56 protein-coding genes and 1 riboswitch (2 of these 57 running past the window's edge) are annotated in these 57,671 nt (G+C 37.6%); of the genes, 15 read left to right on the top strand and 41 right to left on the bottom strand.

The genetic code is table 11. From position 1 onward, the window contains the following. The 8 genes in view from G415_RS0101225 to G415_RS09370 are tightly spaced (at most 11 nt apart) and all read right to left on the bottom strand, a layout consistent with a single transcriptional unit that may run on beyond the window. Positions 1–222, bottom strand: partial view of a radical SAM/SPASM domain-containing protein gene (locus G415_RS0101225; RefSeq protein WP_022669761.1) — the 5' end (the start) only. 837 nt of this gene lie to the left of the window's left edge; only the first 222 of its 1,059 coding nucleotides appear in the window; it begins with the start codon at positions 220–222; its stop codon lies beyond the left edge, outside the window. Beyond that, on the bottom strand, positions 222–869 hold the full coding sequence (locus tag G415_RS0101220; RefSeq protein WP_022669760.1) for a potassium channel family protein: 648 nt from the start codon (positions 867–869) through the stop codon (positions 222–224). The genes G415_RS0101225 and G415_RS0101220 overlap by 1 nt, the downstream gene beginning before the upstream one ends. Next, positions 866–2,191 (bottom strand): TrkH family potassium uptake protein, encoded by a 1,326-nt coding sequence (locus tag G415_RS0101215; RefSeq protein ID WP_022669759.1) that lies wholly within the window; start codon positions 2,189–2,191, stop codon positions 866–868. The genes G415_RS0101220 and G415_RS0101215 overlap by 4 nt, the downstream gene beginning before the upstream one ends. Next, positions 2,166–3,119 carry a glycosyltransferase family 2 protein gene (locus tag G415_RS0101210; RefSeq protein WP_022669758.1) on the bottom strand — a complete coding sequence of 318 codons (954 nt, stop codon included), beginning with the start codon at positions 3,117–3,119 and terminating at the stop codon, positions 2,166–2,168. Before G415_RS0101210 ends, G415_RS0101215 begins: the two co-directional genes overlap by 26 nt. Further along, entirely contained in the window at positions 3,116–3,775 is a 660-nt protein-coding gene (rpe, locus tag G415_RS0101205; RefSeq protein ID WP_022669757.1) for a ribulose-phosphate 3-epimerase, read from the bottom strand. The genes G415_RS0101210 and rpe overlap by 4 nt, the downstream gene beginning before the upstream one ends. Then, positions 3,762–5,033, bottom strand: a complete 1,272-nt coding sequence (locus G415_RS0101200) for a hemolysin family protein (protein WP_022669756.1) — start codon at positions 5,031–5,033, stop codon at positions 3,762–3,764. The genes rpe and G415_RS0101200 overlap by 14 nt, the downstream gene beginning before the upstream one ends. An 11-nt stretch (positions 5,034–5,044) precedes the next feature. Next, entirely contained in the window at positions 5,045–5,956 is a 912-nt protein-coding gene (thiL, locus tag G415_RS0101195; RefSeq protein WP_022669755.1) for a thiamine-phosphate kinase, read from the bottom strand. Next, complete coding sequence (locus tag G415_RS09370; protein WP_022669754.1) at positions 5,953–7,065, bottom strand: AAA family ATPase; 1,113 nt, start codon at positions 7,063–7,065, stop codon at positions 5,953–5,955. Before G415_RS09370 ends, thiL begins: the two co-directional genes overlap by 4 nt. Before the next feature lie 129 nt (positions 7,066–7,194). On the opposite strand from G415_RS09370, the gene G415_RS0101185 reads away from it, so the two are divergent. Continuing rightward, the gene (locus G415_RS0101185; RefSeq protein ID WP_026939499.1) at positions 7,195–8,397 is read left to right on the top strand and encodes an MFS transporter; all 1,203 of its coding nucleotides are present in this window, start codon (positions 7,195–7,197) and stop codon (positions 8,395–8,397) included. Here the strand turns inward: G415_RS0101185 and G415_RS10570 are convergent. Further along, the gene (locus G415_RS10570; RefSeq protein WP_051129527.1) at positions 8,387–9,463 is read right to left on the bottom strand and encodes a GGDEF domain-containing protein; all 1,077 of its coding nucleotides are present in this window, start codon (positions 9,461–9,463) and stop codon (positions 8,387–8,389) included. The genes G415_RS0101185 and G415_RS10570 overlap by 11 nt on opposite strands. Before the next feature lie 147 nt (positions 9,464–9,610). Here G415_RS10570 and G415_RS0101175 point away from each other — a divergent pair, with 147 nt between their 5' ends. The 5 genes from G415_RS0101175 to G415_RS0101155 are packed head-to-tail and all read left to right on the top strand — an operon-like array spanning position 9,611 to position 14,227. After that, positions 9,611–10,405, top strand: coding sequence for a flagellar hook-basal body protein (locus G415_RS0101175; RefSeq protein ID WP_022669751.1), 795 nt, complete (start codon positions 9,611–9,613; stop codon positions 10,403–10,405). A 13-nt stretch (positions 10,406–10,418) separates the two neighbouring features. Further along, entirely contained in the window at positions 10,419–11,207 is a 789-nt protein-coding gene (gene flgG / locus G415_RS0101170; protein WP_022669750.1) for a flagellar basal-body rod protein FlgG, read from the top strand. Beyond that, entirely contained in the window at positions 11,170–12,051 is an 882-nt protein-coding gene (gene flgA, locus G415_RS0101165; RefSeq protein WP_162138529.1) for a flagellar basal body P-ring formation chaperone FlgA, read from the top strand. The genes flgG and flgA overlap by 38 nt, the downstream gene beginning before the upstream one ends. Further along, on the top strand, positions 12,048–12,599 hold the full coding sequence (locus tag G415_RS0101160) for a UbiX family flavin prenyltransferase (protein ID WP_022669747.1): 552 nt from the start codon (positions 12,048–12,050) through the stop codon (positions 12,597–12,599). The genes flgA and G415_RS0101160 overlap by 4 nt, the downstream gene beginning before the upstream one ends. Continuing rightward, positions 12,596–14,227, top strand: a complete 1,632-nt coding sequence (locus tag G415_RS0101155; RefSeq protein WP_022669746.1) for an ABC1 kinase family protein — start codon at positions 12,596–12,598, stop codon at positions 14,225–14,227. The genes G415_RS0101160 and G415_RS0101155 overlap by 4 nt, the downstream gene beginning before the upstream one ends. On the opposite strand, the gene G415_RS0101150 is transcribed toward G415_RS0101155, so the two are convergent. The 18 genes from G415_RS0101150 to ilvB form a co-directional block, all read right to left on the bottom strand. Next, the gene (locus G415_RS0101150; RefSeq protein ID WP_022669745.1) at positions 14,224–15,408 is read right to left on the bottom strand and encodes an HD-GYP domain-containing protein; all 1,185 of its coding nucleotides are present in this window, start codon (positions 15,406–15,408) and stop codon (positions 14,224–14,226) included. The two genes, G415_RS0101155 and G415_RS0101150, sit on opposite strands and share 4 nt — an antisense overlap. 5 nt (positions 15,409–15,413) lie before the next feature. Then, entirely contained in the window at positions 15,414–15,809 is a 396-nt protein-coding gene (locus G415_RS0101145; protein ID WP_022669744.1) for a PadR family transcriptional regulator, read from the bottom strand. An 83-nt stretch (positions 15,810–15,892) separates the two neighbouring features. Next, the gene (gene truB, locus G415_RS0101140) at positions 15,893–16,738 is read right to left on the bottom strand and encodes a tRNA pseudouridine(55) synthase TruB (RefSeq protein WP_022669743.1); all 846 of its coding nucleotides are present in this window, start codon (positions 16,736–16,738) and stop codon (positions 15,893–15,895) included. Continuing rightward, positions 16,731–17,681, bottom strand: coding sequence for a DHH family phosphoesterase (locus G415_RS09360; RefSeq protein ID WP_022669742.1), 951 nt, complete (start codon positions 17,679–17,681; stop codon positions 16,731–16,733). The genes truB and G415_RS09360 overlap by 8 nt, the downstream gene beginning before the upstream one ends. Continuing rightward, positions 17,647–18,036, bottom strand: a complete 390-nt coding sequence (rbfA, locus tag G415_RS0101130) for a 30S ribosome-binding factor RbfA (protein WP_022669741.1) — start codon at positions 18,034–18,036, stop codon at positions 17,647–17,649. Before rbfA ends, G415_RS09360 begins: the two co-directional genes overlap by 35 nt. After that, positions 18,033–18,302: a DUF503 domain-containing protein gene (locus tag G415_RS0101125; RefSeq protein WP_051129543.1), complete on the bottom strand. Its 270-nt coding sequence runs from the start codon at positions 18,300–18,302 to the stop codon at positions 18,033–18,035. The genes rbfA and G415_RS0101125 overlap by 4 nt, the downstream gene beginning before the upstream one ends. An 11-nt stretch (positions 18,303–18,313) precedes the next feature. Beyond that, positions 18,314–20,452: a translation initiation factor IF-2 gene (gene infB, locus G415_RS0101120; protein ID WP_022669739.1), complete on the bottom strand. Its 2,139-nt coding sequence runs from the start codon at positions 20,450–20,452 to the stop codon at positions 18,314–18,316. Continuing rightward, positions 20,439–21,524: a transcription termination factor NusA gene (gene nusA, locus G415_RS0101115; RefSeq protein ID WP_022669737.1), complete on the bottom strand. Its 1,086-nt coding sequence runs from the start codon at positions 21,522–21,524 to the stop codon at positions 20,439–20,441. The genes infB and nusA overlap by 14 nt, the downstream gene beginning before the upstream one ends. 15 nt (positions 21,525–21,539) lie before the next feature. Further along, positions 21,540–21,962: a ribosome maturation factor RimP gene (locus G415_RS0101110; RefSeq protein WP_022669736.1), complete on the bottom strand. Its 423-nt coding sequence runs from the start codon at positions 21,960–21,962 to the stop codon at positions 21,540–21,542. Positions 21,963–22,005: 43 nt separating this feature from the next. Next, positions 22,006–22,848: a bifunctional methylenetetrahydrofolate dehydrogenase/methenyltetrahydrofolate cyclohydrolase FolD gene (folD, locus tag G415_RS0101105; RefSeq protein ID WP_022669735.1), complete on the bottom strand. Its 843-nt coding sequence runs from the start codon at positions 22,846–22,848 to the stop codon at positions 22,006–22,008. Next, the gene (locus G415_RS09355; protein WP_022669734.1) at positions 22,849–23,739 is read right to left on the bottom strand and encodes a DNA integrity scanning protein DisA nucleotide-binding domain protein; all 891 of its coding nucleotides are present in this window, start codon (positions 23,737–23,739) and stop codon (positions 22,849–22,851) included. Then, entirely contained in the window at positions 23,736–23,888 is a 153-nt protein-coding gene (locus G415_RS11145) for a hypothetical protein (RefSeq protein ID WP_022669733.1), read from the bottom strand. The genes G415_RS09355 and G415_RS11145 overlap by 4 nt, the downstream gene beginning before the upstream one ends. 2 nt (positions 23,889–23,890) lie before the next feature. Continuing rightward, positions 23,891–25,408: a 2-isopropylmalate synthase gene (locus G415_RS0101090; protein ID WP_022669732.1), complete on the bottom strand. Its 1,518-nt coding sequence runs from the start codon at positions 25,406–25,408 to the stop codon at positions 23,891–23,893. Then, positions 25,383–26,120, bottom strand: a complete 738-nt coding sequence (gene pssA, locus G415_RS09350; protein ID WP_033378638.1) for a CDP-diacylglycerol--serine O-phosphatidyltransferase — start codon at positions 26,118–26,120, stop codon at positions 25,383–25,385. The genes G415_RS0101090 and pssA overlap by 26 nt, the downstream gene beginning before the upstream one ends. After that, on the bottom strand, positions 26,117–26,770 hold the full coding sequence (locus G415_RS0101080; protein ID WP_033378637.1) for a phosphatidylserine decarboxylase family protein: 654 nt from the start codon (positions 26,768–26,770) through the stop codon (positions 26,117–26,119). The genes pssA and G415_RS0101080 overlap by 4 nt, the downstream gene beginning before the upstream one ends. After that, the gene (ilvC, locus tag G415_RS0101075) at positions 26,754–27,776 is read right to left on the bottom strand and encodes a ketol-acid reductoisomerase (protein WP_022669731.1); all 1,023 of its coding nucleotides are present in this window, start codon (positions 27,774–27,776) and stop codon (positions 26,754–26,756) included. Before ilvC ends, G415_RS0101080 begins: the two co-directional genes overlap by 17 nt. A 14-nt stretch (positions 27,777–27,790) precedes the next feature. Next, entirely contained in the window at positions 27,791–28,273 is a 483-nt protein-coding gene (ilvN, locus tag G415_RS0101070; RefSeq protein ID WP_022669730.1) for an acetolactate synthase small subunit, read from the bottom strand. A gap of 15 nt (positions 28,274–28,288) precedes the next feature. Further along, a complete protein-coding gene (gene ilvB, locus G415_RS0101065; RefSeq protein ID WP_022669729.1) occupies positions 28,289–29,986 on the bottom strand; it encodes a biosynthetic-type acetolactate synthase large subunit in 1,698 nt (565 codons plus the stop codon). Positions 29,987–30,211: 225 nt separating this feature from the next. Between ilvB and G415_RS0101060 the strand changes: the two genes are divergently transcribed. From G415_RS0101060 to speB, 5 genes are all read left to right on the top strand, one after another. Next, positions 30,212–31,897, top strand: a complete 1,686-nt coding sequence (locus tag G415_RS0101060) for an ABC transporter permease (RefSeq protein ID WP_022669728.1) — start codon at positions 30,212–30,214, stop codon at positions 31,895–31,897. 3 nt (positions 31,898–31,900) lie between these two features. Further along, positions 31,901–33,175 (top strand): ABC transporter ATP-binding protein, encoded by a 1,275-nt coding sequence (locus G415_RS0101055; protein WP_022669727.1) that lies wholly within the window; start codon positions 31,901–31,903, stop codon positions 33,173–33,175. 117 nt (positions 33,176–33,292) lie between these two features. Then, entirely contained in the window at positions 33,293–33,724 is a 432-nt protein-coding gene (gene speD / locus G415_RS0101050) for an adenosylmethionine decarboxylase (RefSeq protein ID WP_022669726.1), read from the top strand. Positions 33,725–33,754: 30 nt separating this feature from the next. Continuing rightward, entirely contained in the window at positions 33,755–34,234 is a 480-nt protein-coding gene (locus G415_RS0101045; RefSeq protein ID WP_022669725.1) for a pyruvoyl-dependent arginine decarboxylase, read from the top strand. Beyond that, positions 34,231–35,064: an agmatinase gene (speB, locus tag G415_RS0101040; RefSeq protein ID WP_022669724.1), complete on the top strand. Its 834-nt coding sequence runs from the start codon at positions 34,231–34,233 to the stop codon at positions 35,062–35,064. The genes G415_RS0101045 and speB overlap by 4 nt, the downstream gene beginning before the upstream one ends. Here speB and G415_RS09345 read toward each other — a convergent pair. The 3 genes from G415_RS09345 to G415_RS0101025 all read right to left on the bottom strand — a co-directional run bounded on the left by G415_RS09345 (position 35,051) and on the right by G415_RS0101025 (position 37,550). Further along, positions 35,051–35,668, bottom strand: coding sequence for a pyrimidine 5'-nucleotidase (locus G415_RS09345; RefSeq protein WP_022669723.1), 618 nt, complete (start codon positions 35,666–35,668; stop codon positions 35,051–35,053). The two genes, speB and G415_RS09345, sit on opposite strands and share 14 nt — an antisense overlap. Before the next feature lie 47 nt (positions 35,669–35,715). After that, positions 35,716–36,462 carry a substrate-binding domain-containing protein gene (locus G415_RS0101030; RefSeq protein WP_022669722.1) on the bottom strand — a complete coding sequence of 249 codons (747 nt, stop codon included), beginning with the start codon at positions 36,460–36,462 and terminating at the stop codon, positions 35,716–35,718. 65 nt (positions 36,463–36,527) lie between these two features. Next, positions 36,528–36,647, bottom strand: a riboswitch (molybdenum cofactor riboswitch). A gap of 42 nt (positions 36,648–36,689) precedes the next feature. Then, the gene (locus G415_RS0101025; protein ID WP_022669721.1) at positions 36,690–37,550 is read right to left on the bottom strand and encodes an EamA family transporter; all 861 of its coding nucleotides are present in this window, start codon (positions 37,548–37,550) and stop codon (positions 36,690–36,692) included. 73 nt (positions 37,551–37,623) lie between these two features. Between G415_RS0101025 and G415_RS0101020 the strand changes: the two genes are divergently transcribed. From G415_RS0101020 to hemH, 3 genes are read left to right on the top strand one after another with little or no spacing between them, the layout of a single operon-like run. Further along, positions 37,624–40,041 carry a DNA polymerase gene (locus G415_RS0101020; RefSeq protein ID WP_022669720.1) on the top strand — a complete coding sequence of 806 codons (2,418 nt, stop codon included), beginning with the start codon at positions 37,624–37,626 and terminating at the stop codon, positions 40,039–40,041. Beyond that, positions 40,028–41,002, top strand: a complete 975-nt coding sequence (hemE, locus tag G415_RS0101015; RefSeq protein WP_022669719.1) for a uroporphyrinogen decarboxylase — start codon at positions 40,028–40,030, stop codon at positions 41,000–41,002. The genes G415_RS0101020 and hemE overlap by 14 nt, the downstream gene beginning before the upstream one ends. Next, positions 40,986–41,855 carry a ferrochelatase gene (hemH, locus tag G415_RS0101010; RefSeq protein ID WP_022669718.1) on the top strand — a complete coding sequence of 290 codons (870 nt, stop codon included), beginning with the start codon at positions 40,986–40,988 and terminating at the stop codon, positions 41,853–41,855. The genes hemE and hemH overlap by 17 nt, the downstream gene beginning before the upstream one ends. On the opposite strand, the gene G415_RS0101005 is transcribed toward hemH, so the two are convergent. The 11 genes from G415_RS0101005 to G415_RS0100955 form a co-directional block, all read right to left on the bottom strand. After that, positions 41,823–45,167, bottom strand: a complete 3,345-nt coding sequence (locus G415_RS0101005) for an EAL domain-containing protein (protein WP_081639301.1) — start codon at positions 45,165–45,167, stop codon at positions 41,823–41,825. The two genes, hemH and G415_RS0101005, sit on opposite strands and share 33 nt — an antisense overlap. A gap of 68 nt (positions 45,168–45,235) precedes the next feature. Continuing rightward, a complete protein-coding gene (locus G415_RS09340) occupies positions 45,236–45,700 on the bottom strand; it encodes a metal-dependent transcriptional regulator (RefSeq protein ID WP_022669716.1) in 465 nt (154 codons plus the stop codon). Beyond that, complete coding sequence (locus G415_RS0100995; RefSeq protein ID WP_022669715.1) at positions 45,687–46,907, bottom strand: DNA recombination protein RmuC; 1,221 nt, start codon at positions 46,905–46,907, stop codon at positions 45,687–45,689. Before G415_RS0100995 ends, G415_RS09340 begins: the two co-directional genes overlap by 14 nt. Then, positions 46,904–47,218, bottom strand: coding sequence for an MTH1187 family thiamine-binding protein (locus tag G415_RS0100990; protein ID WP_022669714.1), 315 nt, complete (start codon positions 47,216–47,218; stop codon positions 46,904–46,906). Before G415_RS0100990 ends, G415_RS0100995 begins: the two co-directional genes overlap by 4 nt. Positions 47,219–47,220: 2 nt before the next feature. Further along, positions 47,221–49,191 carry an acetate--CoA ligase gene (acs, locus tag G415_RS0100985; protein WP_026939495.1) on the bottom strand — a complete coding sequence of 657 codons (1,971 nt, stop codon included), beginning with the start codon at positions 49,189–49,191 and terminating at the stop codon, positions 47,221–47,223. A gap of 90 nt (positions 49,192–49,281) precedes the next feature. Further along, on the bottom strand, positions 49,282–51,309 hold the full coding sequence (gene acs / locus G415_RS0100980; RefSeq protein WP_022669712.1) for an acetate--CoA ligase: 2,028 nt from the start codon (positions 51,307–51,309) through the stop codon (positions 49,282–49,284). Positions 51,310–51,433: 124 nt separating this feature from the next. Then, positions 51,434–52,297, bottom strand: coding sequence for an OmpA family protein (locus G415_RS0100975; protein ID WP_022669711.1), 864 nt, complete (start codon positions 52,295–52,297; stop codon positions 51,434–51,436). A gap of 1 nt (position 52,298) precedes the next feature. Next, positions 52,299–53,144: a motility-associated protein gene (locus G415_RS0100970; protein WP_022669710.1), complete on the bottom strand. Its 846-nt coding sequence runs from the start codon at positions 53,142–53,144 to the stop codon at positions 52,299–52,301. A gap of 62 nt (positions 53,145–53,206) precedes the next feature. After that, on the bottom strand, positions 53,207–54,481 hold the full coding sequence (locus G415_RS0100965; protein WP_022669709.1) for a phenylacetate--CoA ligase family protein: 1,275 nt from the start codon (positions 54,479–54,481) through the stop codon (positions 53,207–53,209). After that, positions 54,471–54,938: a 2-oxoacid:acceptor oxidoreductase family protein gene (locus G415_RS0100960; protein ID WP_022669708.1), complete on the bottom strand. Its 468-nt coding sequence runs from the start codon at positions 54,936–54,938 to the stop codon at positions 54,471–54,473. The genes G415_RS0100965 and G415_RS0100960 overlap by 11 nt, the downstream gene beginning before the upstream one ends. Beyond that, on the bottom strand, positions 54,935–56,734 hold the full coding sequence (locus G415_RS0100955; RefSeq protein ID WP_022669707.1) for a thiamine pyrophosphate-dependent enzyme: 1,800 nt from the start codon (positions 56,732–56,734) through the stop codon (positions 54,935–54,937). The genes G415_RS0100960 and G415_RS0100955 overlap by 4 nt, the downstream gene beginning before the upstream one ends. A gap of 202 nt (positions 56,735–56,936) precedes the next feature. Between G415_RS0100955 and G415_RS0100950 the strand changes: the two genes are divergently transcribed. Further along, positions 56,937–57,671, top strand: the 5' portion of a protein-coding gene (locus tag G415_RS0100950; RefSeq protein WP_022669706.1) for a Gfo/Idh/MocA family protein. The gene runs 708 nt beyond the window's last position; only the first 735 of its 1,443 coding nucleotides appear in the window; the start codon lies at positions 56,937–56,939; its stop codon lies beyond the right edge, outside the window.

Raw genomic sequence — 57,671 nt, 5'->3', positions numbered from 1 at the left:
ATAATCCGCAATCTCAAAAACATCATCCCTTAAAAGTGGCTCACCACCGGTTAAAACAATAACAGGTTTAAACTCCTTTGATATCTCATCAATCGTCTTTCTTATATCCTTAAAGCTCAAGATATCTTTTAAATTCATAGAAGCGTTCGTTCTGCAGTGGATACAGTTTAGATTACATCTCGGCGTTATCTCAAAGGCAAGCCACTTTAAAGCAAACTCCATCACTTACCCACCTTCTCAACATCAGACTTAGAACCTACAACAAGCAGCATATCGCCTTCTTGTATAACTTCATTTGGCGATGGGTTTATGTCTATCTTGTTGTTTCTCTCTATAGCTATTATCGTCAAACCAAACCTTTTTCTAACATCAAGCTGAACAATGCTTTTGTCAAAAAATATCTTTGGTGCTGAAATCTTTGCAAGCACATAGTTGCCTGTTGAGTCAATCGCTTCGATTATATCAATCCCTGCCAAGTGGTTTGCAAGGTCTATACCCTTCTCTTTTTCAGGAAATATGACTTTTGTCGCTCCAACCTTTGCAAGCACTCTACCGTGCAAGGCGTTTATCGCCTTTGCGTAGATACTCTTTATACCAAACCCGTGCAATATAGCCACACTCAGAACACTTGTCTCTATGTTATTCCCAACAGACACAATGGCTGTTGTCGCATTATCTATACCTATCTCTTTCAAAGCCTTCTCATCCGTGCAATCAGCCTGATAAACAGCAGGCAGAAGCTCTGCAACTTCCTTAACTACATCTTCGCTCTTATCTATGCATATAACATCTTTATCAAGTTCCATAAGCCTTTGAGCAACACTCTTACCAAACCTGCCCAAACCTATAACACAAAACAGCTCGCTCATACGAATATTCTCCCTTCAGGAAGTCTATAACTCCTTAACACCTTTTTCTTAAAGAGTGCAACAGAGAAACTAAACAGTCCTATTCTGCCCATAAACATAAGCAGGGTTATAAGCAATTTTCCAAAATCGTTAAAACTTGCAGAAAGGCTCAACGAAGTCTTACTCACAGACAACCCAACTGTCGATAAAGCAGAAACGCTCTCAAATAGAGCAGCTAAAAAGTTCACCTTTTCAATATCGCTCAGAACAAATGCCGAGACAGAGACAACCATAAACGAAAGCACGATTACAACAAAGGATTTATAAACCGTCTCATCAGGTATCTTTCTTCTGAATGCGACAACTTCTTTTTCCCCTCTAATGTATGAGTATATTGCCAAAAACACTGTAGCAGCCGTTGTCGTCTTTATCCCACCACCCGTGGAAGCTGGTGATGCTCCGATAAACATTAAAACAACCAAGAGAAACAGCGTCGAGTTGTGCATATAACTTAAATCAACAGTATTAAAACCTGCCGTTCTTGTCGTTATGCTCTGAAAAACACTCACGAGCATATCCTTAAAAAACCCATGATTTGCTAAAATCCCATGCTTCTCAATTGCATAAATCAGTATTGCACCGCCAAATATCAAAATAGCCGTGCTCAAAAGAACTGTCTTCACATGCAAAGAGAGATACCTTATTTTACCCTTTTTAAAAAGATACAGCTCATCAATCACGATAAAACCTATACCGCCAACAACAATCAGAGACATTATGGTAAGATTCAAAAGCAGATTGTATTTATACCCAACAAACGAGTCAGAAAAGAGAGAAAAACCAGCGTTATTAAATGCACTTATCGAGTGAAATATGGCATAATAGATACCCTTTTCTATTCCCATATCTGGGTAAAATACAAAGAAGAGAAGAGATGCACCAACAATCTCACACATAACAGCAAAAACCATTATCCTTTTGAAAAAGCCCGTTATCGAGTGCATTTCAGGATAACTTAAGGCTTCCTTCAAAATCAGTTTATCCCTATAGGAAAGATGCTTTTTAAAGGTTAAAAATATCATTGATGTCATGCTCATATAACCAAAACCGCCAACTTGAATCAGAGCAAGTATCACAAGCTGACCAAACAGAGTAAGCTTTGTCAGGCTCACGACTGCAAGGCCTGTGACACAAACAGCCGATGTTGACATAAACAGCGCATTAACAGGGCTTAAACCACCACTTTTTGAGCTTAAAGGCAACATAAGAAGCAAAGCACCCGTCAATATAACAATGAGAAAACCTAAAACTATAGACCTAAGTGGATTTTTCGCTATCATCATTTAAGATAACCTTAATGTTGTAAATCTTTTTACCCTGACTCTCATAATATATACGAGTTGAAATCTCGCTTATTATTCCTATACCCAGAAAGTTAACGCCTGTAAGAATCAAAAGAACGCCTAAAAGCAGAAGTGGCCTGTTGCCGATAGAGACACCAAAAAACATCTTCTCAAAAGCCAAATACCCATCTATTAAAAAGCCTGCAAAAGCCATAAAAAAACCTAAAACACCAAAGAAGTGCATAGGGCGAGTCATAAATTTCTGCATAAAATAGACGAGTATTAAATCAACAATAACCCTAAATGTTCTTGATAGGTTGTATTTGCTTTTACCAAACTTTCTTGGGTGATGCTTAACAGGGATTTCGGCTATACTTGCACCGTAAATGTTTGCCAAAGCTGGAATAAACCTGTGCATTTCACCATACATGTGTAAATTTTTAGCAACACATGCTCTATATGCCTTCAAAGAGCAACCGTAATCGTGCAGTTCAACATGCGTTATTTTGCTTATAAGTTTATTGGCAACTTTGGATAAAAACACCCTTTTCGGTTCGTCTTGCCTATCCTTTCTCCAACCACTTACAACATCGTATCCTTCGTTTAGCTTATCAATAAGCTTTGGTATATCTTCAGGGTCGTTTTGCAAATCACCGTCCATACTAACAATTATCTCACCTTTAGCATAATCAAATCCCGCAGCCATTGCGGCAGTTTGTCCAAAGTTTCTCCTAAATCGTATAACCTTAAATTTTTTGTCTTTCTCTGCTATCTCTTTTAGCTTCTCAAATGTCTTATCTGTTGAGCCATCATCAACAAAAATTATCTCATGCTCATAATTGTTATCTTCCATAACCTTCTTTATCTTTTCATACAGAATGCCTACATTCTCTTCTTCGTTATAAACCGGCACAACAACACTAATCATATTCTCTCCTTCATCTCGGCAATAGTCTTCTTATAATCATCCGTTGAGAATATCGCACTACCTGCAACAAATACATTAGCTCCGGCTTTGGACAACCTGCCAATATTATCCAAATTAACGCCACCGTCAACTTCAATTAGATAATCAAGTCCGCTTTTCTCTCTAAATTGACTCAGCCACTCTATCTTTCTAATCGAACTCTCAATAAACTTCTGACCACCAAAGCCAGGATTAACACTCATAACAAGCACCATATCAACAATATCAAGAACATACTCAAGGCTTTCTGGCCCTGTTGATGGATTAATAACAACGCACGGCTTTGCTTTTAGCTCTTTAATCCTGCTAAGCGTTCTATTTAAATGAACATCTGCTTCAAAGTGAACGCCAAGATAATCAGCGCCAGCTTCAATGTATCGCTCAATCCACAAATCGGGCTCTTCTATCATTAGATGAACATCTAAAGGAACTTTTGAAACCTTCTTTATCTGTTCTACAATAAATGGCCCAAATGTAAGATTAGGAACAAAATGTCCATCCATTATGTCAAGATGAAGCATATCACAGCCTGCATCTATAACAGCTTCAATCTCATCTTCAAGATGCAGAAAGTCAGCAGAGAGCAGAGATGGTGCTATCAATTTAGTTTTGCTCAATTTTTCTCACCTCTATCTTTTCAATTTTCTTTCCAGAAACCTTAAGAACTTTTATCCTGTATTTACCTTCTAACTCAAACTCATCACCTTCTGCTGGAATTCTATCTGCCAAATCATACACAAGGCCTGCAACGGTTTCATACTCTTCCATCTCTTCTGTCTTCTCTATGCCCAACTTCTCACAGAAGTCATCTAAATCCATACCAGCATCAACGATAAATCTATCATCACTGACTTTTATAAACTCGTCTTCTTCTTTTTCGTCATACTCATCCCTTATCTCACCAACAATCTCTTCTAAAATGTCTTCCATCGTAACAAGTCCTGCAACACCGCCATATTCATCAATCACAATAGCCACATGCACCCTTTTTGCCTGAAACTCTTTAAACAAATCGTAAATATGCTTCGTCTCTGGCACAAACATCGCTTCTCTTAGTATCTCCCTTAAGCTTATATACTCAATACTTTTCTCTTTAAGCTTTTTTATAAGGTCTTTGATATAAATGATGCCGATAATATTATCAAGCCTGCCTTCGTATGCTGGAATTCTTGAATACTCATGCTCTTCTATCAAATCAAGCAAATCAGAGATGCTCTTGTTTATCTCTATGCAAACCATCTCTGTTCTTGGCACCATTATCTCTTTAACCGACACATTCTTAATGTCGATAATATTGTGCATCATTTCCTTTGTTTTATCTTCCAAAATCCCTTCCTGCTGACTCACACTTATCATAAACTCAAGCTCATCTTCCGTGATTAAGGGCTTTTCTTTGTCTATCTCACCGCCTGCAAGCTTTATAATGCCCTTAGCAAACAGGTTTATTATGTATGTAAACGGATAAAAGAGATAGTAAAAAAACACAAGAATCCTTATGGAGAAACGAGCAAAGCTTTCGGCATTGTGTTTTGCGAATGTTTTAGGCGTAATCTCGCCAAAAAAGAGAATAAGAATCGTCATTATTGCCGTCGTCATGGCAAGTTGTGCAGAACCAGAAATCTTCATTGCTATATCGCCAGCCAAGACAGAAGCAAAGATGTTAACCACATTGTTTCCTATAAGAATTGTATTAAGCATCTTATTTGGATGATTCATCCAGATAGAGAAGTATTTAGCTTCTTTGCCGCCGTTTTCTATGATTTGAGCAACCTTAAGTGGGCTTAAAGAAGTCAAAGCTGTCTCGCTCGATGAGAAAAATGCACTTGCAATCAGTGAAACGGCTATCAGGGCAAACTCATAGTTTAAGTCAACCATCTCGTTTCTCCTTAAAAATGCCTATAACCACAATCTTTGAGTTCCACAGACTTACCATTCTTCAAAAGCACAACACCTTCGCCTTTTACAACCCTTCCTATTACATAAAAACCATCAGGCAAACCTGCATTGCTTCTTATAGTTGCAAGAATCTGATAATCTTCACCGCCACAAAGCATCTCTTCTTCTGTTGCAATATCCGTATCGCAGAACGGTATCTTATCCCAGAACAGCTCTATCTTTACCTTGCTCGATTCTGCTATATGACCACAATCCTGAACAAGTCCATCGCTTATATCTATCATTGCCGTTGCTATATCCCTAATTTTTAAAGCTTCTTCAACCATAGGCTTTGGATTTAAATGCTTATCCTTTAACTCTTCAAAACCTTCAATACTATCTCTTAAAGCTTTAAAACCCGCAAAAGAGCAGCCTATCCTACCGCTTACAACAACCAAATCTCCAACCTTAGCCGTTGACCTTTTTAGGGATTTTCCCTTTCTGTTTTCACCAATTATCGTTATATTTATCACCGTCTTTTCAGAAGATGTCGTATCGCCACCAAGCAGATAGACATTATACTCTTCTGCTAAATCTAAAAATCCTTTCATAAAACTATCTATCCACTCCTTAGCAACACCCTTTCCAATGCTTATCGAAAGAAAACACCACTTAGGAATGCCAGCCATTGCAGCAACATCACTTATATTGACTGCAAGCGACTTTCTGCCGAGCAGATAAGGATTAGCATCTTCAAAGAAATGAACACCTTCAACCAAAGCATCAACAGAAACAAGCAACTCTTTCTCACCATACTCGATAATGGCACAATCATCACCTATACCCAAAGCACCTTCTGGATTTTTAGTAAGCCTTTTTATCTCTTCAATAAGGCCAAACTCTCCAATATCTGATATATTCAAATTTCGTCGTTCTCCTTTGGAGTAAAGTATTCAACGGGTTTTTCAAGATACTTCTGCTTCACAAAAGAGCCCTTAAAGTTGTGTGGATTTAGGTAATCCTTTCTTCCCTTTGGAGTCAAATAGTGCGGAACCTTCATTATATTGCCACCCTTTATATCCGCTATAGCCTTTTTTATGGCGGCATAACATGAGTTGGATTTTTTAGCTTTGGCAAGATAAACGCAGCAGTGAGCAAGCGTAATCTTTGCTTCTGGCATGCCTATCTCTCTTACGATGTTTAATGTCGATGATGCAATATTTATGGCATTGTTATCAGCCAGACCTATATCTTCACTTGCAAGTATGCATAGTCTTCTTGCTATAAACTCTGCATCTTCACCAGCTTCAAGCAGTCTTGCAAGATAGTAAAGAGACGCATTAACATCACTCCCACGAACACTCTTTATAAACGCAGAGATAAGCCCATACCTTTCTGTCTCGTTCTCATATCCCAAATCACCACCAAAGAGCTCTTCAACTTCTTTGGGTATCTCATCAACTCCTTTCAAAACATCAATCATATTCAAAAGTCTTCTTGCATCACCAGATGCCAAAAGAACAAGCTTTCTCAATTTATCATCATCTAAATCAGGTATAACTCTCTTTCCTATCTCGAACAGCTCTTCTTCAGTCAACCTTTTAAATTCATAAACAAAACAGCGAGAACGCAGAGCCTTCGTAAGCTTAAAGTAAGGATTAAATGTCGAAGTTCCAACAAGAATAGCACTTTTATCTTCTAAAAATGGAAGTAAGATATCCTGTTGTTTCTTATCAAACCTGTGAATCTCATCTATCACCACAAGAATGGGCTTATTTTTGGTGCCTTTTTTCAAAGTCTCCCTAAGCAGTGATGATGGACAATCTGTGGCGTTTAAGAAAGAATACTCAAGATTGTGTCTCTTTGCCAAAAGCTTGGCATAACTTGTTTTGCCAACGCCCGGCGGCCCAAACAAAATAAGAGATGGCGGAATTTTATCAGAGTGATAAAACAGATAAAGCGGCTTATTCTTGCCAAATAGATGCTTTTGCCCTACAAGTTCGTCAAAACTGTTAACATCACTCCCTTCCATTTAAAAAACCCGAGCTCTTTAAGTATCTCATGCTCACCTTATACTATTTTTATCCCACTTTTTCAAGAAAGGAAGATAGCTCCTAAACAACGATTGACCACAAACTCAAAGATAGTATTATAAGAAACCATGAAAAGAAACGACATTGGATGGCTAATTCCCACTGCCGTATTTTTGGGCGGCATAGGTGGTGGAATAGTCTTTCCCATACTGCCTGTTCTGGGCATAGAATTCGGCTTATCGGCATTCTTCATAGGTTTAATAATCTCAGCAAATAAGCTTACTCGTGTATTTATAAATCAGCTCGTTGGCATAACAATAGATACCTTTGGTGGTAAAAAACCTTTAGTATTAGGACTCATTATTGAGAGTATCGGAAGTATCTTGTATGTAGTTTCGCTTTACTTTTCGCCGCACGGCATTCTTCTCTTCTTGGGCAGAATAATATGGGGCATAGGCTCAGCCTTCCTTTTTATTTCAGCAAACACAATAGCATTAAATCTTTCTGAGAAGGCAACTCGTGGCAAATCAACAGCCAAAGTTAGAATAGCTTTATCGCTTGGTGTTCCAGCTGGACTTGTAATCGGCGGTATCTTGTCAAGTCTTATTTCAAACTGCATAGCCTTTTTATCAAGCGCCATAGCTTCAATACTGGGTGCGCTTCTTGTAATATTTTTCTTCAAAGAAAAGACAAAACCAGCAGGCAAAAACGCCATAAACCTTAAGGAATCATTTAAATTTATGTTCTCAAACAGAGACATAGCCGTAATAAGCATGGGCAATTTTTTAACATTCTTTTCGCTTCAGGGTGTTGTAATGGCAACACTTGTCTTATTCATAAAAGAGAAAAATATCGTTCTCATCTATCCAGACCCAAGGTTTACAAGCGGACTTGCGATGGCGTTCATGATGGCATCATCAGGAATCTTCGGTATAGCGGCAGGAAGAATCGTTGACAGCCTAAAATACAGGTCAACAATAGGATTTCCAGCGACAGTTATTGTATTCTTAGGTTTCCTTCTGCTTGCTTTTTCAAGAGACTCACTTCAAGTCGTAATATCCCTAATCATGCTCGGCATAGCAATAGGTTCAAACAACATCTCGCTTTTAAGCATACTCGGAGACATAACGCCACTTCAAAACAGAGGCAAAGCCGTTTCAGTTTATCAGCTGCTTGGTGATATTGGCGGAACATTAGGCCCAATATTCGGTATTCAGATAGGCATCATATATAAATTCAGCACAACATACATTCTTACTGGCTTTATAATACTTTTAAACCTTCTCATCTTTTTCTATCTTTTAAAACTCGAGAAACAGATTAAGCGATAATATTCCTATTTTTACCCTGCCTTTTTCCTTCGTAAAGGGCTTTATCCGCAGATGCTATATTCTTCTCTACACTTTTTTCAAAATCGTAAGATGCAATACCACCCGTTATAGTGATATGAAATATATTACCATCGCAGCTAAACCTTTGTCCTTCTATCTCTCTTCTTATCCTTTCAGCTATAGAGAAAGCTTCTCTTTTGCCTGCATTGGGAAGGATTATTAAAAGCTCTTCTCCGCCCCATCTAACTGCTATGTCCGTTTGCCTTATGTTTGACTTTATTATATCTGCAATCTCTTTTAAAACCATATCACCACAGATGTGGCCGTATCTATCGTTAACCTTCTTAAAATCGTCGATATCCATCATTATTATGGATAGTCTCTTTTCTTCTCTTTCTAAGTAGTTTATAAGGTAATTTAATCTCTCCATACCCTCCCTTCTGTTAAACAGGCCAGTTAAATAATCAACCTTAGAGAGACTTTCTGCTTTCAGCTTTTCACTCTTATATCTACCCAAGGCAAAGGATGTAAACAATGCCAAAGCTATAGCAACGAAGAAGAAAGCCACGCTTCTATTTATGAACCTTACAGTGGAAACATTAGAACAGCCAACTTCTACATAATGAAATAAATCCCAAATGCTCAATGCTACAGCCACTACAAAAGCAACAGATAGAAAGAACACTCTCCATCTTCCTTCAAAAATAAAAACTATCGCAACAGTATAAAGTATAAAAAAGAATGGCAAAACACCAATCATTCCACCGCTTTCACTCCACAAAAGCGGCAGAAAAACAAACAGCATAAATACAAAGAAAACAACAGCAACAGGTGTAAAAATCCTTCTAAAACGGGAAAAATAATACAAAATAGAAGTAAACAGCAACCCAGAAAAAGAAGCCAAAATTCTCTTCTCTAAACCTTTAACCAACAGATCTTCAGCAATGAATCCAGCAAAGAGTACAATACATATGACAAGAATCAAGTTAAGAAACCTGTGTTTTATGTTTTGATACGATATAGCCTTAGACTCTATTAAAAGGTAAAACCATTTATTGAAGCTCATTGATTAAAATTATAGTCCAAAACGAGTAAATTGCAACTGTTTTTTAAGTATTTTTTTAATTTAACTAAATATTTAATTTATATTAATTATTTATTAATCTCAATAACAGGAACAGCATTTGCTATTTACCAATCGGGAGGTGAAAAAATGTTCAGTGGTGTCTATTCTGCTGCTGGCGGAATGATAGTTGAGATGCAAAGGGTTAATAACATAACAAACAACATAGCAAACCTAAACACGCCGGGATTTAAGAAAGAGCGAATAAATGTTCAAACATGGTCCAGGGTGTGGGGAGAAGCAAATGCAAACCTTCCCATTCCACCAAACACCAAACAGGCTGAAAGATTCGTCAACGAGACAATAGAGTCTGTCCCACACTTGGATGTAGATTATATCGATTTCTCTCAAGGTCCCTTAAGGCATACGGGCAACCCATTAGATATCGCCCTGGCAGGCAAAGGTTTTTTTGTTGTTCTCACGCCTAACGGCATAGAATACACAAGAAACGGCCAGTTTGATATTAACAAAGATGGTATACTCGTCCAAAGAGATACAGGATATCCAGTTTTGGGCGAAAATTACTTTAGAAACCACAAGTTAATCAAAATAACAGGCAAAAATATTATGATACGCCCTGACGGCGTAGTTATTTCAGACGGCGTTCAGATAGACAAAATAGCTATAAGGGATTTTAGAAATTACTCAAATCTTAAGAAAATGCCTAATGCATCGTTTGTTCCGATAAATAATGAGACACCAACAGCAGCAGTAAACACCTACCTTAAAGAAGGCTACATAGAACTAAGTAATGTTAGCATTGTAAAAGAGATGGTAAGGCTCATAGAATCCCAAAGAAACTTTGAAAGGTATCAAAAGGTTATAGACTCGCTTGGAAACGAGCTCTTAGGCAACACAGTCAGAAATCTAAGTAAAGTAGGTTAAATAGGAGGACAAAATGATAAGGTCTCTATGGACGGCAGCAACGGGCATGGAAGCCCAACAACTCAATGTTGATGTAATCGCAAACAATTTAGCCAATGTCAATACTGTTGGATTCAAACGAAGTAGAGCAGATTTTGAAGACCTACTCTATCAGATGGTTAGACAACCAGGTGTAGCATCAACTGCAAACACAGTGGAACCAACAGGCATTCAGATAGGTTTAGGCGTTAAACCTGCAGCAGTCGTAAAGAACTTCTCTCAAGGAAACTTTAAAGAAACCGGCAATCCGTTGGATGTCGCAATTGCAGGCAAGGGATTCTTTCAAATTCAAATGCCAGATGGCACAATAGCATACACAAGAAGTGGTGCATTCAAAATAGACAATAACGGCAGAATCGTAAACAGCGAAGGTTATCCTTTAATTCCACAAATCACGATTCCAAACGACACGGTTGCAATTAACATAGGCAACGATGGAACGGTATCTGTGCTTGAAGCAGGTCAAAACACACCAACTCAGATTGGTCAAATTCAGCTTGCATACTTCGTCAACCCAGCCGGACTAAAAGCGTTAGGACACAATCTGTTCAAACCGACCCAGTCTTCAGGAGCAGCGCAAATAAACAATCCGGGCACGAATGGACTCGGAACACTCGAACAGGGCGTTTTAGAGATGAGTAATGTAAGTGTTGTCCAAGAGATGGTTGAGATGATTGCAGCCCAAAGGGCTTATGAAACAAATGCAAAGGCAATCCAAACAAGCGATGAGATGCTTCAAACTGCTAATAATGTCAAGCGTTAGTCTGTTTATACTCATTCAGACTGCGCTTGGCTGCGATATAGTGCTTAAAGAGAAAGCAACGGTCAATTCAAACAACATCACAATAAAAGAGATAGCTTCACGCTATCCGGCAAACCTAAAAGACATCGTTATTGCACCAGCACCATTTGCAAACAACTCGATAACCCTAACAAAAGCCTTCATCTCATTCACCCTAAAACAAAAAGGTATAAAAGCCACAGTATGCGGCTCAAAAACCGTAAAAATTTCAGCAGAAACGATAACCTTAAAAGCTTCAGACATACAAAGAATAATAGGAAAAAATCTAACCATCGTTTCTCATCTGCCGATATTATTGCCAGCTGGCAGCTATAAATTCAAAGTTGTATCTGTATCGCACTCAACAAAATTCACATTTTATACAATTCAAGCCATAAAAAACGGCAAATTTCAAAGAACAATAAACATTACAGCATTAAGAGAGCAAACAACAAGATTGATACCTGTTGCAAAAAGAGACATAGAAGTTGGCCAAATCATAACAGCATCAGACATAACATTTGCAAAGCTAAGCGGCATTGCGCCAAATACATTCACAAACAAATCATATATAGTTAACCGCATAGCAACAAACTTCATACCCAAAGGTTCAACATTTTCAACGGCAAACACAAGAAGATTTAAACCCGTAAAAATGGGCGACTTAGTAAGCGTCGAAGTCGTAGCAGGAAGAATAAGAATAACAACCGTTGCAAAAGCCTTAAAAGGCGGTTATAAAGGCGACATAATACCAATCATGTATCTCTCATCAAAGAAGATTATGCCAGCTGTTATAACGGGAAAAAAGCAGGTGATAGTGCAATGAAAATAGCTGTTTTAATCAGCGGAGCATCAGGTTCAATTTTAAGCAAAAGACTCATAGAAGTTCTAAATGATAATCATGAGCTGTTTGTTGTTGCATCAGACGAAGCAAAGTGGATTTTCAAGCAGGAGACAGAAGAAGAGTTCGATGAGTTTATAAGAAAGAAAAAGTGTAAGGTGTTTAAAAACAGCGATTTCTCTTCTCCACTTGCAAGTGGCTCATTTAAAATAGATGCAGGCATTATTATACCATGCTCGGTTAAAACACTTTCTGCTGTTGCATGCGGATACGCTTCCAATCTCATAACAAGATGCGCCGATGTCTGCATAAAGGAAAAAAGAAAACTGATTATGGTCGTAAGGGAGACACCTTTAAGCCCAATTCACTTAGAAAACATGCTAAAACTCTCAAAAATAGGCGTTGTAATCTTACCACCTATGTTGACATTTTATAATAAACCAAAAAATCTTGAAGATGCCGTTGACTTTGTTATAGGCAAGTTATTAGACCAGTTAAACTTACACAATAACCTGTTTAAGAGATGGGAATGAGATTCAAAAAGAGAACAATCAAAGGCATAAAAAGACTTAATCAGATAGCCTTAATCGTTGCAAAATATGGACTTGGTGAACTTGCAGAGTTTACAAAATCAAAAAAGTCAACCAACATTGACGAAACAACCGTCGCTGAACGATTTAAAAGGATGCTTGAAGAGTTAGGGCCAACTTTCGTCAAATTCGGCCAGCTTCTAAGCACGCAAGAAGGCATATTGCCAATCTCGTTTATTGAAGAGCTAAAGAAACTTCAAGACGAAGTCGAGCCATTCCCTTTTAGCGAAGTCAAAAGAATTATAGAAGAAGAGACAAATAAAAAACTTGAAGAGATTTTTGACGAGTTTGAAGAGCAGCCAGAAGCGAGTGCATCCTTAGGACAGGTTCACAAGGCAAAGCTAAAAAATGGAACATTCGTCGCCGTAAAGGTTCAAAGACCACACATAGAAGAGACAATAGATTCAGATATGTTTCTTTTAAGAAAATTGGGGGCTTTAATAAGAAACAGGGTAAAACAGTTCTTCCATTTCGACATAATGCCACTAATCGAAGAGTTCGATAAAACGATACATAGAGAACTCGATTACGAGATAGAAGCGCATTATATCGATGTATTTAAGAAAAACTTTAGCGTCTTTGATTATGTCTATGTGCCTGAAGTCTATTGGGAATATACAACAACAAAGGTTATTACAATGGAATACATCTTCGGATATAAAGCCACAAACAAACAGTCCATTATAGATGCTGGTTTTGATTTAAAAAAGCTCGCCGTCGATGGAGCAAAGGTGTTCTGGTATCAGATATTTGATGTTGGACTGTTCCATGCAGACCCGCACCCAGGCAATATAATCATCATGGAAGATGGCAGAATCTGTTATATCGATTACGGAATGGTCGGTAAAATAACCGACGAAGATAAAGTAAACCTTATCGAGATGATATCGGGTTTTATAGAGAAGGATTCAAGCAGAATTGTCTATTCAATCGAAAATTTTGCTCATATTCCCGAAGATTTTGATGAAGACGAGCTAAAAAACGACATAGAAGAGTTAATAGAGCTATACCACTCACTTCCATTAAAACGAATGAATCTATCAAGAATGCTCAGGGAAGTCTTCAGCATCTTAAGAAAACACGGCATTTTGATAAAACGCAGCTCATCGAGACTCCTGCGCGCAATAATGATAGCCGATGGTGTTGGAAGGGATTTCTATCCAGACTTCAACTTTGTCGAAATAGCAGCACCATTTTTTAAAAAATTTGCCAAAAAGTTCTATTCACCTTTAAACATTTTCAAGATTCTCATAAAACCATCTCCAGACTATCTAATCGCAGCAAAAAAACTTCCAACAACGACGAAACACCTGATAAATACGCTTCAAAAGGGTTCAATAAAGGTCAATGTTGAAGTTGAACAGTTCCCGCGCATGATAGACACATTCCGCTATGTCGCAAGGCAGATAGGCATAAGCCTAATAATCAGCGCCATCATTGTGGGAATGAGTCTTCTTATCTCAAACAAAATAGGCCCTTCGATTCACTCTATACCCGTCGTGCTTATTGTAAGTATCATACTTATTATCATATTGGCAATAGGCATAATAGATGCAGAGAAAAAACTCTAAATAATAATTCCGCTAATATTTATGTGTGGATTCTCTTTTAAGTCTATCTCAAATGGCTCTATTCGTTTTCTTCTATCGTCAAACATAACTCGTATAACGGGACGAGAGAGCGCATCTGAATGAATCTTCGAGACAACACCTATATAGTTTTTATACCTTCCAGAAGAGATAATTACTGTGGTTCCCAACGGATAGGCAGGTATAATCTCAAACATCATTTTAAGCACTTCTCTGTTTATATGAGTCCCTGCCATTCTTTTCATAATGAAAAAAGCCTGATCAGGCGTATAGGCGCTTCTGTAAACCCTTGGAGAGACAAGCGCATCGTAAACATTAGCCGCATACACTATCTCAGCCAAAGGCATGATATAACCCTTTTTAATCTCTTTGCTGGGTAATGGCATTGTATTGTCGCCTTTTAAACCCCTTGGATAACCCTGGCCGTTTTGCTGTTCGTGGTGCTGATAAACGATGTGAGCAGCTATAATGCCTATGTCTGCAATATCTTTAAGCGTTATATAACCAAGCGTTGGATGGGTTTTTATAATTTCAAACTCTTCCTTAGATAATTTTCTTGGTTCTTCGTATAGGCTTTTATCTATCAACACTCTTCCTATGTCGTGAAGAAGCGTTCCTTTTGCAAGTTCAACTAACTTTGTCTTATCGTAAAGAAACTTATCGGCTATAGCCACGCTTAAAACCGTAACATCAACACAATGCTTGTATGTAAAGTCGCTATATCTTTTAAAGCTAACAAGACCGCTGAGCATCTTTGAGTCAAGAATCTCATCAACTATCTCATAGGATATTGCCGCTATATTTTTAAGTGCCTTAGAATCTGCAAGCTTTTCTTTTATTCTACCCTTCTCAATGCTTTTCTTAATCTCAGAGACCGTCGACTTTTTAATATCTTTCATCTCATTTAAAGGAACACTAAAAAGTGCCCTTATATGCTGCACTGCTTTTCTTCTTGTTCTTTCATTTAAATCATCTTCAACAACAATATCTGATGTATCAGGGTCTTCTATAAAGACAGCATCGTAGCCTAATTTTTTCAGTTGGTCTATGTAGAACTGGGTGAGTTTAACCCCCCTGTTTAAAAGAACAGCTCCTGTGTCGCTTATGATAGCCTTACCCAGCACCATGCCGGGTTTTAGCGAGTCAACGCTGATTCTATACATTCGCCCTATTTACTATTCTCTTTATCCTTTATCTTCCAATAGGCTTCAAGAAAACTCTCGATACTATCCTTTATGTTCATTAAAACGCCAGCCCACTCATCAAGGTTTTTCATACCCTTCTCTGTAATTCTATAAATCCTTTTTGCTGCACCCTTCTCTTTAACATTCCACCTTGAAGTTAAAAGGCCTTCCTTCTCCATATTTCTCAATGTCTTGTAAACATAACCAAACTCGTAAGTCTCATACTTTACACCCATCTCCTTGAGCTTCTCAATTAGCTCATAACCGTGTGCTTCTTCCTTTGCCAGAAAGAGCAACAGAAAAGCCCTTAAAAATCTCGGTGGTCTATCACCCGGGTAGTTTTTGCACCAACCTTTAATTTTTACATCTACATCAGACATCTCTCACCTCCCCCGTTTTTTATGTAAAATACTCCTTTAGTGTTGTAAAGTCAATAGGTGAAAATACCTTAATGAAATTTTTACTATATAAAAACGGCCTTATATGAATAAGACTTGTCTTTTCTCTCTATAACGGCAAGCAGTCTTCCAGACTCATCAACAAGTCTGTATAGATTCTCTTTAAGTTTAAAACAATCAAAAATGGAACAGGGATAGACGCCATTTTTTACAAAAGATAAGAAATCTTCAGGAACAACTATTTCGTCTAAGAAAGATAAAGCCTTCTCAAGGTTTAAAATAGTGGGATTCTCTGGCTTTGAAGCTTCATCAACAGAAAACGGATATACAAATGTTCTTCTCAAAGCACTAACAACACCACCACATTTAAGTCTTTCGCCTATATCGTTGGCAAGTGTTCTTATGTATGTGCCCTTAGAACATTTAACTTCTATGGTTAATCTATTTTCGTCAATATCAAGCAGCTTTATGCCGTATATCTTAACCTTTCTTGGTTTTATATCGACACTCTCACCTTTCAAAGCGTATTTATACAGTCTCTTTCCCTTGTATTTCACATTCGAGAATGGCGGTGGGAGTTGTTCTATCTCTCCAACAAACTCAGCCAGAACGCCCTTTATTTTATCTTTGTCTAAATCGACTTTAAACCTTTCAACAACTCTTCCAGTTATATCGTAAGTGTCCGTCTTTAAGCCGAGCGTAATCTCTGCGACATAGACCTTGTACGAGTTTTCAAATATACTTAAAAGCTTTGTTGCTCTGCCTGTTGCACAGACAAGAAGGCCTGTTGCCATCTTATCCAAAACACCGGCATGACCTATCTTCTTTATTTTTAATCTCTTTCTTAAAATCCTTATAACATCAAAAGAAGTTATATCGGCAGGTTTATCCACCAAAACGATGCTATTCATTCAAAAAAGCAAACGCAGAGACTATTCTTTCTATCGCTTCGTTTAGTGGCAGTCTTATTGTTCCGCCTGCTGCGTTTTTGTGGCCACCTCCTTCAAACTGAACAGCAACTTCGCTAACATCGATATTACCCTTTGAGCGTATGCTTATCTTAAATACATTCGACTCATCTTCCCTTAGAAGAACACCAACTTCAACACCTCTTATACTGCGGGCATAATTAACAAAACCCTCCGTATTATCAGCGCTTGTGTTGGTCTTCTTGAACATCTCCTGCGTTACATAAACAAGTGCAAGCTTACCATCATGATAAAGCGTCAATGTATCAAGAACCAAAGAGAGAAGTTTATAGGTTTCGGGTTTTTCAGACTCATAAATGTTTGACGATATATACCAAGGCTCAACGCCCAATTTTAAAAGCTCTCCTGCTATAGCAAATGTCTTAGGGCTGGTTGATGAGTATCTAAACGAACCTGTATCGGTGAGAATGCTTAAATATAGATACTCGGCAGTCCTTTTTGATATTGGCAGATTGCCCTCTTTTAATATATCCCAAACTATACAGCCTACAGCTGCAGCATCAGGCTCAATAATGTTGATATCGCCAAAACCCGGATTGGTTTTATGATGGTCTATATTGATAAACAGTTTATCCTTCACATACTCATTCTTTAGCCCGCATCTGTGCATCTCAGCACTATCAACGGCAATCACAACCTTAACATCTTTTGAATTGCCTACAGGCTCAATAGCATCATAGTCGGGCAAAAAGTCGTATGTGTATGCAGGTTTTGTAGGATTTTCAACATACACTTCCTTGCCCAACTCTTTCAAAACGCTGTATAAAGCCAAAGAAGAACCTATCGCATCGCCGTCTGGGTTTTTGTGAGAAACAATCAAAAAAGAGTCTTCATTCTTCAGAATCTGAGCCACTTTTCTCTTCATTTTCCTTTTCTATCTCCTTTAAAATTGCATCTATTTTAAAACCATACTCTATTGACTCATCATACTCAAACTCAAGCTGCGGCATATACTTCATTCTTATCTTTTTGGCAAGGTTTTTTCTTATAAAGCCCTTAGCGTTGTTCAGCTCCTTGAGTGTTAGCTCTTCGTTCATATCGCTATTCTGAGAACTTACAAAAATCCTTGCTATTCTTAAGTCTTCTGTCATCTCAACATCGGTCAAAGTAATGCCCTTAAGTCTTTCGTTGCCACTCTCCACTTCCAATATATGGGATACAGCCTTTTTTATCTCGCTTGCAACCCTGTCTTTTCTTTTAAATCCGCTGTTTCTTCTCATAGGAAATCCCTTCTAACATCAACTATCTCAACATCAAAGTTATTCTCAATAAAATCCAAAATTTTATCAAACACCGACTCAATAAACCTTCCATCATCCCTTGATACTATGCTCAATCCAACCGTTGCAAAGTTATGCATCTCGTTGTTGTCTGTCTCTGCCATCGATATATTAAACAATCTCCTACTTTTTTCAATAATACTCTTCAATACCCTTCTTTTATCCTTAAGAGAAAAGCTATCGTTTATCCTAAAATCAATCTCCATTACACCGACAATCACAGCTCTCTTTGAACTTTAACAATCTGATAAACTTCTATCACATCACCTTCTTTTATATCGTTAAACCCTTCTATACCGACACCGCACTCATAACCTTCTTTGACTTCGGATACATCTTCTTTAAACCTTTTAAGCGATGCGATACTGCCTTCGTGAATTATAACACCGTCCCTTAAAATTCTTACCTTTGCATTCCTTCTTATAACTCCATAGGTTACATAACAACCCGCAACTATACCAACCTTAGGCACTTTAAATGTCTGTCTAACTTCAACCCTGCCAAGTATCTCTTCCTTCTCTTCTGGTGAGAGCATGCCAGAGAGCGACTTCTTAACATCATCTACAATCTCATAAATTACCTTGTATGTTCTAACTTCAACCTTTAAGTCGTTGGCAAGCTTTAAGGCTTCTTGCGTAGGTCTAACATTGAAGCCTATGATAATTGCACCTGACGCCTTTGCAAGGTTTATATCGGTTTTCGTTATAGCTCCAACAGCTGAGTGTATAACCTTAACGGTAACTTCATCAGTTGAGAGCTTAGAAAGTGCATTTGTAATTGCTTCTATTGAACCGTAAACATCAGCTTTTAGGATTATAGGCAGTTCTTTTATCTCACCACCTTCAATCTGTTCAAAGATATTTTCAAGCGATACAGTCTTCTGAGACAGCATCGCCTGTTTTAACTCTTCCTGTCTCTTTTCTGCTATCTCTTTAGCTTTTTTCTCATCACTTACAACAATCAGCGTATCACCCGGCTCTGGCACTCCATGTAAACCCAAAATCTCAGCTGGGAAAGAAGGCCCAACCTGTTTAACCTTTTTACCTTTATCATCTATTAGAGCCCTAACCTTTCCATACTGAACACCAACGATAAAGGCATCGCCCTGTTTTAGCGTTCCTTCCTTTACAACAACCGTTGCAACAGGACCTCTGTTTTTGTCAAGCTTAGCTTCAACAACAACAGCCTTTGCCCTTTTATTCGGATTGGCTTTTAACTCCATCATCTCTGCCTGAAGCAGAATAGTATCAAGCAGCTCATCTATACCTATCTTCTTTTTGGCACTGACATTTACGAAGAGATTATTGCCGCCCCACTCTTCTGGGACTATACCGTAATTGGCAAGCTCCTGTTTAACCCTTTCTGGATTGGCATTGGGTTTGTCTATCTTATTTATAGCAACAACAATAGGAACATTTGCGGCCTTTGAGTGGTTTATAGCTTCAACCGTCTGTGGCATAACACCATCGTCTGCAGCAACAACTAAAACAACGATATCGGTAATCTGGGCACCACGAGCTCTCATCTCTGTAAATGCTTCGTGTCCTGGTGTGTCAAGGAATGTGATATACTTATCCTGAACCTTAACCGAATATGCGGCTATATGCTGGGTTATTCCACCTGCTTCTCTTGCTGCAACATTTGTGCTCTTTATTGCATCAAGAATAGAAGTCTTACCATGGTCAACATGTCCCATGACCGTAACAATTGGTGGTCTCTCTTTTAAATCTTCTGGTTTATCTTCAATCTCTGCAAGTTCTTCTTCAAGCTCTTTGCCCTTCTCTTCTTCTTTAATCTCAAATCCGTACTCTTCTGCTATAATTTTAGCTGCATCTTCAGATATAATGTCGTTCTTTCTTGCCAAAACACCAAGTTCAAACAACTTAGAGAGAATTTCTGAAAAATCCACGCCCAAGCTTTGAGCAAACTCAAAAACAGTCATCGTGGGCGTGTACTCTATAACCTTTCTCTCTTCTTCTGCAGGCTCTTCTTCCTTTGTTTGCTTCTTATACTTCTTTCTCTTTTTAAACTTCTGCGGCAGAGAATCGTCTAAAAACTCTCTTTTTGACTTCTCTTTAAACTCCGGCTTCTTCTTTGGCTTTGGTTTTTCTTCCTGCTCTTCCTTCGGACGCTTCTTTTTCTTCTTTTTGGCTTCTTCCTTTCTCTTCTGCTTTACTTCTTTAATGGCTTCCTTTTTACTTTTATTCCACTTCTCTATAAACTCGTTTGCCTTATCTTCTTCGACTCCACTAAAGTTGCTTTTTACGGGAATGCCCATGTCGTTGAGCTTTTTTATAACTATATTACTCTTCGTATTAAGCTTTCTTGCTATTTCATAAACCCTAATTTTCTTCATTTACTCCCTCCGTTTCGGCTGTCTCGTTAAAGGAGATTTCACCTTCTCTATCCGAAATCTTCATTATATCTATGTTATAACCCGTCAATTTTGCAGCAAGTTTAGCATTAACTCCACCCTTGCCAATAGCCATAGAATACTCAGCATCATCAACATACACCCTTGCTTTTTTCATCTCTTCATCTATCTCTACAGACAACACCTTTGCAGGCGACATAGCGTTTCTAATATAGATTGAAGGGTCTGCACTCCACTTTATAACATCAATCTTCTCATCGCCAAGCTCTCTAACAATAGCTGCAATCCTTACACCCTTTGAGCCAACGCAAGTTCCAATAGGGTCTATCCTTGAATCCTTTGAATAAACAGCAACCTTTGTTCTCCTTGAAGGTTCCCTTGCAACAGCCTTTATTTCAACAAGTCCTTCCCTTACTTCGGGCACTTCTTTTTTAAACAGCTCCTTAACAAAACCCGGATGCGTCCTTGAAAGTATAAGTTTAACATTCTTAGGGTCTTCTATAACATCCAAAACATAAGCCCTAATATTCTCACCAACGACATACTTATCATTTATACCTTGCTCCCTTTTTGGCAGGATACCTATTGCGTTCTTAAAATCAACGATTACATTGTTGTTTGCACCTATGCTCCAAACTTCGCCTACAATTATCTTACCTATATACTGTTTATACTCTTCGTAAGCTTTGTGCTTCTCTATATCCCTAAGCAGCTTTGTTATAACATTTTTAATTGTTGATACTGCTATTCTTCCTAAGCTTTTTGCATCAATCTTCTCTTCAATCAAATCGCCAATTTTTGCATCCTTTTTTATCTTTTTTGCATCTTCAAGACTTATCTCACTATCCAGCATCGGTCTTTCTACAACCTTCTTCTTTATAAAAACATCAAATATCTCATTATCAATGTCTTTTTCTATTCTTACATCGACATCATCACCATATTTTTTTGTAATGGCAATCTTTAAAGCTTCAGCAAGATAGTCCACAACCTTCTCTATCTCTATCTCATGCTCTTCTGAAATCTTCTTCGCTATATCGAAAATCTCACTCACCTTATTATCCCCCCTTTAAATCTCATCTATTCTCGCCTTCTTAATATTATCAAACTCTATCTTTGTATTACCTATAACAACACCATCTTCTTCAACACTTTGCAGAATGCCGCTAAAGCTGTTCGAATTATTTACAGGAAAGTGCGTATGAATCAGACACTTCTTACCTAAGGCGGCTTTAAAATGCTCAACTGTTTTTAACTTTCTGTTTATACCCGGACTCGAGACTTCGAGCACATAGCTGTTAACAAACGGGTCTTTAACATCAAGCAGAGCAGATATATTTCTGCTTGCAAGCTCACAATCGTTTATTGTAACACCGCCAGGCTTGTCTATATAAACGGTTATCTTTTTTGTCGTGCACTCAATATCATAAACACTAAAACCCAGAGATTCAACAATCACAAAAATATCCTTCTTCACTTCTTCGCTCAACATCGCATCAACCCTTCTATCATCAAAAAGTTAAAATTCTAATCTTTCAGACTTCTCTAATCTTTACAGAAAGCAGGGTATTGTAAAGCAGCATGGCAATGGTCATAGGACCAACACCGCCGGGAACAGGCGTAATGTATGAAACCTTTTTTGAGACATTCTCAAAATCCACATCTCCTACAACCTTATTATCAACCCTGCTTATGCCAACATCAACTACTATCGCTCCTTCTTTTACCATATCTTCTGTAATAAGCTTTGGTTTGCCAACTGCCGAAATCAGAATATCCGCTCTTTTTGTCTTCTCTTTCAAATCTTGAGTGTAAATGTGACAGACCTGAACAGTCGCACCTGCATTTAAAAGCATTAAAGACATGGGCTTACCCGTTATGTTCCCAGCTCCTACCATAACAACATCTTTCCCTTTAACATCTATAGCATACTCTTCAAACAGCTTCATTATGCCAAACGGCGTGCAGGAGCTGAACAAAGGGTTGCCCCTTGCCAATCTGCCCATATTGTAAGGATGAAATCCGTCAACATCCTTTTTGTAATCAATGGCTTCAATAATTCTCTCTTCGGATATATGCTTAGGCAGTGGCAGTTGCACCAAGATGCCGTGCACCATCGGGTTGTCGTTTAACATTTTGATTACTTCGATAAGTTCCTTCTCTGTTGTCTCTTTGGGCATTCTGTGGTTTATGGAGTATATTCCCACCTCCTCACAGGCTTTGGTTTTCATATTAACATAAACCTGACTTGCTGGATTATCACCCACAAGAATAAAAGCAAGACCGGGCGTTATGCCCTTCTCCTTTAGAACCCTTACTTCTTCTTTTATCTGAGACTTTATTTTAACAGATAACGCCTTGCCGTCTAATATAACCATTTAGCTCACCTTCTCAATCCTTGTAATAATCGAGCCATTCTTGAAAATCGTAACATCTCCCGTCGATTCTGAAACTACAATACTTATGGCGTTTGTCACTGCCGTTATCGATGCTGCTGCTATATGACGAGCACCAAGCCCTTTAGGTAAATCTTCAACGGCAGCAGAGACAGAGATATATGCTCCTGCTGTCTCTATGACACCATTGCAGTCTATCACAATAGCACCATCAAGTAAACTATACTCCTTCAACGTATCGTCAAGGTTTGATTTTAGAATATTTCTCTCATCTGGTGCATAGCCTTTGAATGGGTTAAATATCATCTGCTTGATATTCTCAAGCACCTTCTCCTTATCGCCCAACACAAAGATAGCACCTACGCTTTTGCCTTCCCTTCCCTGATTGGCAAGTTCAAGTGCAATCCTTAAAACCTTCTCAAACACTTCTGGCTTAACCGACTTTTCAAGGTCTATATCACCCTTAAAGCTTAAAAGCTCTTTCTCCTTCGATATATCGATAAACAGAAGCGTATCAACCTGATTCATAGAGCCGCTCAAAGCTATAACATCATCGTCTTTTGAAAGAATCCCAGACGATGTGCAAATCATTAAAGCAACCTTTATCTTGTTAATCCTATCAAACTTGATTGAAGGAACCTTAACTATCTCTCCAATTGATTTTAAGGACTCTATCTCTTCTTCATTCTCTTCAAACTCATCTTCCTTCATTACAATTATTTTCTTCACACCGTTATCAGAAAACAGTCCATCTTCTTCCTTCAAATACGACGATATATCGCTATAATAAGCCATCACCGTGGCGTTTTCTGACTCTTTTGCTATCTCAAGTGCCTTGGATAGAATTATCTTGCTCGCCTGAAGTGTTATCATCTTTTTTTCTCTTTACTCTCCTTTTTCTTCAAACTCAAATCAAATGTAAAGTCAGGGCAATGGAGTGCAAAACTATCACCATGCATATATCTCTTTTTGCATGTTGCACGCCACGCACAAACAGCACAGCTAATTCTTTTATCTTCCATCTCTACATCTTCATTAACGCTTTATTTATAGCATCCAAATAAGCCTTGGCAGATGCTTCAATGATGTCTGTTGATGTTCCTCTGCCTGTGATAGTGTCGTTTATATCCGGGAAGAACACCTTGACTACAACTTCACCAATTGCATCTTTACCTTCGGTTAAGGCTTGTATATCATAGCTCTTTAGCTTGCCTTTAACATATGTGATTCTCTCAAGGGCTTTGAATGTTGCATCAACAGGACCATCGCCCATAGCCGCATCTTCAAACTCTTCACCATTCTTAACAAGCTTGATTGTTGCTGTTGGGCTTGCTGCACTACCCGCCACAACCTGCAAGGATACAAGCTCATAAACCTGTGGTGTGAGTTTGAACTTCTCTTCAATTAATGCCCTTAAATCCTCATCATAAATCTCTTTCTTCTTGTCTGCAAGTTTCTTAAACTCTTCAAAAATTATCTCCAACTGCTCCTTTGTAAGAGTATAACCAAGTTCTTTAAGTCTCTCCTCGAGACCATGTCTGCCTGAGTGCTTACCGAGAACAAGTTTACTCATTTCTATGCCAACATCTTCTGGCTTCATAATCTCGTAAGTGCTTTTCTCTTTTATTACTCCATCTTGGTGTATGCCAGCTTCATGAGCAAATGCGTTTAGTCCAACAATTGCCTTGTTTCTTGGAACCTTTATACCTGTAAGCCTGCTAACAAGCCTGCTTGTTGCATAAATCTCCTTTGTGTTCACATCTGTATAACAGTCTTTATAAAAATCAGCTCTAACCTTTAAAGCCATAACTATCTCTTCCAATGCGGCATTACCTGCCCTTTCACCTATGCCGTTTATCGTGCATTCAACCTGATTAGCACCAGCCAATACAGCACTCAAAGAGTTTGCAACGGCCATACCTAAATCGTCATGACAGTGAACACTGACAACCACTTTATCTATATTTGGCACTTTATTCAATATGTATTTAACAAGCTCATAATACTCCTGCGGCGTTGTATATCCCACAGTGTCAGGTATATTAATGGTTGTTGCTCCAGCCTTAATCGTCTCTTCAAATATCTCGCATAAATAATCCCAATCGCTTCTTGTTGCATCTTCAGCTGAGAACTCAACATCATCGCAGAAGTTTCGTGCATACTTAACAGCTTCAACGGCGGCTTCTTTGACAGCTTCATAACTCATACTTAATTTCTTTTCAACATGGATTGGACTCGTTGCTATAAATGTGTGTATTCTTTTTCTCTTTGCATCTTTTAAAGCTTCTGCCGCTGCTTCTATATCCTTTCTTACAGCCCTTGCCAAAGAAGCTATTATTGGCTTTTCAACATTTTTTGAAATTTCCTTTATCGCTTCCAAATCACCTGGACTTGCCGCTGCAAAACCTGCTTCAATTACATCAACTCCGAGTTTTTCAAGCTGCTTTGCGACTGCTATCTTCTCATGAACATTCATGCTTGCACCAGGCGATTGCTCTCCATCTCTTAAAGTTGTGTCAAATATTATTATTTTCCTGCCCATAAGCCACCCCCCTTTTTGGTTTAAAAACTCTATATATATACTCAGAAGGACCTGATAATACATAGATAAATGCCAATAGCGGCACAAATATGTAAGGCTTAAACACAATCAACGATAAAACAAGAACTATAAAAGCAAAAACTCTTATTGAAATCTTCTTGCTTGTGCTTGCTTTTTTGAAGCTTCTGTATTTGATTGAGCTTATCATTAAAAATGCAAGCAGATACATACTTACAAGAAAGATTAAGTTGTATTTGTGCGAATCTATATCAAATTTAAAGAAAACGAGTATAAACGACGCAACAACAGCAGCAGCTCCAGGTATCGGCAATCCTACAAAATTATCCCTGTGGGTCGTCTGAACATTGAAGCGTGCAAGCCTTAATGCACCACATATCAAAAAAAGAAACGCTGCAATTATGCCAAGTCTTCCAAAATCCTTTAAAACAAAAGAATACATTAAAAACGCAGGTGCAACGCCAAAGCTGACCAAATCGCTTAACGAATCGTACTCAACTCCAAATTCACTCTCTGTATGTGTCAATCTTGCAACTTTACCATCAAGGTTATCAAAAACAACGGCAAGCAGGATAACCCATGCAGCAGCCAAAAATTTAGACGAAAACGCAAGTAGAATGCTGTAAAACCCTGCTGCCAAATTTATCGTCGTAAACATATTGGGCAGTATATATACGGCTCTATTCCTTTTCATTTAAATATCCCGAGTATTGATTCTCCGGCTTTAACCTTCTCTTTAACCCTTACAGTCTCTTCAAACTCATCTTCAACATACACATCAAGACGAGAGCCAAACCGTATCATACCAAAAATCTCACCCTTCTTTAACTCTTGGCCTTCCTTGGGATAGGTAACCACCCTTCTTGCTACAAGGCCTGCAATCTGCACAACAACCACTCTCTTACCACATGCCAAATCCAAAAGCAAAGCCGTCTGTTCATTTACATCCGAAGCCTTCTCCTTAAACGCAGATAAAAACTCGCCCGGCTTATACACAATAGAGACAATCTTCCCATCTGCGGGCATCCTATTGATATGAACATCAAACAGAGACATAAAAACGCTTATTCTCTTTACTTCCCTTTTGAAAAAATAACGCTCATAGTGTTCTCCTATTGAGATAACCTTACCATCAGCAGGACTTACAATAGCCCTTTTTAAAACAGGTGGTTTTCTTGTTGGATTTCTAAAAAAATATAGACTATAAAGCCCGAACAGACCACCTGCAGCAGCAAGCGTCTTTAAATTCAACTTATAAAATAAAGCGGCGGAGATTAACCCGCCTGCTATAAACGGATAGCCTTCTTTGGCTATTATATCGCCTTCTTTAGTTTTTAGACTCATCAATGGCCTTATTCTCCTGAATCCACGGCATCATCTTTCTAAGTCTCTCTCCAACTTTCTCTATTTGATGTTCTTTGTCTTTATTTATTAAAGCGTTAAATACTGTTCTGCCGCTTTTGTTTTCAAGAACCCACTCCCTTGCAAACTCACCGCTTTGTATCTCTTTTAGAATCTCTTTCATTCTCTCTTTTACTGATTCATCTATTACCCTTGGGCCTCTTGTTACATCGCCATATTTTGCAGTGTTTGAGATGGAGTATCTCATGCCCCAAATTCCACTCTCATACATCAAATCAACAATGAGTTTAAGCTCGTGGAATGTCTCAAAGTATGCCATCTCTTCTGGATAACCAGCTTCAACAAGTGTCTCAAATCCAGCCTTTACAAGAGATGTGATACCGCCGCACAAAACCGTCTGCTCACCAAACAGATCCGTCTCTGTCTCGTCTTTAAATGTTGTCTCTATAACACCAGCCCTTGCACCACCAATCGCAGCAGCATAGCTCAATGCAAGCTCTTTTGTGTTGCCCGAATAGTCATTGGCGATAGCAATAAGCATGGGAACTCCTCTTCCAAGCTCATACTCCCTTCTAACAAGGTGTCCTGGTCCCTTTGGTGCTATCATCATAACATTGACAGTCTCAGGTGGAACTATCTGTTTAAAATGTATATTAAAGCCATGACCGAATGCTATTGTATCGCCTTCCTTAAGATTGGGTTCTATTGACTCCTTGTAAATTTCAGGCTGCAGTTCATCTGGTGCAAGTATCATTATAACATCAGCCCAAGCAGCAGCTTCAGCCGTCTCTAAAACCTTTAACCCTGCATCTTCTGCCTTCTTCCAAGACTTTGAACCCTTTCTCAATCCCACAACGACATCGCACCCGGAATCCTTAAGATTGTTTGAGTGTGCATAACCCTGAGAACCATAACCAATAACGGCGATTTTCTTTGATTTTATCAAAGATAAATCTGCATCCTTCTCATAATAGACATTTAGAGCCATCTTCTATTCCCCCTTCATCTTTTTCTTTCTCTAATCATAGCCACTTTTCCCGTTCTTGCAAGCTCTTTTATACCAAGCGGCTCAAGTAAGCTCAAAATAGCGTCAATTTTAGTAGAATCGCCAGTAACTTCTATCGTGTATGAGTCATGAGATACATCGACAACTTTGCCACGAAATATATCAACAATCCTTAATACCTCAGCCCTCGTATTCATATCCGTATGCATCTTTATCAAAGCCATCTCACGCTCAACAAACGGCTCTTCACCAAACTCGTGAACCTTTATAACATCTATCAGCTTATTTAACTGCTTGCCTATCTGCTCCAAAATCCTTTCATCACCTTCTGTAACTATCGTCATTCTTGATAAGCCTTCTTCGTTTATTGGCGCAACACTTAGGGATTCTATGTTATAGCCTCTTGCTGAGAAAAGATTGGCAACCCTTGATAAAACGCCTGATTGATTTTCAACTATAATTGAGAATATTCTTTTCATAACCCACCCCTTTCTTTATGTAAGCAGCATATTGTTAAGTGGTGCACCCGCAGGCACCATAGGATAAACATTCTCTTCTTTTGCTATAATTACATCTAAAATATAAGGCCCTTTATGCTTTCTAATTTCAATTAGAGCATCTTCAACTTCTTCCTTTTTTCTAATCCTTCTTGCTTTGATTCCATAACTTTCTGCAAGCTTAACAAAATCAGGCTGAACTTCGATATTCGTATTTGCATACCTTCTTCCGTAAAACAACTGCTGCCACTGTCTGACCATTCCAAGATATCCGTTGTTTAGAATAATCACCTTCACAGGCTTGTTGTATGCAACAATTGTTGCGAGCTCCTGCTCGTTCATCTGAAAACTTCCATCACCAGCTATCACATAAACAGGCTTGTCGTCTCCAACGGCAAACTGAGCTCCTATACCTGCCGGAAAACCATATCCCATTGTTCCCAAACCGCCAGAAGTCAACAATCTTCTTGGCTTTTTAAATGTGTAAAACTGTGCAACCCACATCTGATGCTGGCCAACTTCCGTTGATATTATAGGGTCATCATCTTTTGTTAATTCACCCAGCTTTTCTATCACATATTGAGGCAGTATCTCGTCTGTCTCTGTGTTGTAAGCAAGCCTATGCTCGTTTTTCCATTTTTCTATTTGCTCAAGCCACGGCTTTCTTATCTCTTTCCAATTTACGCTTGAGTATTCATCAAACATCGGCAACATTTCCTGAAGCACAAGTTTTGCATCGCCAACAAGTGGATAATCAACCTTTATATTTTTACTTATACTCGTTGGGTCTATATCTATATGAACAATTTTCGCATACGGCGCAAACTCAGAAACCTTACCTGTAACCCTATCGTCAAACCTTGCACCTATCGATATAAGCAAATCACAATATTGAATAGCCATATTCGCCCTGTATGTGCCGTGCATTCCAGCCATTCCAAGACTCAACTCATCATCTTCTGGATATGCACCTATACCCATAAGCGTTGTAAATACAGGAATCTGAAGCTTCTTTGCGAGTCTATATATCTCGTTATGAGCTTCTGAAATTATAGCACCGCCACCAACATATAGAAGCGGCTTCTTAGCAGATGCTATAGCCTTTACAACCTTCTTCATCTGTTTTGGATTACCGTGATAGGTTGGATTGTATCCCCTTATGTGAATGCTGTCTGGATATTTAAATTCTGTTTGAGCAACTTGAACATCCTTCGGAAAGTCTATCAGAACAGGCCCTGGCCTTCCCGTTGTAGCTATGTAAAACGCCTTCTTTATTGTATATGCAAGTTCATCAACACTTTTAACAAGAAAGTTATACTTAGTGCAAGAGCGTGTCATTCCAACTATATCGGCTTCCTGAAATGCATCGTTTCCTATTAATGGTGTTGGAACCTGACCTGTAAAAACAATGACAGGGATTGAATCCATGTAAGCTGTTGCAAGACCTGTCACGGTATTCGTTGCACCAGGACCACTTGTAACTAAAACAACCCCAGGCTTACCAGTTGCTCTTGCATAACCATCAGCCATATGCACTGCAGCCTGCTCATGCCTTGTCAAAATAAATTTTATATCATTCTGCTTGTAAATCTCATCGTGAAGGTCAATAATAGCACCACCAGGTATTCCAAAAAGATGCTTTACACCTTCTTTTTTTAAAGCTTCTATAAAAATCTGGGCCCCTGTAAGTTTCATCTCTCCTCCTTAAAAAGCTTAAAGTTATAAGGAAAAAGTAATAATCCCCCCTAAATTTTGAAGTTTTATTATAAAGATTTAAAACCCAGCAATCAAGGAAAAACTGTGTTTTTAGTCGTTTTTTGTTAAATATCGAAATCAAAAAACCATAAAAAACTTGTAATAAAAAAGTATCAATGTTATCATTCAAAGGATATAGAATTTAACAATGATTATTTTTAAGAGATGCTTAAAAGTGAAAATTTAGATACAAGAAAATTAACATTCTACGATATGGCCGTAATAGGAAGTTTAATACTCGTAATTATCCTAATAGTCTCTATTGCCGAGAGATGGGCCGAGCCGTTTGTTCCACAAGCCAAAATATCTTTAGAGCCAATAAATCTCATAAAATATACGCTATTCTCTATGTCTCGTGGATTCGCAGCTTATTTTCTGTCTTTGGTCTTTACATTTGTCGTTGGCTACGCAGCAGCAAAAAACAGATACCTTGAAAAAATAATTATCCCAGCATTAGACATACTTCAATCTGTACCCGTTTTAGGTTTTTTGCCAGGTTTGATGTTAGCTTTAATCTCTTTATTTCCACACACAGAGATAGGACTTGAACTCGTATCTATAATAATGATTTTTACTGGTCAGGTGTGGAATATGACTTTTAGCTTTTATCAATCTTTAAAATCTGTTCCAAAAGAACTGATAGAAGCAGCAAAAGTTTACAATATGTCAAAATTAGGTATTTTCTTCAATGTGGAAGTTCCTTATGCCATGCCAGGACTTGTTTGGAATAGCATGATGTCAATGGCTGGAGGCTGGTTCTTTCTGACCGTTTGTGAAGCCTTCACACTGGGAAACAAAACCTACAGCATTCCAGGCATAGGCTCATACATGGCTCTGGCAATAAACAAGGGTTATGTGGCTGGTCAGATATATGGAATATTAGCAATGATTATTATGATTGTTTTTATAGATATGGTTTTCTGGAAACCAATCATCGCTTGGTCTTCCAAATTCTCACTAAAAGAAGAGACTGACGAAGAGAAAAAATCATTAATTTTAGATATACTTGTCAATTCCCACATAACACGCTTTTTTAGGGAAGTATTGCTTAAAAAACTATCAAACTCTATTTCCACAAAAAAGAGAAAAACATCGCCAGAACCCATAAATCATACAGGAAACATTAAGGGAGATTTTGTCTTTAATTTTATAATTTTACTTTTAACCGCATTTGCGGCTTATGAACTATACAAACTCATAAACGGCATAAGTTTGAAAGAGATAGGAAGGATTATATTGTGTGACGGTATAACAGCGACACGGGTGTATGTAAGTGTTTTATTATCTATACTATGGGCTCTACCTATTGGTATACTCATAGGCAAAAATAGAAAAATATCGTCAAAGGTTCAACCAATAGTTCAAATTCTTGCATCATTTCCTGCTCCCCTCATCTACCCATGGTTTGTCATCTTGTTTCCACAACTAAACTACTCATCAATCTTGCTCATGATGCTCGGAACTCAATGGTATATCTTGTTCAATGTTATAGCTGGCGCTTCCGTAGTTCCAAAGCAACTAGAAGAGGCATCGAATCTATTTGGCATAAAAGGTTTAAGAAAAATGATAAACTTGTATATACCTGTGGTGTTCCCGTACCTAATCACTGGCATAATAACCGCAGCGGGTGGGGCATGGAACGCAAGCATTGTGGCTGAATACATGAGCGTAAAAGGTAGGATACTGCAAGCTATAGGTATTGGAGCATTAATAAACAATTTCACCGATACGGGAAAACTACATCTACTCGCAATAAGCATAATTGTTATGTCCCTAAGTGTAGTGTTTATTAACAGGGTTGTATGGAGACCGCTTCAAAAATACGCAGCAAAACGATTCTCTTTGGAGTAGATTATGGAGATAATAAAACTTGAAAACATCAACATGATATTCCCTATATCAAAAAGTGAATCTTTAACCGTTCTCGAAAACATAAGTCTATCTATAGAAGAAGGAAAAATAGTGTCCATATTAGGTCCGTCTGGATGTGGAAAATCAACTCTATTAAGAATAATCACAGGACTTCTAAAACCAACAAAAGGGAAAGTTTTTTACAAAGGCAAAGTTCAAAGTGGTGTTAATGATAAAATGGCTATGGTATTTCAAAACTTTGCTCTATTTCCATGGAAAACCGTATGGGACAATATAGCCATAGGCATAAGAAACAGAGAGATAAGAAACAAAGACGAGATGATAAAAAGGGTTATTGATATAGTAGGTCTTGAAGGTTTTGAAGATGTATATCCAAAAAGCTTGTCAGGTGGTATGAAACAAAGAGTTGGTATAGCCAGAGCTCTTGTATCAAATCCAGAAATATTGTGCATGGATGAACCTTTTAGTGCTCTCGATGTTCTGACAGCTGAGAATCTAAGAGAAGAGTTGATGGACTTATGGCTCTCAAGAAAAACATCACTTAAAGGAATTGTAATAGTAACTCACAATATAACAGAAGCCGTATACATGTCCGATGAGATAATAATAATGGCCTCAAGACCCGGTAGGGTTCAATTGGTATACAAAAACAAACTATCATATCCAAGAGACCAAAATAGTGCCGACTTTCTGAAGATAGTTGACGCCATAAGAAATTACTTAACAAAAAACATAATACCCGATGAACCCTACACAAAGATACATGAGCAACTTCTACCTATACCGAATGCCACCGTAGGAGAAGTTATAGGACTGCTCGAAGTATTAGAAGATAACGATGGAAAAATAGAAATGTTCGAATTATCAGAAAGGATAAACAGAAGATTTACCGTAGCAATGATTATAGCAACTGCGGCTGAACTTATGGGATTCGTCCAAACACCCTTCAGATACATAGTTTTAACCAATACAGGAAGAAAATTCTTGGATGCTGACATAAACGAACGAAAAGAGATATTTAGAACCGAATTACTAAAACTTCCCATAGTAAAAATATTTGTAAAATTCATAAAAGAAAACAATGGAAGCATAAATTCCAAAGAAGCAAAAAAGTTCTTAAGAAAGAAACTACCTAAAGAAAAACCAAATTCTGTCTTAAAACCCCTTCTGAATTTTTGCATGTATGCAGAGATTTTGGATTACGACTCTCGAGATGATGAAATTTCTATAAACCCGGATATACCAATAAAAATATAAATCAAGCTAATTCAGAGAAGTTTTTGACTTTTAAACCAAAGAGTGATATATAAAACGACTGTTGCCATGCTCTTGTATGGCAAAAAAACTTTTAAAAGAAAAAAGGAGGGCACATGAGTGAAGGCACTTGGAAGACATGTTTTGGCTGAGTACTTTGAGTGTGACAGAAAGCTTCTCAATGACCCAAAGGCATTAGAGAAGCACTTAATTGAAGCAGCTAAGGCTGCAAACGCAACAGTGATTTCTTCTTCCTTTAGAACTTTCGACCCTTTCGGTGTAAGCGGCGTCGTAATCGTCGCAGAGTCCCACCTTGCAATCCACACTTGGCCTGAATACGGATTTGCAGCAGTTGACTTTTTTACATGTGGTGATTCATCAAATCCATGGAAAGCACATGAATACTTAAAAAAGGTTCTCAAACCCTCACGGACAGAAGAGAAAGAAGTTCTTCGAGGCGTCTTAGAGATAGAGAATTTAGAATTCAAACCTTTTCTTATACACCAACAACAAAAGCAAAAACAAGAAAACAATAGCGCTGCTTTTATCTAAGTAAGTTATTTATTTAGGAGGAAACCTTACATGTTCAATAGGGCTCCGAATATTTACACCATAAAAGCAGCTGCAGCTGAAGGCTTCAGCGAGCTTAATGCCTTCGATGTAGCACTTTTAGAAAGCGGCGTTGGAAATACAAATTTAGTAAAAATGAGTTCTATTTTGCCCCCGAAGTGCAAAAAAGTTGATAACATTGAGCTGCCTTTGGGAGATTTAGTGCCCGTTGCCTATGCTGCTTTAACATCATCGAAGAAAGGACAAAGGATTGCAGCAGCAGTTGCAATAGGCATACCAAAAGACCCCACCAAGAATGGTTTGATAATGGAATTTGAAGATTACGACATAACAAAAGAGCAGGCAGAAGAACAAGTAAGAAAGATGGCAGAGTGGGGCATGAAATACAGGGGGTATGAGATAGAAAGAATTGAAAGTATCGCCGTTGACCACATAGTTGAAGAACACGGAGCCGTTTTTGCCTGTGTTGTTCTCTGGTGGGAAAATAAATGAATTATTACTGCAGTAATCCCAATTTAAAGAAATCACGTATTGTTCTGGTGGGTGTGCCTTATGACGGTACATCCACCTTTAGACCTGGTTCTCGCTTTGCTCCAGCATCCATAAGGGAAGCATCATACGGCATAGAATCATACAGTCCTTATCAAGACAAGGATTTGAGAGATATAAGGTTTTATGACATTGGCGATATTCCGCTCTCATATTCTGATGTTAATCTAAACCTTGAAATAATAGAGAGCTTTATCCACAAGATAATTACAAAGGGCAGAAGGGTTTTAGCTTTAGGTGGTGAACACTTGATAAGCTATCCAATAATAAAAGCTCACAAAAGGAAGTTCAAGGATTTGGTCGTTATTCAGCTTGATGCACATAGCGACCTTATAGACTCATACAGGGCAGAAAAATTCTCTCATGCGACGGTTATGAGAAGAACAGCCGAAGTTGTAGGCTTTGAAAATCTATATCAGCTCGGTATAAGAAGTATGGTAAGGGAAGATAAACTCCTGCCTTTAAGAGATAAAAATATGTGCATGCTTGATTTGTCAAAAGCTAAAGAGTTTTTGGACGAGATAAAAGATAAACCCATCTATTTAACGGTGGACCTTGATGTGCTTGACCCTTCTGTTTTTCCAGGAACTGGAACGCCAGAGCCAGGTGGTATCACATACAAAGAGCTTTTAAACTTCCTTCTCAAACTTAAAGACAAAAGACTAATCGGTGCAGATGTGGTTGAGTTATCACCACATTACGACCCAAGCGGTGTATCATCTATCGTTGCTGCAAGCATAGTAAGAGAGCTTCTGCTTCTTATAAAGAGTTAACAATCTCTATCGGCACATTTTCAAGCTTATCTATATTCAGATGCCCGATTCCACCATCTTTTGAGATATGAATAGTAAACATGCCAAGCTGATTTGCTGTTTTTATATTTTTTTCGACATCGTCTGCCATTAGATACTTCTTAGCTTTTGTTAGCTCAACTATCTTTTGATACGGATATTTGTGCGGCTTTCCTATAAAATCAGAGCTAATTATGTCAAATATATCAACAAACAGGTCTATTATTCCGACAAGCTCCAAAACCTTCTGGGCATGTTTTAGTGGTGCATTTGTAAATGCAATCTTAACGGCATCTATCTCTTTTAACTTCTCTCTCAACTTTGGATTGGGTTTTACAAGCCCGTTCAGATTAACATCATGCGTGAATTCGAGAAAGTGGTGTGGGTCTATGTGATAATGTTTCATAAGTCCCGCCATCGTAGTGCCGTATGTGTGCCAGTATTCTATTCTTTTTCTGGGCACTTCTTGTGGGTCCATTCCTAAGAACTTAATCATATATTCGTTTATTCTCTTATCAACAAGGTCAAAAACACCCGCTTCCTGTGGATAAACGGTATTATCTACATCAATCAAAAATACTCTCATGTCTAAATAATACTCCAGATGGTTTAATATATCAAACAAAAAGCCCCTCAGCGGGGCTTTATAAGTTCAAATCCATACTCTCTATAAACATTAAGATGCTTAAGTATAAAATTATACAACTCTTTGGCTTTTTCTGAGTTTGAATACCTTATTAAAGCAACATAACCATACCTATGAACATTGCACTTTTCCGGTATATCTATCCACTTGAGATTCGTGTCTCTTACAAGAGCCTTATCAAGAACAATACCAGCATCAACAACGCCGCTTTTCACATACCCTACTATTTGAAAGACATTCAAGCATCTAACAACTATATTTTTCTCAATTTTTTCCCTCAACTCTTTTGGAAGCTTATTCATTATTTCTCTGAATGTCTCGCCAAGACACATAGCCCTTGTATCACCGCCTGCTATTCTAACACCTGCTTTGGCAAGGTCATTAATCGTCCTTATTTTACTTTCTGCACTTTTAGATATAAGAAAAATAGGTGTGAGTTTAAGGATTTTATCATATTTTAAAACGATTTTATGTTTTATAGCTTTTTTTAGAAACAGTGCATCAACAAGAGTATATATAGCTCCCTTTTTAGTTTGAAGCATCTCGTTTAATACTTGACCAGAACCGCCAGTTATAATAGCAACCTTGCAGTGATGAGTTTTTTCAAACATTTTTGCAATCCTTTCAGCAGGCTTTTTGATGCCGGCACCAGTAAACCAGTAAAGCGTGCAGGAAAAACCCTCAAAACTAAAAACAAATAGAAACACAAAAACCCCAAAGAATAACTTGCGCACGATAGCACCTCCTTAATTTTAATTAATCCATAAATATTATATGGTTAAGATTGCCTAAAAGATAAGAGCGGTCATAACTATCTCCTTTCCAATCACGGGAGGCATAAGCGTTTCCACTTATACCCTATCGGCCTTCAGCCATAGCTTTTTGCCTTAGGCTAAAAGGCTCGGAGACTTAATTTTAAAATTTATTACAATTTTTCCTGAGAATTGTAAAGTTTTTAAAATCACTTTCCCTCTTCCATAGACACAACAACACCTGAAATAGCTATCAAAATCCCACCTATAAGTTGAATCAAGGACGGTTTTTGATGAAGAATTAGAAAACCTAAAACTATAGCAAAGAAAGGATCAAGATAAGAAAATACGGCACTCGTCGAGACTTTGATATAATTAAGCGAATCATACCACAAAAATAGAGCCAAAGCTGTATGAACAACGCCAGTTATAACGAGCAAAAACAGAACCGTCAAATTCAATCCAAACTTAAAGAAGAATACAAAAGGCATAGTAAAGAAAAGCGAGATAAAAATTTGATAAACCGTAATTTTTAACGAAGAATGTTTAGCTGTCGTAATTTTAGAAATAAATCCCAAAAGTCCATATAAAAAACCAGAGACAAGAGCAATCAACGAACCAAAAAACGAAGCCGACGAGTAGCTAAAAGATGGTAAAAAGGTTAGAAAAGCACCGAAAAATGCAAACAATGTAGCCAGAATAAGGGTTTTTGTCAAAGGCTCTTTAAGAAAAACAACAGCCAGAATAATACTGAAAACAGGACCAAAATAGTAAAGCACAACAGCTGTTGTTATATCTGTAAGATTTATAGCCCAGAAGAAAAAAATCCAGTTAAGAGAAAGAACTATCCCCGATATTACTAAGGGAAAAGCGGGTTTAATTCTAATTAATTCTTTTTTGCCAAGCTTTCTTAAAGAATAGAAAAAAATAAAAGGAAAAGCAAATAAAACTCTGAAAAACACAAACACAGGCGAAGGAAGATTGGTCCATATGGAAAAAAGCGGGATTGAACCCCATATAAAAGTAGCAAAAAACATTTCAACTAAACCTTTTGTCTTATTCCCCCTCATTTTAATCCCCAATCAAATTTCATACAGTAACTCTTCGTTGACTAAACTTACCCTTTAGTGTAAATTTTTTAAGATGAAAGATAAAGTTTATCTTATCGATGGCAGCTCGTTTTTATACAGGTTCTTTTTTGCAATCAAGGGTTTGTCTTATAAAGGTCAACCCACTTCGGCTATCTTTGGCTTTGCCAAGCTACTTTTAGAGTTTGAGAACGCAAAACCTAAATACATAGCCATATTCTTTGACACAAAAGCAAAAACATTCAGAGAAGATATATTAGAAACCTACAAAAAGAACAGGCCGAAAATGCCAGATGAGTTGTCTGTCCAGATAGAACCCACAAAAGAGTTAATAAAAGCCTTTGGCATTCCCATTATTGAACTCGATGGATTTGAAGCAGACGACTTGATAGCAACATTTGCCGATAAACTCAAGCATGACTTTGAAGTAATTGTCGTTGCAACTGATAAAGACCTATTTCAGTTGGTTGATAATGACATAAAACTTTACGACCCTGTTAAAAAGGTTCTTTATGATAGAGAAAAGGTTTTTGAAAAATTGGGCGTATATCCAGAACAGGTTGCAGACTTTTTGGCTTTAGTCGGTGATAGCATAGATAATATACCAGGCGTTAAATCCATAGGCCCAAAAACGGCAAGCCTGCTTCTCAAAGATTACAAGAACTTGGACGGCATCTTAAATAATTTAGACAATCTAAAGCCAAAAGTGAAAAATGCCATAGAGAAAGAGCTTAATAATCTTCCTGCATACAAAGAGCTAACGGTTGTAAAAAGGGATGCACCCATAGATGTAAGTCTAAATCAGATAGAGAAAAAGGATGCAGACATATCAAAAGTAAAGGAGATTTTTTTAAAATTCGGCTTTAAATCACTGATAAATCAACTTCCAGAAGAACAAACAAAACCAGAAAAACCAACAAAACAAGAAAAACCAATTCTGTTTTCCCAAAGCGGTTCAGTCTTGCTGTTTGAGAATGGAACACTAAAAAGGGTTGAACCGTCTGTATTTGAGATAGACAAAAACACAATAGCATACGACATAAAGCAACTTGCATCCTTAGGCGTAAATTTTAACATTCTTCCATTTGATATAAAGCTTGCCTGTTATCTTGTAAATCCAGACTCGAAGGGCTCACCAGACTCATGCTTTGAACAAATAGATGATGAAATTTACCTAAAAGTTGCAAAAGCCAATAACTTCCACGACAAACTTGCGAAAGTTTACGAACCTTTAAAAAACTACATAAAAGAAAACAATCTTGAGTTTTTGCTAAAAGAAGTGGAAACACCATTATCGATTGTGCTTTTTGAAATGGAAAAAACAGGCATAAAGATAGATGTCGATTACTTAATATCGTTCAAAAACGAATTGGAAGACAAACTGAGCAGAATAGAGAATTCAATCTATGCACTTGCAGGTGAGATATTCAACATAAACTCAACAAAGGAACTTCAACGAATACTATTTGAAAAGCTCAAGATAAAACCCATTAAAAAAACAAAAACAGGGTATTCAACCGATTCAGAAAGTCTTCAGGTGCTAAGTGAAAAATACGAGATAGCAGGATTAATCATCACATACAGGGCAATAGCCAAGGTGATTTCAACATACATAATACCATTTTTGGAAAAGGTTGATAAAAACAACAGAATCCACACAACATTTAATCAAACACTTACATCAACAGGCAGACTCTCATCTTCAAATCCAAACCTTCAAAACCTGCCCGCAGGCGATGATGAGTTGCATTTAGGCATAAGAAAATCCGTCATAGCAGAAAAGGGATACAAGCTTATCTGTTCAGATTACTCTCAAATTGAACTAAGGGTTTTGGCAGAGCTATCAAAAGATGAGACACTCATTGAAGTATTCAAAAACGACGAAGACATACACACCCAGACTGCTGTTAAACTATTCGGAGTCCATAAAAGCATGGTTGACCACAATCTAAGGCGAATGGCAAAAACGATAAACTTCGGGATTTTATACGGCATGGGATATGTATCACTTGCAAAGACACTAAACATACCAAAAGACAAAGCAAAGCAGATAATAGAGAAATACTTTGAAAGGTTTGGCAAAGTTAAAGAATACATAGAAAATACAATTGAAAAAACCATAAAACAGGGTTATGTGCAAACATATTTTGGAAGAAGGCGATACTTTTTCAATATTAACAGTTCAAACAAACGATTGGCAGAGTTTGAAAAAAGAGCTGCAGTAAACGCAACAATTCAAGGAACGGCAGCAGACATAATAAAAATAGCAATGGTAAAGCTCAACGAGAAGCTCAAAGATAAGGATGCCAAAATAGTTCTTCAGGTTCACGATGAGCTGCTTATAGAAGCAAAAGAAGAAATAGCAGACGAGATAGCAGAATTAACAAAAGAGACAATGGAAAATGTGGTCAACTTCTCAATCCCACTAAAAACACATACAAAAATCGCAGATAACTGGCATGAAGCAAAATAGCTTTCTTAAAACACTTAAAGGCAAAAAAACAAAACCCACGCCTGTCTGGTTCATGCGTCAGGCAGGAAGATATCTGAAGGAATACAGAGAGCTAAAGAAAAAATATTCATTCTTGGAAATGTGCAAAACGCCCGAACTTGCAGCCAAAATAACACTTATGCCTTTGAAATTGGGCGTTGATGCTTTAATCATTTTCAGTGACATACTCATACCGTTGTTGTCCGTTGGTGCAGAAATAGAATACACAGAAGGAGTGCAACCAAAATTAGACCTACAAAGAAACTTTGAATACAAAGGATTGGACAACATAGAGTTTCTAAAAGATGCGATAAAAATAGTAAAAGATGAACAATCAGATATACCACTTCTTGGCTTTGCTGCAAGTCCTTTTACGCTTCTTTGTTATCTATTCGGCGGAGCTGAGTTTTCAAACATAAGGGTATTCATGTTCTCAAACCCAGAAGAGTTCAAAACATTGATGGAAAAGACGACAAGATTAACCATAGATTATCTAAATTTTCAACTGAATAGCGGATGCGATGCGGTTCAACTGTTCGATAGTTGGGCTGGGATATTGCCTGCTAATTTATACAAAACCCTTGTTTTTCCTTATGTAAAAGAGATAGCTTCAAACATAAAAGCCCCACTCATATATTTTGTAAAAAACTCATGCCACATAAACGATTTTTTAAAAGAGATAGAAGCCAACTGTTTCAGCATAGATTCAAGAAGTTCACTAAAAAAGATTTACAGCTCAACAAACAAGTGTGTTCAGGGAAACTTAGACAATGCCGTCTTACTCACAGACAGAGAAACAATAAAAAACGAAACTTTGAAGGTTTTAAAAGAAACCGAAGAGATACCACACATCTTTAACCTTTCTCATGGTATTCTGCCAAATACAGACCCAGATAAGGTAAAGTTTTTAACAGACTTAGTCCACAATGAAACATCAAAGTAAAAAAATTACAATTGTAAATATGGGTGCAATTGAGAAGACAATAGATATACCATTTTTTCTGTTCAACATGTTTAACGACAAGTTTATACTTCCACTGCCACAACCAATAAGGGCTTTTGTGGCTACAATGATTACAATTGCGCGATTTAAAGAGACCTTAAAAATTCTAAAGACAACACCATCACCACTTAAAAAAATCACTTACAAGCAAGCCGAACTTTTAGAGAAACTCTCTAACATAAAAACAGAAGCGGCATTCGTCTATTCAAAACCAAAAATTGCCAAAACAGACAACTCAACGGTTATAGCAATGTACAATTTCTACTCACACACAACTCATGGAAAAATCTTAGAAAAAGCAAAACAAATCAAACCACCATTTTGTATCTATAACGAATTTTTTGACATGGTAAAAAACAGAATAGAGAAAGAATTAAAAAGTCTAAACCCAACCAAAACAGTCATTCTTCTATCTGCACACTCCATACCAGAAAAACACGCAAAGAAAGACATATACGCACATGATTTAGCAGTATTTACAAGGTATTTGGATAAAAGGCTGCCTTCAAAAGTTTTTCTCTCTTTTCAATCTAAGTTAGGCCCCATCAGGTGGCTAAAACCCGCAACAGAAGAAAAAATAAAGGAACTCTCAAATTTATACGAGAATCTTTTAATTTTTCCCATAAGTTTTACTTCTGAAAACACAGAAACAACGAATGAGATAGATATTAGATACAAAAACATTGCTTTAAAAAATGGTTATAGAAAGTTCATTAGAATAAACTGCTTCAATTATGATAAAGATTTCACAATTTTCTTATCAAGAAGCGTTGTATCTGCCAATAAAACTTAAAAATTGGTCAAAATCCAATGGCTTGCTTATATAATAACCTTGAATATAATCGCAATTTATTTTTCTCAAAAAATCGAACTGTTCTTTTGTTTCAACGCCTTCGGCTTGTATCTTTGCTCCTAAAGAGTGAGCAAGTTCAACAATGTACTCTATAACCCTTTCAGCTTTTCTATTACCTATAATATCAACAAGGGTTTTATCTATTTTTATAACATCAAATTCCATCTCTATCAGTCTATTTAGGGAAGAATATTTAACTCCAAAATCATCTATTTCGACTTTTATACCTAATTTTCTGAGTTCCTTTACAAATTCAGAAGCCCTTGAGATGTTCTCAACTATATCTCTCTCTGTTATCTCAATAGAAAAACCCCTTCTGTTTGTATGAGTGAGTTTATCCTTTATGGCTTTTAATAACGCTCTATCATTTATATCTTTTGCACTAATGTTTATTGCTACATCTATGTCAGGAATCTTCTCGGTTTGTTTAAGAACTTTATCTACAACTAAAAGAGTAATATCCCTTATTAAATTCATTTGTTCGGCTATAGATATAAACTTCTCTGGGCTTACCATTTTACCATCCTCATCTTTAAGCCTTATAAGTGCTTCGCACTTTGTTATCTTGCCATTATTTAAGTCCAAAACAGGCTGATAATGAAAGAAAAATCTATTCTCTTTCAAGGCTGTCTTAATATAATTGCTTATTCTAAAATGTTCTTCTATAATTTTTCTTATATCCTCAGAATAAAATTCAACTCTTCCTGTTTGCTTAGCTTTTACCAAAGCAGTCTCAGCTGATATTATGAAATCTTTTTTATCGCTAACTAAATCAGGATATACACTTATTCCTACACTCAAAGTCACCTGAACCTTATTGTCATCTAAAACAATCTCTGCCGTCGCACTTTTTATACTTTCTACGATATTCAATAACTCGTCCCTATCTGTCTCGTTTAAAAACACAGCAAACCTATTCCCCGGAATTTTAAATACTTCACCTTTATCTTCTATTTTGCCAGCTATAAGTCTGCCGATCTTCTTTATTACCCTATTTGAGAATTCTATTCCATATACTTGATTTAATGTAAGCAGGTTATCTACTCTCAAGTAAATCAACGAACCTTTGCTTATATTTCCTATTTTCTCATTTAGTGATGTAAAGTTCTTTAAACCTGTGAGTTTATCGTGATAAAACTCATACAGCAACTCTTTCCTATATCTTATTCTCTTTATAGAATCTCCTATATCGCTTGCAAGTTGCTTAAGCAAATCAAGAAATTCATCATCAAAAATACTGAATATCTCACTATACACATTAAGCGTATACTCAACTTTATTGTCTATAACAATTGGTAGAGTGGCACTATAATAAGAAATACTATCATTAGAAAAATTGAATAAGGAATCATTCTTTATGTAGGGAGATATCCAAGAGTAATTTTTAAACGCATCTGATAAACTTCTGTCCCCATATTCAAACAGAGGTTTAACTTTATTGTCTTCGACTTTCCCTATCCACACAAACTTAAAAGCACATGTAACCGCAAGACATGTACAAATTGAATTTAGTAGTTCATCTTCCCTTTCGGATTTAACCTTTATTGCATTTATCCTGTAAAGAGTTTGATAAAACATGGAAATCTTTTTTCTTTTAGTTATATCCTCAATTATATTGAGTATCTCATATCTGTTTTTTTCTTTACTTAAAACTATAGAAACATCCTTCACCCATATTATTTTGCCGTCTTTTTTTCTCATTCTGTATTCATATTCTGCCTTACCACTCTCAATAAGTTTTTTTATTTTGTCTATTTCACCACTAACTATATAGCTTTCCCAGCTTTTTAGGCTACTAACCTCTTCTTCATCGTAAAGCGTTATTTCTTTTATCTCTTTAGAGATATAAAGATTTTTCTCATTTTTTACATCCTCATCTTCAATCTCTACTATTTTATGAAAAACCCCGTAGGGCAAATGTTCTACAATTCTCTGATACTTCTCTTTCAATGTAAAAATTTCCGTTATGTTGACAAATGTTGAAAGACTCAAATATTCACCCTTATATTTTACGCTTGTAGATACAGCATAAACTATCACATGGGAAGGAGTGTTTAATTTTAGAATATGAGTTGTGGTAAATTGCTCTCCTTTTCTTCTCCTTTCTATATTCTTAGCAAACACCTCTTGGTCTTCTTTCTGCAATACATCTCTTATATCTCTACCAACAATTTCACTTCCTATAACTTCTTTAGCATATCTATTAGCATAAACTATTTTCTCTCCACATATTATTATGCCAGCAGGTATTATATCTGCTATCTTCTCAAACATATATTCGCTCTCTTTTATTCTTTCAACAAGCTTAAATACAGTTTCTAAAATAGGTTCAAATTCTTTTTCTACAATTTCTTTATCGTAAAGAACATCAAGATTGGCTGGAACATCCTCTATTCTCTTAGAAAGCTTATCCAGTTTTCTAATGAAATACTTAGACACTCCAAAATATATTAAACCACCACTCAAAAATATAAAGATAACGGCCAGGCCAAATATATTAATCGTTATAAACCTGTATATATAGTGCAGAATACTTGGTTGCAATGAGAACAACAAACTCGCAATTGGTTTATCATTAATATCAAATAAAACTATATATTGAATACCGTTCTTGGAATAAAAACCCAATTTTAAGTCATTTTTTCGTGTAATTTCATAACAGCAAGGAACAGAACCCATTTTTATAGATTCTATATACTTCTTCAATTTATCTACTCTAACCCTTTTCAACACAACCAAAACACCACGAGAACTACCATAACCATCAGAAGGTAAAATCTTGCTTGAAGCATAAAAATAAACAATACCGTTTACTCTAACAAAACCACGAGAAACTTTTACGGGAACAAATCCCAAAGGATTAGTGTTAAGTGAGGAATCATCTCTACCCACACCAAAAACAAACCCTTTTCTATCAAAAAACAACATATAATCTATGCCAAGATTTTTAAGTGTATTTCCAGGAAAATTATCTTTCACATACTGCTTATTTTTTGTTATCACAAAGTTATAGGTATCATTCCATATTCCCCAATCTTTAGCCGTATTGTTTATATGTTTCAAAGAAGAGTTTAAATATAGAACAATAAGCTCGGTATATTTATCCCTATAAAGATTTTCTGCTTTCTTCTCCAAAAATTGCTTTTCTTTATAGAATACACCAGAAAAAGAAAACAGCAAAATAACTAATGCTATAATAAAATAGATAAAAAATTTTGATTTTAAATTCTTTTCTCTTGCCACATTTATCACCTAAATTTTAGTATAAATTAAAAGAGATGATTGTCAACAGGTTAACAAAAGAAGCCAAATAATTACTGTTATTTCAATTTATCGCAATCCTTCTTACCTGTCTTTAGAAATAACTTAAACTTTCTAAGCCAACCAGGCTCACCATCTGGTGTCAACCTTAAAAAGCTTAGAAACTTCACTATCCTGTCCGTTGTCTCTGGATGAAGATAATGCTCAATAGCACAGGCATCTTCTTCTGCAACCCTAACATCAACCTGAAGCACATTCACCAAAAAATCCACAAGCGTATCATAACGATAACTCAACTCTCTGCCTATTTTTTCTCCTTCAGGTGTAAGCTCTATATACCCATAGCTCTCGTGTATAACGAGCCCTTTCTCTTCGAGCGTTTTTACTGCATTTACAACAGACGGCATCTTCACATTGAGATTCTTTGATACATCCTTTATTCTAACAACCTTTGAATTTTGAGATATTCTATAAATCGCCTTTATATAATCTTCCGTTGAAGGTGTTAACTTAATCTGTGCCATCTTTTATGCTCTTTACTTCTTCAAACTCAACCTTCTCTATTCTCTCAAACGCTTTTACAATCTTCTGTGTCGTCGTGTCTATATCAGCTGCATCCTTATGCAACCTATCAACATCTTTCAAAAGCTTCTCCCATCTCTTTCTATATCTATCAAATTCTTCGGATAATTTCATCAACTCATTTTGAATATTTTTAGCCTGTTGATGAATCTTCATATCCCTTACCGCTGCAGAGATGGTTGTAAGAAGAGCCATAAGCGTGGTGGGTGATGCTATCCAAACTCTTCTTGAATAAGCATACGCAACTATATCAGAATGGTGTGCGTTTACAGTTGCAAATATTGCTTCAGCCGGCAAGAACATAACAGCCATATCTGCTGTTGTTCCTTTGATTATGTATTTATCCGCTATGTCATCTATATGCTTCTTCAAATCGTTTTCAAAAGCCCTTTTAAACTCACGATACTCGTTGCCTTCTGCATTTATCATCCTTTGGTAATTTTCAAGTGGAAACTTTGAATCAATCGCTATCAAACCAACTTGAGGTGCTTTAATTATAGCATCTGCTATGTATTCTTTTCCGTTCTTCTTAAGCTTTACCTGAATATCGTAAAGCTCTCTTGACTCGCCAAACACACTCTCCAAAATCAACTCAAGCCTTACTTCACCAAATCCACCACGCCTTTTTTTATCGTCCAAAATCTTCTGAAGAGATACAACTTCTGAGCTTAACTCTTCTATTTTCCTTTGAGCTTCTGATATCCTTGCTATGCCTTCAATAATATCCTTGAATGTTTTATCAACATTTTCAAAACCAACCTTCAGTCTCTCATCAACCTTATCGCTAATCATCACAAGTTTCTCTTCAACAAGCTGCATAAACTTATCAAGCTCATCTGTATTCTTCTTAGCCTGCTCAAATAAGGCGCTACTTATCTTTATCGATATATTATCAAACTTCTCACCTATATCCTTAAATCTCTCATACAACTCATCCTTAAGTGTTCCCTTAAGCTGCTCTGTGGCCTTCAAAAGCTCAACACTTGACTCCTTTGCATGTTCTATTTGCTTCTGATTCTCCTTAGACACTTCAATAAGCGTGTTTGTAAGCTTATCTTGAATCTGAGCAAAATACTTCCTTTGCCACACAAAAAGCCCAACAAATCCAACTATAACAACAGCAATCAGAATAGCTAACGCGTATATCACTTTTTAACTTCTTTGTTCAGCTTTGATTCAATAGACGCTATCTTCTGCTTCATTCTATTTGACCTGTTTTTTCGTATATCAAACTTAATTGTTGAGTATATTCGATTGCAGTCGGGTTCTAAAACATCATAAGCCTTCTTTATCAAATCCAAAGCATCTTCCATTGTTTCTGTTTCAAATACCGTTCCCATAGGCGTAAGTTTATACTCAAACCCACTTTTATCTATAACATCTATAATCCTTGACACATAAGAGCTAACACTCTCTCCTTTATCTGTTGGAAACATGGCAAACTCAACAAGAACGGACATTTTTAGCCCTCCTTTTTGAACTCCATACTTCTATCTTCCACAGCCTTTTTAATTCTATCAATTACGCTTATATCTTCAAGTGTCGATAAGTCTTGTTCTATAGGTTTGCCAGACGCTATAGCTTTTAAAATCCTTCTTACAACCTTGCCAGACCTTGTCTTTGGCAGAGCATCAACAAACACAACTTCCGACGGTTTTGCAATTGGCGATACCATCTCCTCAACATACTCTCTCAATCTTCTTACTATCTCGTCGTGCCTTGTCTTATCCACACCTTCTTTAAGCACAACAAAGGCAAACACTTCTTCCCCTGTTATCTCATTCGGCCTTCCAACTATAGCAGCTTCGGCAACATACTTGCAACTTGTTAGAGCACTCTCAATCTCAGCACACCCAATTCTGTGAGCAGAGACATTAACAACATCATCAGCCCTGCCTTCCATCCAGAAATAGCCATCTTCATCCTTATAAGCAAGGTCTCCAGTATAGTAATACTTGCCGTTAAACTTGCCCCAATAGAGCTCTTTATACCCTTCATCATCATTCCACAGTGTTCTAACCATTGAAGGCCACGGTTTCTTAAGCACAAGATGACCTGTTTTGTCTGGCTCTGTTATTATATTACCGTCATCGTCAACTATATCAGGAAATATACCAGGAACGGCAATACCGACACTACCGGGCTTTTGGTCAACTACAGGTAAAGCCGAAATCATATGCCCTGCCGTTTCTGTTTGACCGTATGCATCTATAACAGGGCATCTCTTACCGCCCACATGCTCCCAATACCAGAGCCATGCGGCTTCGTTTAGTCTCTCTCCACCTGTTGTAAGCAGTCTCAAAGATGACAAGTCGTATTTTTTAAGCCACTCTTCCCCTCTTCTCATTAGTGCTCTTATTGCCGTTGGTGCTGTGTACATGACATTTATCTTGTATTTCTCAACTAAATACCACCACTGAGCAGGAGTAGGATAAAGCGGCATACCTTCGTAAATAAAAGTTGTTGAGCCTATGGAAAGTGGCCCATACAATGTGTAAGAGTGTCCAGAAATCCAACCTATATTTGCCGTTGACCAAAAAGTATCTTCTTCTTTTAAATCAAACACCCAACGGGCAGTTAAAATTCTCCACAAAAGATAACCTGCAGTTGTATGAACAACTCCCTTTGGTTTTGCAGTCGAACCAGAAGTATAAATAAGAAAGAGTGGGTCTTCTGCATCCATTGGCTCTGGCTCGCAGTAAGGTTTCGCATAATCAGGGTCGCTCATCAAATCCTGCCACCAGAAATCCCTTAATGTCTTCATCGAGATATCTCTATCTGCATGTCTTACAACCACCACATACTTAACAAACTTCAGCTTTTCAACGGCTTTATCCACATTCTCCTTCAAAGGAATTGTCTTTCCTGCTCTAAACCCGCCGTCTGCTGTAACGATAACAGAACTTTTGGCATCTTTAATTCTCTCATTCAACGCAACAGCACTCATTCCGGCAAATACAACTGAATGTATAGCTCCAATCTTCGCACATGCAAGCATAGCTATAGGAAGTTCTGGTATCATTGGCATATAGATAACAACAACATCGCCCTTTTTCACACCCAAAGTCTTTAGAACATTGGCAAACTTATTAACCTGATACTGCAATTCCCTGTAAGTCAAAATCCTTGATTCACCCTGCTCGCTTTCCCAGATTATAGCAGCCCTGTTTTTCTTTCGTGTTGTTACATGCCTATCAACGCAGTTATAACACATATTAAGCTTGCCACCGACGAAAAACTTATAAAACGGAGCATTTGAGTCATCAAACACCTTTTTATATGGCTCAAACCAGCTTATCTCTCTCTTTGCAAAATAGTCCCAAAAACCTTCAAAATCATCTTCTGCCCATTTGCACAGTTTCACATACTCATCGTATTTTAGGTTTGCTTTAGATAAAAAATCCCTTGGAACTTTGATTTTGTTTTTTGTCATTTTACACCCCCACTTTATGTTTAAAACGATTCTAAAGAAAAGCCTTCTGAAAAAAACCAAAAAGATAGGGGGCATTAACCCCCTTAAGATTTACTTTTTGTCATTCCCGTTCTTATTCATCTCCTCTTCGAGTTTATCCCTTAACTCTGCGAGTTTATCAAGAACCGAAGCATCTTCAAGCGTGGATATATCCTGTTCAATCTTCTTACCTGCAGCTATATCCTTAAGTAGCCTTCTCATTATCTTGCCAGACCTTGTCTTTGGAAGCGCATCTGTAAAGATAATTTCCTGCGGTCTTGCGATAGGTCCAATCTCCTTCTGAACATGCTCCCTTAGCTCCCTAACCAGTTCATCGTGATGTGTCTTGTCAACACCTTCCTTGAGCACAACAAATGCAACAATAGCTTCACCTGTAATATCATCTGGCCTTCCAACAACTGCAGCCTCTGCAACATTTCTATGAGAAACAAGCGCACTTTCAACTTCCATCGTTCCAATCCTATGGCCGGAGACATTAAGAACATCGTCAACCCTTCCCATAATCCAGAAGTATCCATCTTCGTCTTTCCTTGCGCCATCTCCAGCAAAGTAATATCCCTTGTCTTTAAATTTTGCCCAATAGACATCGATAAACTTCTTATCGTCCCCCCAAATCGTCCTGAGCATAGAAGGCCAGGGTTTTGTTATAACAAGTAAACCACCCTGATTTGGGTCATTTATAGGGTTGCCCTCCATATCTACAACATCTGCAAATATACCAGGCAATGGCATACCAGCAGAACCCGGCTTTGCAGCCTGAGCACCCGGGACAGTGGTTATCATATGTCCACCGGTCTCTGTCTGCCACCATGTATCGACAATCGGGGCTCTTTCATTCCCAACAGTCTGATAATACCAAATCCATGCTTCAGGGTTTATAGGTTCACCGACTGTTCCAAGCAGTCTTAAAGATGATAAATCGTGTTTCAAAACCCACTCATTACCAAGTCTCATCAACGCCCTTATAGCTGTTGGTGCCGTATAAAGTATGTTTATTGAGTGCTTCTCAACAAGTTCCCACCATTTGGCAGGTGTGGGATATGTTGGCACACCTTCATACATAACTGTTGTTGCACCTATAGCCAAAGGCCCATATACACCGTATGAGTGCCCTGTTATCCAACCTATATCAGCCGTACACCAGAATGTGTCATCATCCTTTATATCAAAAACCCATTTCATCGTTAGCATTGTCCAAAGCAGATAACCGGCAGACGAATGAACTATACCTTTTGGTTTACCCGTTGAGCCTGATGTGTAAAGAATAAATAACGGGTCTTCGCTATCAACATGCTCAGGTTCGCAATAAATAGAAGCATAATCAGGGTCGCTCATCAAATCCTGCCACCAGAAATCCCTTAAGGGCTTCATGTGAATATCTCTCTCTATATGCCTTACAACAACTACATAATCAACTTTATGTTCAACACCATTCAAAGCTTCATCAACCTTACTTTTTAGCGGTATAGCTTTACCATTCCTAAAACTTCCGTCTGCCGTCACTATAACCTTTGGTTTTGCATCGTTTATTCTGTCCCTTAGGGCTTCTGAAGAAAACCCGCCAAAAACAACTGAGTGTATTGCACCAATTCTAGCCGATGCAAGCATTGCAACCGCGGCTTCAGGTATCATAGGCATGTATATCAAAACCCTATCACCCTTCTTAACACCAAGAGTTCTTAAAACACTGGCAAACTTGTTTACTTTTATATAAAGTTGCTGATATGTTAAAACTTCAGTGTCGCCATTCTCACTTTCCCAGATTATAGCAGCCTTATTCTTTCTCCATGTTTTAACATGTCTATCAAGACAGTTGTAAGATACATTGAGCTTCCCCCCTGTGAAAAACTTGTAAAACGGCGGATTAGAATCATCTAAAACTTCGTCAAATCTTTTAAACCAAGTAATTTTTTTCAATGCAAAATATTTCCAAAACCCCTCCCAATCCATTTCAACCCATTTTTTGAGCCTTTCATACTCTTCGGCATCAATATTGGCCCTTTGGGAAAATTCAATAGATGGGTAAAAAATTCTTGTCTCCTTCAATTTGGATTCAATAGTCCCTTTCTGCTTACCCATATTCTCCCCCTTTATGGAAAAGTTTAAACTTTTTAATTTTATATCATAGGGAAAACATATAGTCAAGGTTATAGATGCTTAACTTTTGGCTAACTAATGGTTTAAGTAATTGTTAATATATAGGTTATATTTTTTTAACGAGAATTACGATGCGCCTATTGATAGGGTCATCAGGATTTGTCCCAGGAACTGGCCTTGTTGAACCATAACCAATAATACTATCAAACCTGTCTGAACTCACGCCGTTTGCCTGAAGCTCTCTTCTTGCAGCATTTGCTCTCATTGTTGACAAATCCCAATTAGATACATTACCTATTGTATATGGATGGGCGTCCGTATGGCCTTCTATAACTATCTTGTTTGAGATTGAAGCAAGTTGTTTGGCAACAATATCGAGAACTTCTTTAGCCCAAGGCTCAAGCTGAGCAGAGCCTGGATAAAACATTGGTCTCTTGTTTTTGTCGAAAATCACAATTCTCAAACCTTCTTCCGTAATTTCCATCTTTATCTGGTTTCTATATTGGAGAAGCTCCTTTTTGCTTGCTATAGACTGTTGAATTTTCTTCATTACCATATACAAATTTAATGTTTGTTTCTGATGGCCTACTCCTCCTCCGCTCTTTCTCAAAACCTTGGGTATAAGGCCTCTACCTTTTAACGTCTTTGGTTGTTGAACAGAAGGTAAAGGCATCTCTGGGATACGCTGCGATATGGTTAAACTCTTTGAGCCTATGTCAAAAACACCCTTTGAAGGAAGCATGGAGGAACCTTCAGTTAAGGATGTGGCGCCAGGTTGAGTAAAATAGGTGGAGAGAATTTTTCTTTGCTTAACATTAGTGGCAGCAATAAGCCACATAACCAGGAAAAAAGCCATCATCGATGTCATGAAGTCGCCGTATGCAACTTCCCATGCGCTGCCACCACCTTCTTCGCACTTCTTCTGCTTACACTTTTTGACTATGCCACCTTCGGGATTCTCTTCAGCCATATCACTTACCCTTTACAAACTGTTCTGCTTCGTCAAACTCAGGCCTTGCCAAAGGTGGTATCGACTCTCTAACAGCTTCCATTGCAATAATCGGAGCATCACCCTTTGCTATATAGATAATGCCAGTTTTCAACGCTTTAAGATAGGCTATCATATCTTCGTTTTTAAATTCGGCATACCTTGCCATAGGCCCAAATATTCCATAACACAAAAGAAGTCCTAAGAATGTTCCTGTCAGAGCAGCAGCAATATGTTCACCAATTACAAGAATAGAACCACCCAATGCACCCATCGTAAGTATAACACCCATAACTGCAGCAACAATACCCATACCAGGCATCGACTCAGCTAAAATTGCTACCATCTTAGGTGGTGCAGAAATCTCTTTCTCTATGGATTCGATGTTCGTATCCAGCATCTCATCTAACTTTTCAACTTCTATACCCGTAACAATACTCCTTAAAGCATCTATAAGCAGGTTTCTTGCTTCCTTATTCTTCAGGAAAAAAGCAGCATCTTGAAGAATAGGTGAAGATTCCGGGTCATCAACAACAGCTTCTAATGACAAAATACCATCTTTTCTAACCTTCGTTGATAAATCGTAAATTATTTTAAGCAGCTCAAGATAGTTTTTCTTGTTATAAGGGTCTGGCTTTGCAATACCTAAAATTACGCCAAATGCACCCTTCAAAGCAGAAGGAGAAGCAGTTGATAAAAGCATGCCAAAAAACGCACCAATAAGAACTATGTATTCACCTATCTGTATAAGAACCATAGGATTGCCACCTTCATAGACGAAAGCACCAACAACAGCCAGCAGAGTAAATATAATTCCCGCTGCGTTCATTTAGCCTCCTGAATCAAAAGTCTCCACTTATCATAATCGGCATAAACGAAAAATTTTTTAGCCTATTTTTGTCTTTTATCAATAACCCTTATCGCTTTGCCCTGTGGACGCTCAAGCGTTCCTTCTGGGACTATCTGTATATCAACCTTAAAGCCCAAAAAATCATAAAGTTCTGCATGCAATCTGTTTAAATCAACAGAAAAACCGTTTTTTCTCTCCGCAACAATCGTCATATGGCCTTTACCCTTAACCTTCTCTATAACAATATGATAATATGGTGAAAGCTGCTTGTATCTCATCAATATGTTCTCAATTTGACTTGGATAGAAGTTTACGCCCTTAACTTTAAGCATATCGTCTGTTCTGCCTTTTAGCCTGTCAACCCTTAGATGCGTCCTTCCGCAGTCGCACCTATCCCTTGATATAATTCTGGTTATATCTCGAGTTCTATATCTCAAAAGCGCCATACCTTCTCTCGTCAGTGTCGTTATAACCATCTCACCTTCTTTGCCATCTTCTAAAACTTCGCCCGTGCTTGGGTCTATAATCTCAACTATATAATGGTCTTCCCACACATGAATGCCGTTTTTTACTTCACAATCTATACCAAGACCAACACCACCTGTTTCTGTCATTCCTATGATATCGTAAGTGTCAACACCCATCTCTTCTTCTATGCGAGCCCTTATCTCATCAGACCAGGTTTCGGCACCCAAAATGGCAACCCGCAGATTTGTCTTTTTAAAATCAAAACCTATCTCGTGAGCAACCTCTATAAGCCTTAGCGGATAAGAAGCTATACCTGTCATTACCGTCGTTCCCAAGTCTTCCATAAATTTTAGCTGCAATCTACTCCTTCCTGCACCAACTGGAATAATAAACGCTCCTATTTTTTCCGCACCGTAATGAAATCCAAAGCCGCCGTTAAATAAGCCAAATGACGGAGTAATCTGAATTCTATCCTTTGCAGTTACACCTGCGGCATAATAACAGCGAGCCATTATCTCGCCCCACTGTTGAATATCGTGCTTAGTCATAACATTAATAACAGGCGTTCCTGTTGTTCCTGAACTCATGTGCATTCTCATCCACTTTTCATCGTCTTCAACAGCTATATGTCTAAAAGGATATGCTCTTCTTATCTCATCCTTCTCAAGCAACGGTATCTTCTTTAAATCATCTAAACTCTTTATATCATCTGGCTCTATATCTCTATACTTCTCTTTAAAAATAGAGCTTGAGTTTTTGATTTTTTTTATCGTCTCTTTTAACCTTTCAAGCTGAAGCTTTTCAATCTCTTCTCTTGGCAATGTCTCCATCTCTCTGTTAAAAATCATACTCAACTCCCTTTTCAAAGGCTTTTAGGTTTAAATCTCTATTCTTTAAACCACCTATAACCTTATAAGCATCTTCTTTTGTAAAAATATCTTGGTGCTTAACAAAAACACCCAAAGCAAACGAACTTATGTATCTTATATCTTTGAACTCTTTAACAAAATCATTGATAACCTTATCTTCAAAAACAATCAATCTTCCATCTTGCTTAAGAAATGCAGATGCATACTCTTTAAACTCCCTTCTAAAAACAATAGATATATCAGCTTCATGTTGAAGAACAACACCACTTGTGCCTTCGTTTATCTTCATCTGCACTTCAACCAAACCGCCCTTTTTTGCCATTCCGTGAATCTCGCTCGATTTAACGGATAAATCCCTATCCATAGACATCTGAGCTATCATTTTTGATAGCGTTATAGCACCCATTCCACCAACACCAAGTATAACCAACTTCATCTCTTCACCCTTATCGCATCAAATGGACAGCTAACAACACATTGACCGCATTTTATACATGTTGTTGCATCTATAAAAACTTTATTTGTCTCTTCGTTATAAACCAAAGAAGGACACTCAAAATCCTTTATACACACCTTACAACCTGTGCATTTATCCTGCTCAATATACACATCTTCAAACCTGATGTTAGACTCTAAACCTTCCTTCGTATACACACACGGATGCCTAAATATTAAAACGGCAGGCAAATCATTGTTCTCAATATACCCTTTTGCAGCTTCTAAATCTTCCTTCATACCTTCTATGTCGTATGCATCTCTAATCCTTAAAAACTCAACACCTATAGCTTCGACTATCTTCTCAATACTCACAGGCTTTTTGTTATGTTCAGATGCTCCTGTTTCATTTGCAGGTGTTGTCTGATTGCCTGTCATAGCAACAGTTGAATTATCGAGTATAACAAGTATAAACGGAGAACGATTATGAACAGCGTCGATTAAGGGCGTAATGCCACTATGAAAGAATGTTGAATCTCCTATTGTCGCAACAATGGGTTTGCTATTTTTATCAAGTGAAAATGCCTTATTAAAACCAAAGGCAAACGAGACACTTGCTCCCATGCAGTGCACAGTATCAACGGCATTTAAATTCAATCCAAGCGTATAGCAACCTATATCACCTGTATATACGGCTCTATTGCCAAATGTTTTTCTAATAATGTAAAATGCGCTCCTATGCCCACAACCAGGACACAAAGACGGCCTTTTAAATGGTGGTTTAACAACTTCTTCCTTCTTATAATCTATTAAACCAGACTTGGCAAAAATAGACTTTATCACATCAACAGTTAACTCACCTTCCTTAGGGACAGTTCCGTCATTCCTGCCCTTAACATCACGCCTATCAACAATCTGCATCTCAATTAAAGGATAACCTTCTTCTATCACAATTGCAGAACCATACTCATCTATATACTTTTGAATCTTACTCTCATCTAAAGGAAACGGCATCTTTATGCGCAGAACTTTAACCTTATTTTCCAACCCAAACTCTTCAACAATATCACATATATAGGCAAAACTGATACCTGAAGTAATAATCAATGTATCACCGTTGAAATGCTCTTCTATCTCATTTTCGATTTTTATCTTCTCAAGCTTCTCATTCAACCTTTTATGTAAAATAAACCTAAAATGCGGCGTCGCAGCGTATCTATCCCTATCCTTTTTAAACTCAACACTCAACCCACTATCTTCAATATTGCCTATCTCTATATCTTCACGAGAATGCGATACCCTTGTCGTTGTTCTTAACATAACAGGAATCTCATACCTTTTGCTTAAAGACAATGCTTCCTTAGAAAACTTATAGGCTTCCTTCGGCGTTGAAGGTTCAAGCACCGGAGTTTTTGCAAAAAAAGCCATAAAACGAGAATCCTGCTCTGTTTGGGATGAGTGTGGCCCTGGGTCATCAGCAACAACCAAAACGAAACCGCCTACCGTTCCAACAAGTGCAGTATTCATAAACGGATCCATACCAACATTCAAGCCAACCTGCTTCATCACACAGGCTGAAGGAACATTACAGAAGCTTGCAGCCGTTGCTTCTTCTATTGCAACCTTCTCATTTACCGACCACTCAATATAAGCATTGAGATTAAATCTCTTTTTAATTTCGGCAGCTGCAGGCAACACTTCACTTGAAGGCGTGCCTGGATAAGCAGTCAAAAACCTAACGCCTGCTTCCATCAATCCAAAAGCTATAGCTTCGTTTCCAGAAAGAAAAAGCTTCATCTTAACAAACCCCTACAACTATAAATCTAAAAGATTATCCAAAAAAAGACGAGTTTTTCAAGTTAAACATGGCAAAGAGATATTTCATCATCGATTAACTTTGCAAAAAATTTAGGCGTTTTACAACTCAATTAAATGTAAAACTTGAAAAGGCTTTAAATTTTCTCTAATAATAGATAAAGGTTTGTCAGGCGAGTGAGTGATGGACAAAATCAAACTTATGATTATAGGCATAGGGCCACATGCTCAAACCATCCACATTCCGATTTTGGCCGAAATCAAGAACAAAATTCCGCTTGAGATTACCCTTGCCATAGATATAAACGAAAGAATAGATGAGATAAAACAGTGGTTTGACTCTCAAAACATAAAACCCAAAAGCATAAGGTCCGTGGAGTTTTTTGCCCACGATATGCCAAAAGAGACTGAAAATTACTTAGATAAACTGATAGAAAAAGAGGAAATTGACGGAGTTATCATATCAACACCGCCATACTGCCACAAGGCGTATGCTCTCTGGGCACTAAAACACAAGCTGCACATACTCATGGACAAACCGATAAGCACATACTTAAATGTGATAAACGATGAAGAAAAAGCAAAGGCAATTTATGACGATTATCTTGAAATCTTAAAAGCCTATAAAGAGCTTCAAAAAACCAAAAAAACGGCATTTATGATTCATCTAAAACGCAGATATCATTTAGGCTTTTTCAAGGTTTTAGACTATTTAGATGAGATATCTCAAAGATTCAACATACCCATAACATCAATGCATGTCTATAACGCAGATGGAAAATGGCGTCTTCCACACGAATTGATAACACACAACTATCATCCTTACAACACAGGTTGCGGTATGATATCGCATACGGGTTATCATCTTATAGATGCTGCCTGGTGGCTTTTTGAAAAAACATGCCCGAAGGAGAAATTT

Source organism: Hippea alviniae EP5-r (genome assembly GCF_000420385.1).
Lineage (GTDB): Bacteria > Campylobacterota_A > Desulfurellia > Desulfurellales > Hippeaceae > Hippea > Hippea alviniae.
The sequence above is the reverse complement of the archived record's forward strand: the minus strand, read 5'-3'. Positions and strand labels throughout refer to the sequence as shown.

Bases quoted from the DNA above. Each gene is read 5' to 3' on its own strand.
- G415_RS0101200 (WP_022669756.1), bottom strand. From the start codon at position 5,033: ATGGTTGACTTAAACTATGAGTTTGCCCTGATAGCCGTTTCACTGATT.
- G415_RS0101160 (WP_022669747.1), top strand. From the start codon at position 12,048: ATGAAAATAGCTGTTTTAATCAGCGGAGCATCAGGTTCAATTTTAAGC.
- truB (WP_022669743.1), bottom strand. From the start codon at position 16,738: ATGAATAGCATCGTTTTGGTGGATAAACCTGCCGATATAACTTCTTTT.
- G415_RS0101025 (WP_022669721.1), bottom strand. From the start codon at position 37,550: ATGAGGGGGAATAAGACAAAAGGTTTAGTTGAAATGTTTTTTGCTACT.
- infB (WP_022669739.1), bottom strand. From the start codon at position 20,452: ATGAAGAAAATTAGGGTTTATGAAATAGCAAGAAAGCTTAATACGAAG.
- G415_RS0101090 (WP_022669732.1), bottom strand. From the start codon at position 25,408: ATGGGCAGGAAAATAATAATATTTGACACAACTTTAAGAGATGGAGAG.
- G415_RS11145 (WP_022669733.1), bottom strand. From the start codon at position 23,888: ATGGAAGATAAAAGAATTAGCTGTGCTGTTTGTGCGTGGCGTGCAACA.
- G415_RS0100990 (WP_022669714.1), bottom strand. From the start codon at position 47,218: ATGTCCGTTCTTGTTGAGTTTGCCATGTTTCCAACAGATAAAGGAGAG.
- G415_RS0101080 (WP_033378637.1), bottom strand. From the start codon at position 26,770: ATGAGTCTAAAAACTAAAGAAGGCGATATAATAGCCAAAGAAGGCTAT.
- acs (WP_026939495.1), bottom strand. From the start codon at position 49,191: ATGACAAAAAACAAAATCAAAGTTCCAAGGGATTTTTTATCTAAAGCA.
- hemH (WP_022669718.1), top strand. From the start codon at position 40,986: ATGAAACATCAAAGTAAAAAAATTACAATTGTAAATATGGGTGCAATT.
- G415_RS0101220 (WP_022669760.1), bottom strand. From the start codon at position 869: ATGAGCGAGCTGTTTTGTGTTATAGGTTTGGGCAGGTTTGGTAAGAGT.
- G415_RS0100960 (WP_022669708.1), bottom strand. From the start codon at position 54,938: ATGAAGTTGGTTATACTTGGTGTTGGTGGAATGGGTGCTATAACGCTA.
- G415_RS09370 (WP_022669754.1), bottom strand. From the start codon at position 7,065: ATGGAAGGGAGTGATGTTAACAGTTTTGACGAACTTGTAGGGCAAAAG.
- acs (WP_022669712.1), bottom strand. From the start codon at position 51,309: ATGGGTAAGCAGAAAGGGACTATTGAATCCAAATTGAAGGAGACAAGA.
- G415_RS0101060 (WP_022669728.1), top strand. From the start codon at position 30,212: ATGCTTAAAAGTGAAAATTTAGATACAAGAAAATTAACATTCTACGAT.
- ilvB (WP_022669729.1), bottom strand. From the start codon at position 29,986: ATGAAACTTACAGGGGCCCAGATTTTTATAGAAGCTTTAAAAAAAGAA.
- G415_RS0101125 (WP_051129543.1), bottom strand. From the start codon at position 18,302: ATGGAGATTGATTTTAGGATAAACGATAGCTTTTCTCTTAAGGATAAA.
- hemE (WP_022669719.1), top strand. From the start codon at position 40,028: ATGAAGCAAAATAGCTTTCTTAAAACACTTAAAGGCAAAAAAACAAAA.
- flgA (WP_162138529.1), top strand. From the start codon at position 11,170: ATGAGATGCTTCAAACTGCTAATAATGTCAAGCGTTAGTCTGTTTATA.
- G415_RS0101185 (WP_026939499.1), top strand. From the start codon at position 7,195: ATGAAAAGAAACGACATTGGATGGCTAATTCCCACTGCCGTATTTTTG.
- G415_RS0100970 (WP_022669710.1), bottom strand. From the start codon at position 53,144: ATGAACGCAGCGGGAATTATATTTACTCTGCTGGCTGTTGTTGGTGCT.
- speB (WP_022669724.1), top strand. From the start codon at position 34,231: ATGAATTATTACTGCAGTAATCCCAATTTAAAGAAATCACGTATTGTT.
- G415_RS09345 (WP_022669723.1), bottom strand. From the start codon at position 35,668: ATGAGAGTATTTTTGATTGATGTAGATAATACCGTTTATCCACAGGAA.
- G415_RS09360 (WP_022669742.1), bottom strand. From the start codon at position 17,681: ATGAAGAGAAAAGTGGCTCAGATTCTGAAGAATGAAGACTCTTTTTTG.
- folD (WP_022669735.1), bottom strand. From the start codon at position 22,848: ATGGTTATATTAGACGGCAAGGCGTTATCTGTTAAAATAAAGTCTCAG.
- G415_RS0100975 (WP_022669711.1), bottom strand. From the start codon at position 52,297: ATGGCTGAAGAGAATCCCGAAGGTGGCATAGTCAAAAAGTGTAAGCAG.
- G415_RS0101155 (WP_022669746.1), top strand. From the start codon at position 12,596: ATGAGATTCAAAAAGAGAACAATCAAAGGCATAAAAAGACTTAATCAG.
- G415_RS09355 (WP_022669734.1), bottom strand. From the start codon at position 23,739: ATGATAACACTTCAGGCGAGCAAGATAATTCTATCCAAGGCACTTGAG.
- G415_RS0101210 (WP_022669758.1), bottom strand. From the start codon at position 3,119: ATGATTAGTGTTGTTGTGCCGGTTTATAACGAAGAAGAGAATGTAGGC.
- rbfA (WP_022669741.1), bottom strand. From the start codon at position 18,036: ATGAGAAGAAACAGCGGATTTAAAAGAAAAGACAGGGTTGCAAGCGAG.
- ilvN (WP_022669730.1), bottom strand. From the start codon at position 28,273: ATGAAAAGAATATTCTCAATTATAGTTGAAAATCAATCAGGCGTTTTA.
- G415_RS0100955 (WP_022669707.1), bottom strand. From the start codon at position 56,734: ATGAAGCTTTTTCTTTCTGGAAACGAAGCTATAGCTTTTGGATTGATG.
- G415_RS0101045 (WP_022669725.1), top strand. From the start codon at position 33,755: ATGTTCAATAGGGCTCCGAATATTTACACCATAAAAGCAGCTGCAGCT.
- flgG (WP_022669750.1), top strand. From the start codon at position 10,419: ATGATAAGGTCTCTATGGACGGCAGCAACGGGCATGGAAGCCCAACAA.
- G415_RS0101175 (WP_022669751.1), top strand. From the start codon at position 9,611: ATGTTCAGTGGTGTCTATTCTGCTGCTGGCGGAATGATAGTTGAGATG.
- G415_RS10570 (WP_051129527.1), bottom strand. From the start codon at position 9,463: ATGAGCTTCAATAAATGGTTTTACCTTTTAATAGAGTCTAAGGCTATA.
- G415_RS0101020 (WP_022669720.1), top strand. From the start codon at position 37,624: ATGAAAGATAAAGTTTATCTTATCGATGGCAGCTCGTTTTTATACAGG.
- G415_RS09340 (WP_022669716.1), bottom strand. From the start codon at position 45,700: ATGGCACAGATTAAGTTAACACCTTCAACGGAAGATTATATAAAGGCG.
- G415_RS0101215 (WP_022669759.1), bottom strand. From the start codon at position 2,191: ATGATGATAGCGAAAAATCCACTTAGGTCTATAGTTTTAGGTTTTCTC.
- ilvC (WP_022669731.1), bottom strand. From the start codon at position 27,776: ATGGCTCTAAATGTCTATTATGAGAAGGATGCAGATTTATCTTTGATA.
- G415_RS0101055 (WP_022669727.1), top strand. From the start codon at position 31,901: ATGGAGATAATAAAACTTGAAAACATCAACATGATATTCCCTATATCA.
- G415_RS0101110 (WP_022669736.1), bottom strand. From the start codon at position 21,962: ATGTTGAGCGAAGAAGTGAAGAAGGATATTTTTGTGATTGTTGAATCT.
- G415_RS0100965 (WP_022669709.1), bottom strand. From the start codon at position 54,481: ATGATTTTTAACAGAGAGATGGAGACATTGCCAAGAGAAGAGATTGAA.
- G415_RS0101150 (WP_022669745.1), bottom strand. From the start codon at position 15,408: ATGTATAGAATCAGCGTTGACTCGCTAAAACCCGGCATGGTGCTGGGT.
- G415_RS0101145 (WP_022669744.1), bottom strand. From the start codon at position 15,809: ATGTCTGATGTAGATGTAAAAATTAAAGGTTGGTGCAAAAACTACCCG.
- pssA (WP_033378638.1), bottom strand. From the start codon at position 26,120: ATGAAAAGGAATAGAGCCGTATATATACTGCCCAATATGTTTACGACG.